Origin of the sequence: Tsukamurella strandjordii (assembly GCF_039525985.1) — a bacterium.
GTDB classification, from domain to species: Bacteria; Actinomycetota; Actinomycetes; order Mycobacteriales; family Mycobacteriaceae; genus Tsukamurella; species Tsukamurella strandjordii.
On sequence record NZ_BAAAII010000011.1, the window covers coordinates 114,178 to 171,259 of the forward strand.

Here is a 57,082-nt window from a genome sequence, read left to right on the forward strand (position 1 = left end):
TGGAGGCCGCGGCGCGGCACGCCGGAGACGGTGCCGACACCTGGCGGCTGCGGCTGTGGCACTCCGACGAGGTGGGTCCCGACCTCAAGGAGATCCGGGAGATCGCACTCCTCGCCCGCTGAGGCCCGCTAGGCTCGGATGCAGAATCGGGGTCTGGGGGGACCAATGACTGCTTCTGCACCTGCCACCGCGCTGTCCGCGTTCAGCGCGGGCGTCGCTGCGCTCGGCATCCAGATCGGCGAGTTCGAGGCCGCGCCGCCCGATAAGGCGCTCGCGCGCCGGGCGTTCGAGGCGGCCACCACCGCCGATCCGGGAATGGCGGACGCCTGGCTCGGACGCGCGGCGGCCGGCGAGGCCACCGCCGAGGTGCTCGCCGCGCTGCATCATCACGCCGCCGCCATCGGCTCGGCCGCACGGCGCTCGGGACTCTCGCCGGGCCGGCTGGCCGCCACCTTCGCCACCGGCATGTACGTGGACTATCCGCTCCGCGACGCCGCCACCGCCCACGTGGCGTACGCCGCCCGGCTGCTGGCCGACGGTGCGCCCGAGGATGCGGAACGCGCGCTCGACGCCGCCGCATCGTGCCCCATCGAGCGGTATCAGCGGGCCGTGCTGTGCGCCTCCGGTCGCCGTTGGGCCGATGCACTCACCGCGCTGGACGGCCTCGCCTCCTGGGACGACGAGGCCCTGACGGCCGCGGGTCACGCGATCGCCGGTGCGGCCGCGGCCCAACTCGGCCGCTTCGCCGAGGCCGCGCGGCACTGCTCCGCTGCCGCGTCCGGACCCGTGCCGGGTGCCGCCGCGGCGGCGCGGTACTGCCACGGACTGGTGCTGCGCGAGCAGGGCGACGAGGACGGTGCCCGGGAGCTGCTGGAACGGGCGGCATCGTCGTACCCGCCCGCGGAGGCCGCGCTGCGCGATCCGCAGCACCGCCTGGTGATCGCCGGGCCGGACGACGAGGAACCCGAGGCCGAATCCGAGCCCGGCCCGGATCTGCTCGCCGAGGCGGCGGCCGAGCTGGACCGGCAGGTGGGCCTGCGCGAGGTGAAGGAGCAGGTGGCGCGGCTGCGCACCACGATGCAGCTGGCGCAGGTGCGCGCCGATAAGGGCCTGTCCAGCGGCGCCCGTTCGTTGCACCTCGTCTTCACCGGCCCGCCCGGGACCGGCAAGACCACGGTGGCGCGCATCGTGGCGCGGATGTACCGCGGGCTGGGCCTGCTGCGCACCGAGAACGTGGTGGAGTGCTCGCGCCGCGATCTGGTGGGCCAGTACCTGGGTGCCACCGCGATCAAGACCAGCGCCGTGATCGATTCCGCGCTCGACGGCGTGTTGTTCATCGACGAGGCGTACACCCTGGTGCAAGAGGGACTTTCGGGCGGTGACGCCTTCGGGCAAGAAGCGGTGGACACGCTGCTGGCGCGGATGGAGAACGACCGCGACCGGCTGGTGGTGATCATCGCCGGATACGACGGCGACATCGACCGGTTCCTCGGCTCGAACGAGGGCCTGGCGTCCCGGTTCGCGCGCCGGATCCGGTTCCCGAGCTACTCCCCCGGTGAACTCGCGGAGATCGGCGAGGCGCTGGCGCGCTCGCGCGACGCGGTGCTCACCGGCGAGGCCGCGGCCGTGTTGGAGGCGTGCTGCGGCGGCATCGCCGACCGGCTCGATCAGCTCGGCAACGGCCGGTTCGTGCGCAACGTGATCGAGGCCGCGGAGGAGGAGCGGGAACTGCGCCTGGCGGAATCGGGCTCCGATCTCTCCGCACTCGACGAAGCGCAGCTCATGCGGATCGAGGGCACCGATATGGCACGCGCGCTGGAGGCGCTGGTGGGCGTCTCGGTCTAGATCGACTAGATCGAGTTGGCGACGTTCGCCGCGTACTCGTCGCTGTTCGACGGGCCGGTGCCGGTCATCATGACCTCGTCGGCCAGCGCATCCGCGGCCTCGAGATCGACGCCGGTCTCGCGCTGGCTGTGCGCGATGAAGATCTCGGCCGAGACGCAGGGCTCGCCGCCCACGTAGACCATGCAGTCCACCGTGATCAGGTCTGTCTCGGCCTTGACGATGTGCGAGCCGAGGCGGGTGCCCACGCTCACCACATCGCCGATGCGCAGCGGCTTGATGTAGTGGAAGGTCTGCCCGGCATGCAGGATCGCCGAGAGGTTGCAGCCCGGGATCGCCTTGCCGACCAGCGCGGACGCGGCCTGCAGCAGCGGAGCGCCCAGCATGGTGGCGGGCACCGCGTTATCGGCGGGGACCACGCGGCTGGCGGCGTAGGGCACGTGCCAGTTGCGCGTGGCGCGGGCGAAGGAGCGCACCGACTCGGAGCCGATCTCATAGGCGTCGGGGAACCAGATCTCCCACTCGTCGGCGATCGACACGGGCATACTCCTCAAGACTTCACCCTCAGCGGACATACGCGAGGGACGGTACAGGTTAACCGCATATCGCGTGCGATCCCAAACGCAGGCCATCCGCGTGACAGCGAACACTGTCAGCGGGGTGTCCGGTTCGGTGACAGCGGGACGAAACAGCATTACCGTCGGAGGCATGTGGCGGACGAACTCACTGCGCGTCGCGGTGGTGGGCGCGGGCATCGGCGGCCTGGCCGTCGCCGCCGGTCTGCAGCGGGCCGGCGCGGAGGTGATCGTCCTCGAACAGGCCGCCCGTTTCCTGCCCCGCGGCTCGGGGTTGTCGCTGTTCGGCAATGGTTTCACCGCGCTGCGGTCACTCGGCTTGGAGGAGCGGGTGCGGGCCGTGACGGCCGACGGTCCTCCGCAGATCCCCGTGGGCACGCGGACGGTGGACGGTACGCGGGTCACCACCTTCCGCCCGGAGACCGCGGCCGAACTACGGGTGGTCGACCGCACCGAGCTGCACAAGACCCTGCTGGCCGCACTGATCCCCGACACCGTGCGGCCCGGGATCCGGGTCGAGGGTGTCAATCGGGACACCGTCGACCTCGGGCCGAGCGGTCTGCTCTCGTACGCGCACGTGATCGTGGGCGCCGACGGCATCCGCAGCCGGGTGCGCGGCAGCTACGCGGGCGACCCGGGCGCGGCGTACTGCGGGTACGGGGCGTGGCGGGGCATCACCTCGGAGCCGGTCGCGCTCGAGGACGCGGGCGAGACCTTCGGTCGGGGCGAGCGCTTCGGCTACGTGCCCTTGCGGGACGGGCGGGTGTACTGGTTCGCGGTGCGCCCCTCCACCGCGGACGACGAGCCCGAGCCCGGCGAGCTGCTCGACCGGTTCGGCGCGTGGCACGATCCGATCCCGGAGCTGATCGCGGCTACGGAGCCGAAGCGGATCGGCTATCAGCCCATCGAACGGCTCGCGCATCCGCTGCGCACCTACTCGCGCGGCCAGGCCACGCTGGTCGGCGACGCCGCGCACGCGATGCCGCCCACCCTGGGACAGGGTGCGAATCTCGCTCTGGAGGATGCGGCGGTCCTGGTCTCGCTGCTGCGGCCGCTGGCCTCGGATCCGGATCCGCGGGCAGTCCCGGTCGCGCTCACCGACTACGACAAGCAGCGCCGGCGGCGGACGCAACGCATCGCGCGGCAGGCCCACCTGCTCGGAACCGCCGGGCAGTGGCCCAATCCGGTGGTCGCCTTCGGCCGCGATGCCGCACTGCGGTTCACCCCGGACGGCGTGATCGATTACGCGCTGCGCCGCATCCAGCAGTGGTCTCCTCCGCGGTGACCCCGTGGGCGGAGGGCACTGCCGGGCTGCTCCGATTGCCGTCGGGTCTGCTGGTGCGTGGGCGCGGCCTGCGCGCAGGCGCACCTGACGAATCCGCCACGGTGACACTGGCGTTGACGTGGTTGCCGCCCGAGAGTGCGCCCGGCCGGATCCTGTGGGTGCGCACTCCCGACTTCGGTGTACCGCTGGCCCCGGAGGCTGCGCGCCGCCGGTTCGCCCAGGCGCACGCGCTGCTGCCGACGGAGCGTGTCGAGGTGGTGTGCGGCGGCGGAATCGGCAGGACCGGAACGGGTCTCGCCGCGCTCGCGATCCTGGACGGCCTCACACCCACCGACGCCGTGGACTACGTGCGTACCGAATACCATCCACGCGCCGTGGAGACCCCCTGGCAGCGTTGGTTTCTCGCCGGGGTTCGCCGCTGACTCAGTAGCCGGCGGTGATGGCCTGCTGCAGCGCAGAGGAGACCGCCGGATCGACCTGCTGGCCGCCCGCCTGCGCCTGCTGGAGGATCTGCTGCGCGAAACTGGAGGCCGCCGCGCCGGGCACGGCCGGCTTCGCGGCCGGCGACTTCGGCGGCTTCGCAGCGGGCGCCTGCGCCTTGGGAGCCTGCGCCTTCGGCGCCTGGAGCGTGGGCTCCTGCACCTTCGGGGTCTGCGTCTTCGGGGCCTGCGTCTTCGGGGCCTGCGCCTTCGGGGTCTGTGCCTTCGGAGCTTGCGCCTTGGGCTGCGTGACCTTCGGGGCCTCGCTCGTCGCGGGGACGGTGCGCGGGGTGGGCGCGCCCAGGCCCCGGCCGCAGGAGGACCAGGCGCCCTTGCCCTGGCCGGCGAGCACCTTCTCGGCGACCGCGATCTGCTGCGCCTTGGTGGCCATGTAGGCGCGGGGTGCGTACTGCTGACCGCCGTAAGCGTTCCAGGTGGACGGGCTGAACTGCAGGCCGCCGTGGTAGCCGTTGCCGGTGTTCAACGACCAGTTGCCACTGGACTCGCACGCGGCCACCCGATCCCACTGCGCGTCGGTCGCGGCACCAGCCGTCGGCGCGGTCAGCGCGAGCCCGGCACCGCCGAGCAGGGCACCGGCGGCCGCGGCGCGCACGGTGGAACGTCGAACGGTGGACGGGGCGCGATGGCGACCGGGCATGCGAGACCTCTCGTCTGAACAACACTTCGAGCCGTGGAACGGCCCGGTTGTTTCAGGCGACGCACGATCGAACTTCGTCTTGCAAGATAGCCGCGGCTCTCACGGGCGTTCAATCATTTCTCTGTCGCAATTCACGCATAATTGCGACAATTCGGCGAACTCGCAGGTCGGGCGCGCATCCCGCCTCCCCGCGTCCGCGCGCGACACCGAGGCCAGACGGTGGGCGAATCCCGGTCCCCGCGGCTCTCCCGCTCGCGGCCTGCGCCGACCCTGCGGCGCGGATTACGCAGCCGCACTCCGAGACCTCGTCCTCGGTCCGCCCGCGCTCCGCGATACCTACGCCGTTCCGGACACGGAGTCAGGCCGCCACGGGTGGGGCCGGACCGCCGTGTCGGACCGCGTGCGAGTCTCACCCGGGCCACTCGACACCGAGGCCCACACACCGCCGCAAGCGCCGACCGGACTTGCGGCACATCGTCTTCGCCCATTCGACCGCTCATGTATCCTGCCGTTGACTCATGAGGAGGCCTTGCGTGCGACAGGCAGACCGGCTGGACACCATTCTCGAGCGGGTGCGCGAGGATGCCCAAGTGGACGTCAACGGTCTCGTGGATGCCCTCGGAGCTTCGCCTGCCACCGTTCGGCGTGATCTCGACCTCCTCGCCGAACGCGGATTGGTCACGCGAACGCACGGCGGAGCGCGCAAGCGCGATTCGATCGCGTACGACCTCCCACTGCGCTACCGCTCCGCCAACGGCGGAGAGGCGAAGGCCGCCATCGCCGCGGCCGCCGCGTCGCTGATCCGGCCCGGACAGGTGGTCGGGCTCTCGGGCGGCACCACGGTGACCCGGATCGCAGATACGCTGGCGCACAGCCCCTTCTCCAAGGAACTCACGGTGGTGACCAACGCCGTGGACATCGCCTCGCAGCTGGCCATGAACTCGGACATCCGCGTTCTCGTCGTCGGCGGAGTACTCAATCCCGGGACCTACGAGCTGGTCGGTCCCATGGCGCACCAGTCGCTGTCCGGTCTGTGGCTCGACCTCGCCTTCATCGGCGCAGACGCCTTCGACCGGTCCGGCGCGACCACCCGGAGCGAGGAGGAGGCCTTCATCAACCGCCTCATGGCCTCGCGGGCCGAGACCGGGATCCTCACCGCGAGCTCGTCGAAGTACGGGACTCGCACCATGGCGTCGATCGGTGGACCCGAGGTCTTCTCCACGGTGATCACCGACGACGGCCTCGACGAGGCCGACCGTGCCGAACTCGAAGCCTCCGGGTTCGAGGTGCAAACGGCGTCGGACCCGGAGTAGAGGTCACTCCCGGGGCGAGCCGGCGAACAGCAGGAGCAGCCGAGCGGCCTCGGCGCTCAACGCGTCCCGCCCGACGCCGACGTACTTGCGACTGTCGACCACCGCAGGGTTCGCCGCGAGGAAATCGCGTACCGCCCCGGTGAAGACAGCATTGAGATGGGTCGACACGTTGACCTTGGCGATCCCGGCCTCGATCGCCGCCCGCAGACCGTGATCCGCCACTCCCGATGATCCGTGCAGTACCAGCGGCACCGGCACCGTGCCGCGGAGGCGGGCGATGAGATCGACGTCCAGCTCAGCGGTTCGCGAGGTCATCGCATGCGAGCTGCCCACCGCGACCGCCAAAGCGTCCACGCCGGTGTTCGCCCAGAACGCCTGCGCCTCGTCCGGATCCGTGCGCACCCCGGGAGCGTGCGCGCCGTCCTTGCCGCCCACCTCCCCCAGCTCGGCTTCCACCGATACGCCCAGATCGTGGGCCTTGGTCACGGTGGCGCGGGTGGTCGCCAGATTCTCGCCGTAGGGCAGGGTCGACCCGTCGTACATCACCGAGGTGAAGCCCAGACCCAGCGCCTCGTCGATCAGCTCGATGTCCTCTGCGTGGTCGAGGTGCAGCACCACGGGCTGCGTGCTGGTGCGGGCGAGCGCCTTGGCGCCCAGGGCGATCGGCTCAAGGCCGCCGTGATACGCGGCGCAGTTCTGCGAGATCTGGAGCACCACGGGCAATTCCGCGGACTCGGCGGCGGCGACGATCGCCTCGGCCGTTTCCAGGTGCACCACGTTGAACGCACCGATGGCTCGCCGTCCCGGCTCCGCCAGCGCAAGAGCCTCCGTCAGGTTGACCAGCGTCATTGCTAGGACTCACTTTCCGTGGAAATGATGACGTCGGAGGAGATCGACGTCCAGTCGGGATGGATGGCACCGGCATGGTCGACGAGGACGGCCGCTGCCGAGTACGCGACCGCTCGACGCAGTAGCGCGGCGAGGTCGTCGCCGCGGACCAGCGACTCGGCGAGCCCGGCGACCGCGGCATCGCCCGCGCCGGTGGGGTTGCCGACCAGTTCGGCCGGCGGAGATGCGGTGGCTCGACCACCGGCCCCGATCACCTCCAGCCCACGCGGACCGCGGGAGACCAGGATGTTGCGGGCGCCTTCCGCGAGGAGGCGCTGCACACCTCCTTCGGGCGTACCGTCCGCCGCCACGGCGATCAGTTCGTCCTCGTTCGGCTTGAGCCAATCGGCACCCGCGCGAGCGGCATCGACGAGTGACTCGCCGCTGGTGTCGACGACGACCACGCTTCCCCGATCGCGCCCCAGCGCGATGAGGTCGGTCAGGAGAGCGGCCGGGGCATCGGGCGGAATGCTTCCGTTGATCGTGAGAACGTCCACGGGCCCGGCGCTCAGCAGTGCCGCGACGTCGGCCAGCATCCGGTCCCAGACGTCGGCGCCGTGCCCGCCCCCGCGTTCGTTGAGCACCGTGACGCGGCCCGATTCCTCGACCACCGCGATCGAGCGCCTCGTGGGTGCGGAACTCGGTGTGAACCACCAGGTCAGGTGATCTTCATCGCCGGCGACCGCAGGTACATCGGCGGCTCGGAGGGGCCCCATCGCGACGGTCTGCACGCCGTTCGCGGCGAGCACGCGGGCGCAGTTGATCCCCTTCCCACCGAGACGCTCGGAGCCTCGGCCCACGGCATTGGTCGCACCCACGGCCAGTGCGGCCACGGGAATCGTGATGTCGAGCGCTGGATTCGGGGTGACGCACAGGACCCTCGGCGGCTGGGGCACAGCTGCGGTCTCGGCCATCAGTCGGTCAGGACGACGGACCTCGTCAGAGACCGCGGATGATCGGCGTCGAGGCCCGCGTGGCGCGAACGCAGGAGCGCGAAGGCATGCACCCGGACGAGCTCGGCCAGCGGATCACGATCGACGAATTCGAAGCGAGCACCGGTGTTTTCGACGTCCTCGGCCAGGCCGTCCGGGGCCGGGCCGAACTGCCACGTCGCGCGTCCGGGGGCGGCGATCGCGATGGGCCCGTGCCGGTACTCCATCGAGGAGTAGGCCTCGGTCCAGGCCTGCGCGCTCTCGCGCAGCTTCAGTGCCGCCTCTTCGGCGACGTTCCACGCCCAGCCGGTTCCGATGAAGGAGATCTGCTCGGCGGCGAGGAGCGAAGGATCGACCATCGACTCCTGGACGCGGTCGCCGTCGAAGTCGAAACCGGACAGGACGTCCGCCGCCTGAGCGACGGCGGTATCGAGTACCGCGCGCGGCTGCAGGGTGGATCGCAGCAGCATCAGCGCGGCCGTCGCGAACCGGGTCTGCACCACGCTCTGTTCATCGGCGAAGTCCAGGACGATCGCCTCGTTCACCAGATCGACGATCGGTGTGTGCGGGTCGGCGATCACCGCGACCGTGGGAACCGACTGCGGCACCTGGGCCAGCGCCGTCAGCACCTCGCTCGTGGTGCCCGAGCGGGTGATCGCCACGATGCGGTCGTACGTGCGCTGCAGCGGTGCCTCACTCGCCGTGAAGGCGTCGGTCTCGCCCCGGCCCAGGCTCTCTCGCATGGATGCGTACGCCTTGGCGATGAACCACGAGGTACCGCAGCCGATCACGGCCACACGCTCGCCGTCACGCGGGAGTCCGGCGCGCAGCGCGTCGCGTTCGAGCACCGTCGACCAGATCTCCGGCTGACTGCTGAGCTCCACCTGCATCGCGTATCCCGGCTGCGGCATGGGAATCCCACTCCATTCTCGCGCCCCGCGCGATTGATGTTTTCTGCACGTTCAGGCTATCAGTTGCTCATAGAAAAGCATCACAGATTGGCGATATGCTCGTATAGGCTCATCACCATGACGCTTCGGAGCTTCGACGCACCCCGCCCGCCTGCGGTGATGTCTCGATGACGACCTCGACGAGCATTCTCGCCCGTTGTCGGCCGTGGAGCCTCGGCGACGGCCCGGCGGCCGTGGCGATCGACGTGGGCGGCACCACGGTGAAAGCCGGCCTGATCGACACCGGCGGGCGCATGATCGACGCCACCATTCGCGATGCCCCGGAGCCGGGAGACGGTGCCGCGGACGAGCTCGTCCTCCTCATCGACGAGGTGGTCGAGGCCTTCCGCCGGACCCACCGCCGGATCCGCGTCGAGGCCGTGTCCGCAGTGATCCCCGGCATCGTGGACGACGACCGGGGCATCGGCGTGTACTCCACGAACCTCGGCTGGCGCGACGCCGACTTCGCGTCGATGCTCGGGCGACGGTACGACCTGCCCGTGCGCGTCTCGCACGACGTCCGCGCTGCGGGTCGGTCCGAATTCTCCCTACTCACGCCGGAGACCGACGCCCTGATGATCACGATCGGGACCGGGATCTCGGCCGCGCTCCGGCTGGGCGGCGCCATGGTGACCGGCGGCGGCTACGCGGGCGAGATCGGCATGCTGCCGGTGACGGTGCGCGACGGTGCAGCGCCGGAACCCGTGGAGCGCATCGCTTCCGCGGCCGCCATCGCGCGGCGGTACAGCGAGCGCACCGGATTCGACGTTCAGGGTTCGATCGACGTGGTGCAGGCGCGCGATGCCGGAGATGCCGCCGCCCTGGAGATCTGGGCCGACGCGGTCGAGGCGCTGGCGCAGGTGTGTCTGCAGGCCACCGCACTGCTGACGCCCTCCGTCATCATCTTCGGCGGGGGACTCGCGGAGACCGCGGATCTGCACTCCGACGTCGCTTCAGCACTGTCCGAACGCATCTCGTATCTGCCGCAACCCGAAGTGCGCGCCGCCCGATTGGGGTACGTCGCCGGCCTGCTGGGTGCCGGCCTGCTCACCCGCGAGCCGGGAGCGGCCCTCCGCAGCGGCGAACCGCAGGCCCACTGACCGGGCCGGGGCGTGCGCTGGGCTCACTTCCCGAGGCGAGCGGTATCGCACCACTCGCCCCTGGACATCACTCGCAGAACCTGCGCCTGTTCGTTCATCACGATGAGATCGGCCGCGCCCCCGACGGTCACCGCACCCCATTCGGGATGACCCAGCGCGCGAGCCGGAATCAGGCTTGCGCAGGCATGCGCGGCAACCAGATCGACGGGGTGGTCCCGTGCGAATCGCGCGAGCGCGGCGTCCAGGGTCAGCGTACTTCCCGCCAGTGAGCCGTTGCCGCCGACGACTCGGGCGACACCATCGCGCACATCCACCTCGTGCGGTCCCAACCGGTACCGCCCGTCCCGGGCCGCCGCGGCCGACATCGCGTCCGAGATCAATGCCAGCCGGCCGCCCGCCACGACTCTGCTCACCTCGGCGGCGTCGCGCGCCACGTGGTGGCCGTCGAGGATCAATTCGACCGTGACACGGGAATCCGCGAGGGCCACCGCCACCGGACCGGGCGTGCGGTGATGCATCGGCGGCATACCGTTGAACAGGTGCGTCGCCACCGTCGCACCCGCGTCGACCGCGGCGCGCGTCTGCTCGGCGGTCGCGTCGGTGTGCCCGAAGGCCACGCGGATTCCGTTGTCCACCAACATCGCGATCGCGTCGAGCGCACCGTCGAGCTCCGGCGCGAGGGTGACCATCGCAATCGTTCCGCGTGCGGCGTCGAGGAGAGCGGACACCTCGCGCCGGGTCGGCGCGCGCAGGAGTGCCGGATCGTGTGCGCCGCACCGTCCGACGGCGAGCCACGGCCCCTCGAGGTGGATTCCGCAGAACGCGCCGTCGACGACGTGATCGCGTAACGCCGAGACCTGCGACAGCAGCCGATCCGGAGTATCGGTGACCAGACTCGCCATCTGCGTGGTGACGCCGTGCGCGAGGTGAGCGCTGCGGACTCGCAGTGGCGCCGCGGGATCCCGGTCGACGTCTCCCACGTTCGCGCCGCCGCCTCCGTGCGCATGCATGTCCACGAGTCCCGCGGCGATGATCCCGGAGACCCGTTCGGTGCGGGCGCGGGTGCCGCCACCGTCCCCGGTCGACGGCGAGCCGATGGCGATCACCCTGCCATCGCGAACGACGATCCGTCCGGGCCGCTCCAGCGCCCCCGCGCGCAGGACCCCATCGGCGAGGAGCACGACATCGTCGCCGGCCATGACCACCTCGTCTGATCGAATATGACGTTTATCGCCTATAGACGTTCATGATAGTTCATGCGCCGTGGTGAGCGCCGCGCAATCGGACGCCCACCGAGTCGCCGCGAGCGGGAGGCGAGGCGCATACTCAGACCATGTCCTTCGAACATGAAAGTGTCGAGGCGCTGGTCCGGGACTCCATCGGCGATCCGCTGGCGCCCTTCGCGCTGCGCCCCGAGAAGCTCTACGTCCCCTCCCCCGACGGACGCGCCGTCGTGGCCTACGCCGTCCGCCTCGGCGTGGCGGTCGCGAGCGGTGACCCCGTGGGCGCCGACGCCGAGGCCCGCGACGCCGCGATCGACGCCTTCGTCCGCCGTGCCGGACGCCGCCCGATCGCCGTGCTCGGCGCGGGCGAGGCGCACCGTCGCACCTGGGAGGCGCACGGCCTGCACGCCGTGCCCATCGGCCGCGATGTGGTCATCGAGACCACCACCTTCCACCTCACCGGCCGGCGGTTCCGCAATCTGCGGCAGGCGATCGCACGCACCCGCAACGCGGGCGTCACCGTCGAGATCGTGCGGGAGGGTGAGCTCCCCGAGTCCGATACCGCGGCCGTGCTGCGGATGGAACGCGCCGCGGGCCACGACCCCGGCCGGGGCTTCTCGATGATCCTCGGCCGGATGCTCGACGGCGCCGCCCCCGACGCGGTGATCGCCCTGGCCCGCACCGCCGAGGGCACCGTCTGCGCCGCGCACCGCTACTTGCCCGCCGGACCCGAGGATCTCTCGCTCGACGAGCCGCTCCGCGCACCCGGCGCCCCCAACGGGGTCGACGAGCGCCTCACCGACGAAGTGCTCGCCTGGGCCCGCGACCACGGCTACAAGCGGGTCTCCCTGGCCTTCGCCCCGTTCCCCGACCTGTTCAGCGGCTCGTCGCACCCCGTGCTCAAGCGGGCCGCGCACGCCTTCGATCCGCTGATCCACGTGGAGCGCCTCTACCGCTATCTGCGCAAGTACCACTCCTTCGACCAGGAGCGCGCCGTACTGCTGCGATGGCACCAGCTCCCGCGCGTGGCCGCGGCGCTGCTCCTGCTGGAGTTCGGCAGCTACGGTCGTCGCACCGCACTGTAGAAGCATCAAATCTGTCGCAGCCTCACCCGGTTCTGTGCGATCGCAGCGCCCCGCATGATCCACTCGAAGGGTCCGCACACCCCGCGGACGCATTCGATGAAGACCGGGAGGAACATGTCCGACACCGTTTCCCTCGGAGTCGTCTTCGGCTCCGAGGTGGCAGGGACCGCGATGCTCACACTGCTCGGCTGCGGCGTGGTGGCGAACGTGCTGTTCACCCGCGGGAAGGGCGCCGGAGCCACGGTGATGATCGCGTGGGGCTGGGGCCTGGCCGTGTTCGCCGGCGTGTACGTGGCCGCGAAATCCGGCGCCCATCTCAACCCCGCGATCACCCTCGGCCAATTGTCCCGCGGCGCTGCCGAATACGCGCCCGGCGTGGCCGTGAGCGCCGCAACCACCGCGATCTACATCGTGGCGCAGATGATCGGCGCCTTCCTCGGTGCCGTGATCTGCTGGCTCACGTTCAAGGCGCAGTTCGACACCGAACAGGACGCCGCCGACAAGCTCGCCGTCTTCTCCACGGCCCCGGCGATCCGCAACTACGGCTGGAACACCGTCACCGAGATCGTGGCCACCTTCGTCCTGGTCTACGTGGTGCTCAACTTCGGCGGCACCCCGTCGGGCCTGGGACCGCTCGCCGTGGCCCTCCTGGTCGTGGGCATCGGCCTTTCGCTGGGCGGCCCCACCGGGTACGCCATCAACCCCGCCCGCGACCTCGGACCCCGCCTCGCGCACCTGGTGCTCCCGATCCCCGGCAAGGGCGGCAGCGACTGGAGCTACTCCTGGGTGCCGATCGTCGGCCCGATCATCGGCGGCGTGATCGCCGGTTTCGCCGCGCGCTGGCTGCCCTTCGCCGTGGGCGGCTGAACACCCGGCGAACCGCCGGAACCTCGGATACTCTCCGAGCGAATCGATGTGATCGCAAACCCAGGGGTGTCGCATGGCTGAGCTCGACGGATCGATACTGCGGACGAGTGCCGGTGCACTCCTCTTCGCCGCAGGCTGCTTCTTGGGGGCGGGCGCCGCCGGCGCGGCACCACCCGACGATACGTCCAGTGCCACCGCGCCGGAATCGTCCGGCGACCGGGCCCCCGCCTCGAACGCGACCTCGGACTCGACCGCGACCTCGGCGGAGACCGGTTCCGGAACCGGCACGAGCGCCACCGGCGCCACCGAGAAGACGTCGACCACCGGCGCGGGCACGACCACCGGCGCGGGCACGGCGACCGGACCGGACACCGCACCCGCGGCCGGGGGCACGTCCGCACCGAGCGCGGCCCCCTCGGCCGAGCCCGCCACCAAACCCTCGGCTGCCACCGAGAAGACCGCTCCGGCGGCTCAGAAGACCGCAGCAGCTGTCGAACAGGCCGCGCCGACGCCGGCACCTCCGGTGGTACTCCCCGAAGCGTCGGCCTCCGCTCCGTTGCCGGAGTCCGTCTCCACCGGCCGCAGCCCCGAGACGACCGAATCGCGCAGTGCCGCACCGGCCTCCGTGACAGCACCGGAAACGACGCCGGCCGGTGCCGCGACCGCCGCGGTGGCCGTGGACCGCGCGACGTCGTCGGCATCGTCGGCGTCGGCGCTGCCGGTGGCCGCCGCTCCGGTCGCACCGGCGGCCCCCGTCGACCCGGGCCGGGTACCGTCGCCGCTCAGTCCGGCCCTGCCGTCCCTCCCGGTGACCACCGCGGGTGCCGCCGCGACCGCTCCGGCGAATGCCCGTAAACGCGGCGAGGCGGCCTCCGACACCCAGGTCCAGCAGCCCCCGAACAAGGTGCTCATCATCGGCATCGACGGCGCCAACATCGACCGGATCCTCGACACCAGCACGCCGAACCTGCGCGGTCTGATGGGCGAGGGCACCACGGGCGTCTCCAGCATCGCCGGGCACACCACCATCTCCGGCGCATCGTGGATGACGATCCTGTCGGGCGTGTGGGACACCAAGCACGATGTGACGAACAACCTGGTGACCAACGACTTCTCCCGCTTCCCCTCCGTGTACACCCAGATCGAGCGGGCCAAGCCCGAGCTGAAGACCGCCTCGATCGGCGACTGGGACGTGGTCGAGAAGATCGGCCAGGCGGGTATCGGCGCCGACCGCGTGACCCGCACCCTCGACATCCCCGGCGACAAGCAGGAGATCGCCCTCGACGCCAAGACCACGGCCGATGTGGTGGCCTCCATCCGCGACGACGGTCCCGACCTGCTGTTCACCCACCTCGATCAGGTGGACAAGGCCGGCCACAATTACGGCGGCGGCTCCGCCAACTACACCGCGGCGCTGCAACGCACCGATGCCAACGTGGGCCTGATCATGGAGGCCGTGCGGGCCCGCGAGGCCGCCACCGGCGAACGCTGGACCGTGCTGGTGGTCACCGACCACGGACACACCGCCACCGGCGGCCACGGCTTCCAATCGCCCGCCGAGACGTCGACCTTCGTGATCGCCCGCGGTCCCGATTTCGCTCCCGGACAGGTGAATCCGCGGTTCGGGATCGACGACATCACTCCGACGGCGCTCGGAATCCTGGGCGTACCCGGTATCCGGGACGCGGACGGGGTGGACCTGCGCACGCTCTCCTCCTCCGCCGTGACCCCCACCGATCGCGATGCCGCGATCCGCGCCCTGGTGGCCTCGAACGACTACCCGGACCTGCTCACCCGAGCCCGCCTCGAAGGACGCTCGGTGGTGAGCCTGGGCCTCTCCGAGGGGCTCACCATGGTCAACCGGGTGCTCGACGATGCGAGCGCCAAACTCGCGCAGACCGCCGCCTCGGGCACCCCGGTGCTCGCGCCGCTCGCCGCGGTGGCGGGCTTCGGCGTGCAGGCCTTCCGTACCGTGCTGACCTTCGTGGTGAACACCGCGATCACCGTGGCCAACCGCCTCACCGGCGCCGGTGTGATCGACAAGGCGCCCGACGACGCACCGCGCACGGACGCACCGCGCACCGATGCCCCTGCCACCGGCGACCGCACCGAACGAGCCCCCGGGGCCCAGGCACCCGACCTCGTCTCCGCCCCGGACAAGGACGAGAACCCCGCGCTGAAGAAGCGGCCCGCCGTCCTCGCGGCGTGACCGGCTGAAAAACACCGCACCCGCCTCCTGCTCCTCACGGAGCGGAAGGCGGGTGCGGTGTTTCGGCGTCTCAGCCCAGGCGCTGCTTCAGCGCGTCGAGCTCGTCCTTGAGGCCGGTGGGCAGCTTGTCGCCGACGAAGTCGAACCACTCCTCGATCAGCGGGATCTCGCCGCGCCACTCGTCGACGTTCACCGCGAGCGCCTCGGCCACGTCCTGCACCGGGGTGTCCAGACCGGTGAGGTCCAGCTCCTCCGGCGTCGCGACGATCCCGACCGGCGTCTCCTTGCCCGCGGCGTTGCCCTCGATGCGATCGATGATCCACTTGAGCACGCGGGTGTTCTCACCGAATCCGGGCCACAGGAAGCGCTTGTCCTCGCCGCGACGGAACCAGTTGACGTAGAAGACCTTCGGCAGCTTCGACTCGTCGGCCTGCTTGCCGATCTCGAGCCAGTGATCGAAGTAGTCGCCCACGTTGTAGCCCAGGAAGGGCAGCATCGCCATCGGGTCGCGGCGCACGGTGCCCACCTTGCCCTCAGCGGCGGCGGTCTGCTCCGAGCCGACGGTGGCGCCCATGAACACGCCGTGCTTCCAGTCGCGGGCCTGCGTGACCAGCGGGACCGTGGTCTTGCGGCGACCGCCGAACAGGATGGCCGAGATCGGCACGCCCTGCGGATCGTCCCACTCGGGGGCGATCGACGGGCACTGCGACATCGGGGTGGTGTAGCGCGAGTTCGGGTGCGCGGCAACGGTGACCAGGCCGTCCTCGTTCTCGGCCGAGGAGCTCTCCCAGTCGTCGCCGCGCCAGTCGGTGAGGTGCTGCGGGGCGGCCGACATGCCCTCCCACCAGACATCACCGTCGTCGGTCTTGGCCACGTTGGTGAACAGGGTGTTGCCGGCGTCGATGGTCTTCATCGCGTTCGGGTTCGAGTCCATCGAGGTGCCCGGGGCCACGCCGAAGAAGCCGAACTCGGGGTTCACCGCGTACAGGCGGCCGTCCTTGCCGAACCGCATCCAGGCGATGTCGTCGCCCACGGTCTCGGCGCGCCAGCCCTCCAGGGTGGGCTGGATCATCGCGAGGTTGGTCTTACCGCAGGCGCTGGGGAACGCGGCGGCCACGTAGTAGACCTTGTCCTCCGGGCTGATCAGCTTGAGGATCAGCATGTGCTCGGCCAGCCAGCCCTCGTCGTGCGCCATCGCCGAGGCGATCCGCAGCGCGTAACACTTCTTGCCCAGCAGGGCGTTGCCGCCGTAACCCGAACCGTACGACCAGATCTCACGGGTCTCCGGGAAATGGGTGATGTACTTGGTCTCGCTGCACGGCCACGGCACATCGGCCTCGCCCGGCGCGAGCGGCTTGCCCACCGAGTGCAGGCCCTTGACGAAGAAGCCCTCCTCGCCCAGCTTGTCGAGCACCGCCGAGCCCATGCGGGTCATGATCTTCATCGAGACCACCACGTAGGGGCTGTCGGAGATCTCCACGCCCAGCTTCGGATCGTCGGCGCCGAGGGGGCCCATGCAGAACGGGATGACGTACATGGTGCGGCCCTGCATGCAACCGCGGTACAGATCGGTCATGGTGGCGCGCATTTCAGCGGGGCGCACCCAGTTGTTCGTGGGACCGGCGGCTTCCTTGGTCTCCGAACAGATGTAGGTGCGCGACTCCACGCGGGCCACATCGGCCGGGTCCGAGAGCGCCAGGAACGAGTTCGGCTTCTTGTTCTCGTTCAGCTTGGTGAACGTGCCGGCCGCCACCATCTCGGCGGTCACGCGATCCCACTCCTCGTCCGAACCATCGGCCCAGACCACGCGCTCGGGCTGTGTGAGCTCGGCGACCTCCCGCACCCATTCGATGAGCTTCGCGTGCTTCGTGGGGATCGAATCCCCGTCAAGGCCCGGAATGGTGGCTGAGGTCATGTGTCATCTCCCGAGATGTCGTGCCGACTCCTTGAACCAGTGTCACACATCGAGCAAAGTCACAGCTCCGAGGGTGACGTGCGACTGCTCACACCACATCGCCCCGGTCCAGCAGGCCCCACCTGCCACCCGAGAACCGCCAGGTCTCGAACGTGCCGTCGGGTTTGACCCGGTGGTAGACATCGGCCACCCCGTCGGCATCGAGATCGGTGAAGACCGCCGTGCCGCCCGGACCGGTGACCGTGCCGGTATCGACGCGACCGTCACCGTCGGTGTCCACGGCGTGCACGTCGTACCAACCGCCCTCGGCACTCACCCAGAGCCCCTCCGACGACGGAGCCGCGGCGGGAACGGCACCGTCGAACAGGTCGGGCCCGAGATCGTCCGCCCCGAACAGCCCGAACTCAGGGTCCATAACCATTGGACGCATCAGGGCGCGGTTCGGTTCCCGGCCCGCGCGCGAGCCGCAGCGCGGCGTCGGACTCCGCGGCCACCAGCGCCGCCGCCAGCTCGTACTCCACCCGCTGCCGGTGCGCCGCCGCGGCACCGTCCGACCAGCTGCGACGGGTGGCGCGCGCGGTCGTTCGGCGGCGTACCCGCAGCAACCACAGCGCCGCCGCCACGCCCACCAGCAGGCTGATCGGCAGCGCCAGCCAGCGCAGCGCGCCGAGCGCCTCCAGCGGCGCGGCCACCGCCCGGCCGATGCCCAGCCCGGCCGAGGCGCCCAACACCAGGACGGCCGCGTCCTCGGGACGCCGACGGTGCGCCGGCGGCTCCGGCGGGCCCGGGCGGGACAGCACCGGCACCGCGGGCTCCGGCGGCGACGGCCAGCCCGCGAAGGTGCCCCGGTAGGCGCCACGCAGGTGCTCGTACAGCGACCGTTCCAGGGCCGCGGAGGCGCGGTCGAGCCGCGCCCGCACCTGCTCGGGTGCGGCGTCGTCGTCGCTGCCCCGGAACCGGTCGGCGGATTCCGCCAGGAGGGTCGCCCGCATCCGGGCGATCGTGGAGCGCAGGTAGGCCGACCGGTCCGCGCGTTCCAGGCCGGGGCTGGGCCGCTCCACGGCGACGGGGGTCACCGGCTCGGGTAGGGCGGCCTCCAGTGCCGCACGCACCGCGGGCATCCCCGCCTCCACCGGCAGCACGTCCACACCCAGACGACGCGCGGAATCGGTGCAGGTGGCGGCTGCGTCCGGGTAGACATCCGCGCCGGTCGCGGCCACCACGGTGCCGTACCGCGCCCGCAGCCGGCCCAGCGCCACCACATCGACCGCATCGGCGGGCACGCAGGCGTCGAGCACGTACACCGCCCGTTCCACCTCCCCGGGCGGATCGCCGAGCGGGGTGAGCGCACCGTCGGCGCCGACCACCGCCGCCCGCGCGCCCAGCGCCTCCGCGACGGCCGCGGCGCCCGCCGGATCCTGTCCGGCCACGAGCACGGTCACGACGCCCTCGCCAGCCGGTCGAGGAGGAGCTGTTCGGCCGCGTCCCGGCGGGTGCAGTCGGTGCGGGCCGCCGCGCGCAGCGTCTCGTCGAACTCGGCCTCGCGCCGCGCGGCGCAGTCGGCGAAGGCCTCCGCCAGCGGCGGGAGCAGCAGATCGACGCCGCTGAGCTCGCGCAGCCGCGGCAGCAGCTCGTCGCCGGGCAGTGTGGGCCTCTCGCGCAGCGCGCCCATCGCGCAGGCGAGCCCGTAACCGCCCATGCGGTGCAGCAGCGGGGCGTCGTCCCCCAGCGCGGCGGCGGCCTCGAGGGCCGACTCCGGCAGCGCGAGATCCGAATCCGCCAGCCGCCGTGCAGCCTCCACATCGACCGGCTCGATCGCGTCCAGCAGTGCCATCACGGCGAGCACGGGCCGCCCCAGCGTCGCGGCGAGTTGTTCGGCGTAGGCATCGGCCGCCCGCCACGACCCCGCGGCGTCCGCCTTCGTCCACGCGACCAGCAGCGGGGTCGCGTCCGCCGCGAGCGTGTCGATCGCCGCCCGGTCGGTGGCGCGCAGCCCGCCGGCGACGCAGTACAGGTGCGCATCGGCGGCACCGTCGAGCCCGGCGTCCAGGCCGCGGGACCGCAGCGCGGCGGCCAGCACCGTTTTCCCGACCCCGGGACGGCCCAGCAGCCGTACCCGCGGCGGCCCCGTGCGAACAGTCAGATCCCCCATGGCGAGCCCCCGCTCCGCCGGCGCCCCCGCGCCGGTCCTAGGAGGAGGGTACGAGTTCCTCGTCGTCGTCGGCGGGGACTTCCTCCGATTCGTGCGATCCACCCGCGACGAAGGCCGCGAAGACCGCACCCACCACGCAGATCGCCGCGGTGATCCCGAAGACCTCACCGAACATGATCGCGTAGGCGTCCTGCATCTGGCCCGCGATGGCCTTGATCCGCTCGGCGAACCCGCCCTGCGCCGAGGGCGTGGGCATCGTGGACTGGATCGCGGTGAGCCGGTGCAGCCCGAAGACGGTGAGCGCGGCCACGCCGATCAGCATGCCGCTCATGCGCGCCACCACGAGCAGCGCTGAGGCGATGCCCGCCTGCGACAGCGAGACCGCCCGCAGCGCCGCCGAGGACAGCGGCCCGATCACCAGGCCCAGGCCCAGGCCGGCGATGGCCAGCGAGGTGTCCAGCACGGGCAGCGTCCCGAAGTAGTGCGCCGACAAGACATCCCGCGGCCAGTTCTCCACCAGCAGGTAGCCGCCCGCGGCGATCAGCAGGCCCACCACCGAGACCACACGGTCGCCGATCCGGGTGGCGAGCACACCGCCGATGAGGGCACCCACGGGCAGCGCGATGAGGAAGCGCACCAGCGTGAGCACCGCGTCGATGCCCTCGCGTTCGAGCACCATCCGCGCGTAGATCTCCACGTCGACCAGCGTGACCATCAGGGCCGCGCCCGCGCAGATCGATGCGGCGCACGATGCCAGGAAGGGCACCACCCGCATGCCCGCGGTGTCGATCAGCTTGGTCGAGGCGTATTTCTCCCAGACGATGAAGGCCACGAAGGCGATCGCCGCGCCGGTCAGCAGCCACACGCCGTTCGGCGGCAGCACCGAGCTCCCGTCGGGCTCCGGGTTGTACAGGCCCAGCACCGACAGGCCCAGGGCCACGGCGAGCAGCAGTCCGCCCACCACGTCGACCCGCTGGGGTTCGAGCGCCGAACGCTTGGGAACCGACAGCTGGATCAGCACCATCGCGAGCAACGCGAGCGGCACCTGCACCCAGAACACCACGCGCCAGGCGTCCGCGGCGGGCACGGAGGTGAACTTGTCGTGCACCAGCGCCACCACGCCCACACCCGCGACCGGTCCGAGCACGCTGCCGAGTTCCTGCGCCGCACCGACCCAGCCGAGGACCGCGGCGCGGCGCCGGGCGGCCCACAGGTCCGCGGCCAGCGCCAGGGTGACCGGCAGCAGCGCGCCGCTCGCGACGCCCTGCACGATCCGGCCGGCCAGGATCACGGGCACCGTCTCGGCCATCGCGGTGATGATCGAGCCCACGATGAACAGCGCCAGGCTCGCCTGCAGCACCAGCCGCCGGCCGAACTTGTCGGACAGCCGCCCGAGCAGCGGCATCGCAGCGATGTAGCCGAGCAGGTAGCAGGTGATGATCGGGGTGGCCTGCTGGATCCGGTTGATCGGGATCTCGAGGCTGCGCATGATGTCCTCGAGCACCGACACCACCACGTAGGTGTCCAGCGCGCCGAGGAGCACGGCGACGCCCGCCGCCCCGATCGCGACCCCGCGCCCGCGCACCGGTCCGGGATCGGACACGGTGCCGGGCGACGTGGCCGCCGGGGCCTGGGTCACTTGGCGGTCTTGGGGTCGAGCAGCTGCTGCTTCTTGCCCCACTCGGACAGCGTGACGGTGAGCGTGCCGGAATCGAAGCCGACGTTCGCACGCACGAGGTTGTTCGGCGCGGACTCCTGGACCCAGAAGGTCACCGGACGATCGCCCAGATCGGCCTTGGGCACGATGCCCGCGAGCGCGCTGCCCGGGATGACGCCCGAGAGGCGGACCGTCTCGATGCCGCCGATCTGCTCGCGGCCCTCCGCCTTGGGATCACGCACCGACGAGATGAGGTTCGCGATGCCCTTGTCCGGGTCGAGGATGGCAGAGGCGTCGTAGATGTCCGAGGCCAGCCCCATGTCCTGGTACGCCTGGCCCGCGCCGAACTGCGCCCACAGCCGCGAATCGACCACCACGAACTTCGCCTTGACCTGGGTGCCGTTGAAGGTGACATCGGCATCGCCCTGGCCGGCGACCTTCGGATCGTTGGTGAGGTACGCCGAGACGCTCTTGACCGGCAGCTTCGGCACGGTGCCGTCGACCGCGAGGTCGAGGTACACATCGCGCAGGGCCCGCGCGGCGGCGGACGAGGAGTCGATGAGCACCTTCGCATCGGGCAGCGGAGCGTCGTTCTTCGGTTCGCCGCTGGCCTTGGAGCACCCGGTGGCGAGGCCGAGAACGGCGAGGAAGGCCACCGTCAACGTGGCCAGACGGAGCGCCGTGTGGCGACTGTTACGCACGATCATGCGGCCAATGCTAGGTCACATTCGCTCGACTGGGACGATGGAGAGGTGCCCGAATCTCATGACCCCCGCGCCGAACACCGCCGGTTGTACCCGCGTGTGACCAGTTTCCGCTCCCGCCGGGGCGCGTTGACTCCGTCACAACAACGAGCGATGGACGAGATGTGGCCGACGATCGGGCGGGACATCCCTCCGGCACGTCCCGTCGACGGTGCGCCCGACGCCGCGGGCTTCCCCGCCCCGTCCCATCCGCTGGACGCCCCGGCCTGGTTCGGGCGCACCGCGCCGCTGATCGTGGAGATCGGATGCGGCACCGGGACCTCGACGGTGGCGATGGCCGAGGTCGAGCCGGAACGCGATGTGCTGGCCGTCGAGGTCTATCTGCCGGGCATCGCCCAGCTGGTGGGCGGCGTGCAGCGCCAGGGCCTGACCAATGTGCGGGTGGTGCGCGGCGACGGCGTCGCGGTGCTCGAGGACATGATCGAGCCCGGCTCGCTGGAGGGCGTGCGGGTGTACTTCCCGGACCCCTGGCCGAAGGCCCGGCACCACAAGCGCCGGCTGCTGCAACCGCGGATGTTCTCGCTGATCGCGGACCGGCTGCGTGTCGGAGGAATTCTCCACGTGGCCACTGATCATGCAGACTATGCGGAGGCGATCGCGGAGGTCGCGCCGAGTGAGCCGCTGCTGCGGCGCCTGGAACTGCCTCCACGGCTCGCCGACGCGAACCTGCCGATCAGTGTGGACCGGCCGGTCACGAAGTTCCAGGACAAGGCCGCACAGGTGGGCCGCGAGATCCACGAGTTCGTGTGGGAACGGGTCGTGGGGGAAGGAGACACGCAGTGACCTCTCCCGACGTATCGACCCTTGACCCCGCCAAACGGGTCCTGCTGGTCTGGGACGCGCCGAACCTCGACATGGGGCTCGGCTCGATCCTGGGCGGCCGTCCGACGGCCGCGCACCGTCCGCGTTTCGACGCGCTCGGCCGGTGGCTCCTGGAGTACACCACCACCCTGGAATCGGATACCGACAGCCGGCTCGAGCCCGAGGCCACCGTCTTCACCAATATCGCGCCCGGCACCGCCGACGTGGTGCGTCCCTGGGTCGAGGCCCTGCGGAACGTGGGCTACGCGGTGTTCGCCAAGCCCAAGGTCGACGAGGACAGCGATGTCGACGCCGACATGCTCGATCACATCGAGGTACGGCGCTACCGCCCGGGTCTCGGCGGGCTGCTGGTGGCCTCGGCCGACGGCCAGGCCTTCCGCGAACCGCTGGAGGAGATCGCCGCCACCGGGGTCCCGGTAAAGGTACTCGGGTTCCGTGAGCACGCCGCCTGGGCGCTGCAGTCCCCTACTCTGGAGTTCGTTGATCTCGAAGACATCGCCGGGGTGTTCCGCGAGCCGCTGCCACGTGTGAGCCTCGATTCGCTGCCCGACGAGGGTGCGTGGCTGCAGCCGTTCCGCCCCCTGTCTTCGCTACTTTCGAGTCGTGCCTGAGTTCGGGCCCGGCCACCGGAAAGGAATTTTCGCTTGTTCGCAGCGATAGGGCGCTTCTCGTACGCGTTCCGATACACGATCATCGCGGTCCTGTTCGTCTCGATCGCCGCCACCGGCGTCTGGGGCTTCCTCGGTCTCGGCTCGAAGACCAAGATGAACGGCCTCTACGACGAGAAGAGCGATTCGGTCGCCGCGTCGAAACTGACGGACGAGGCCAATGGCCGGTTCGCGCAGTCCGACATCCTGGTGCTGGTGAAGGCCGCCGACGGCAAGAAGGTCACCGACGCAGAGGTGAAGGACTCCGTCGAAAGCGCACGGACCAAAATCCTCGATCAGTTCGCCAAGGGACCGGACGCGAAGCTGTACGGCGCGGATGCAGAGAACACCTCGATGCGCCCGGCCAGCTACACGACGCTCCCCGCGGCCGACAATCCGTTCGTCCGCAACGAGGCCAACGGCGAGTCGTGGGGCTTCTTCACGCTGCCGCTCAAATCGAACGACGACACGCAACGCGGCCTTGATTGGGCGGATATCCGGGAGCCGATCCGGGACATTCTGAAGACCCAGGCCGACGGGAAATTCGAAGCCAGATTCGCCGGCCTCGTACCGGTGACATCCGAGGTCACCGAGGGCGTTCAGCGCGATCAGAAGAAGGCGGAGCTCATCGCCCTGCCGCTCGTCGCAATCGTGTTGTTCTTCGTGTACGGCGGCATCGTGGCGGCAGTGCTGCCGATGATCATCGGTGTGATGACGATCGGCGCATCGATGGCGATCGCCTCCGTCCTCGCACAATTCATGGAAGTCAACCTGTTCGTCGGACCGATCATCTCGCTGATCGGCCTGGGCATCGCGCACGACTACGGCTTGTTCATGGTGTCCCGGTTCAGAGAGGAACTGGACGAGGGGTACGACACACCGACCGCGGTCAGACGCACGGTGATGACGGCGGGCCGCACCATCGTGATGTCCTCCCTGCTGATCGTGGGCGCGCTCGCGTGTCTGTACATCTCGCCGCTGGGCCTGCTCACCTCGATGGCCACCGGCGCGCTGCTGGGCGTGTTCATCGCGGCGCTCCTGTCGCTGGTGCTGCTGCCCGCGATGCTCGCCGTGCTCGGCCCGCGCGTGTTCGCGCTGAGCTTCCACTGGTTCCTCACCATCTTCGACAAGTGGAAGCTGCCACTGATCGGCGGCATCATCCACTGGGCCGCGGAGAAGACCGGTAAGCCGAAGACCAAGGCCAATATCGAGAACGGCATGTGGGGCAAGGTGACCGATGCGGTCATGCGCAAGCCCATCGCCTACACGGTCGGTGTGGTCACCCTCCTGCTGGCGATCACCATTCCGGTAATCGGCCTGCAGTTCGGCGGTATCTCGCAGACCTACCTGCCGCCCACCAACGAGACGCGGCAGGCGCAGGACAAGTTCTTCGAGACCTTCCCGGCGTATACCGGTCAGTCGATTCAGATCGTGTTCACCAATGCCGATGACGCCCAGATCAAGCAGGTGCTCGACGAGGCGAACAAGATTCCCGGATTCGTCCACACCGATCCGGCCGATCGCAATTCAAGCCGCTTCAGCCCCCCGACTGCAGCGGTCGCGACCGCCAAGTCCGATGGCTCCCCGCTCCAGATCCGGGGCGAAGGGCCCGAGGTCAAGGTCCGTACCTCCAACGGCAACCTCCAGGATCCGAACGACACCAAGGCTGTCAGTCAGGCCGTGGAGCAGATCCGCGGCATCACGATGGACGGTGCGGACGCCAGCAAGGGCGTCGGGTTCATGGTCGGCGGCATGCCGACGCTGCAGAACGACTCGATCGACTCGATGCTCGGGAAGTTGCCGCTACTCATGGGGCTGTTGGTCGTGGTGACCACGCTGATGATGTTCCTGGCGTTCGGATCGCTGGTGCTGCCGATCAAGGCGGTGCTGATGTCGATCCTGTCGCTGGGTTCCACCCTGGGCTTCCTCACCTGGATGTTCGTGGACGGGCACGGCGGCTCGATCTTCAACTTCTCCGGCGGCCCACTGATGGCGCCGGTGCTCGTGCTGGTGATCGCGGTGGTCTTCGGTCTCAGTACCGACTACGAGGTGTTCGTGATCTCCCGGATGATCGAGGAGAGAGCCGCGGGAGCCACCACGGTGCAGAGCATCCGCGCCGGCACCGCGAACACCGGCCGGATCATCACCGCGGCTGCGATTCTGCTGGCCTGCGTCGCCGCGGCCTTCGCCACATCCGATCTGGTGATGATGAAGTACGTCTCGTTCGGCCTGATGTTCGCGCTGCTCATCGACGCCACCGTGGTCCGCATGGTGCTGGTGCCCGCGGTGATGAAGCTGCTGGGCGACGACTGCTGGTGGGCGCCCGAGTGGATGCGCAAGATCCAGAACGCGATCGGTCTCGGCGAGACGGCACTGCCGGCGGAGACCCGCGACGGTCGCCCGCTCGCATCGGTGCGGCCCGCTACGGCCGTGCCCGGCCGCGCGGCTCCGCAGAAGGTCGGGGCCGGAGTGCCACTCGTCGCCGGAGCGCTCGGCAGCGCGGATTCGCGGCCGATCCCGGACAGCGCGGCCGACCCGAACGCACCGTCGAACAACGAGCGCCCGTCGTCGCCGACCCCGATCGGCCACCGTCGTCAGGGACCGCCGCCCGGCGGGCAGCCGCCCACGGGACAGCCGCCGCGTCCGTCGGCCCCGATGCAGCGGCCGCCGCAGGATCCGCGCAGTTACCCGCAGCAGGTTCCGGGCCAGCAGCGTCGCCCCGGTCCTCCGCCGCAGGGCCCGGGTCCGCGTGGCCCGCAGGGCCCGTACGGCGCACCGGGACAGGGCGGCGGACCGCGTCCGAGCGGACCGATGCCGCGCCAGCAGCGTCCGGGCGGACCGGGTGGCCCCGGCGGGCCGCGACCGCCGTACCCGCCCCGGCCGCAGGGCCCCGGCGCACCGGGCGGCCCACGCCCGGGTCCGCGTCCGTTCCCCGGACCGTCCGGTGAGGGAAGCCACCCGCACGCGCAGCGCGACCGGGACGAATAGCGAAGAACGGAGCCCCGCAGGAGAATTCCTGCGGGGCTCCGTCGTCTTCGCGGTGGGTCAGGCCTTCGGCTTGGGATCCGCCTTAGGGGCAGCGGCGGCGGGCTTGGCCGCCGGCTTCGGTGCCTCCGTCTTAGGAGCCTCCGCCTTGGGCGCGGCGGCCTTCGGGGCCTCCGTCTTGGGGGCGTCCGCCTTGGGCGCGGCCTTCGCGGCATCGGTCTTCGCGGCGTCCGGCTTGGCGGCCGGCTTCGCATCGGTCTTGGCGGCGGGCTTCGTCTTGACGCCCTTGACGGCGGCGATATCGGCCTGCACGTTCGCCGCGGTCGACTTCACATCACCGTCGAGCTTGGAGCCCGCCGACTTGAGGTTCGACACGCCCTCGGTGACCTCTTTACCGGCGGACTTGACGTTGCTGACGTCGTCGACGATCTGCGTCTTCTCGTCGGAGGCCCGGCCGGCCGCGCCCCGCGCCTGCTTGGCCCCGTTGATCAACTCACCGATCTTCTTGACCAGCACCTTGCCCTGCTCGAACGTGCTCACGACGGCACCTCTCCCGAAAGAATGTTGGATAGCAACCATCTCACGGTTGGCGGCGCGCTGCCACCCTTGTCTTCACCGTGGCTTCATCCACGGTCGCGGGTCAGGCGTCGTCGTCCTTGCTGGTATCGAGGCCCGCGCGACCCTCGTCGGGGCTCGTGCGGCCCTCATCGGCCGCCGCGCGCTTGGCGGCCTGCCGCATCTCCAGGCCGTCGCTCACGGCGTCGCCGATCTCGCGGGCCACATCGGCGACGGCGGTGGTGATGATCGTGGCGATCCGGCCCACCCGGATGGCCGTCGATTCGACGGCCTCCTGGGCCAGGTCCTTACGCCGCTCGAACTTGCCCACGATGCACCACCCCGTCCGTCGACCTTCGACTAGGCAGTCACCATCTCACGGGCGGCGGCGCGCTGCCAGCCCGCCTGCGCGAGCGCCTTCTTCGCGGCGTCCTCGGCCTTGGCCCGCTCGATGGTGACGGCCAGCTCGGGCTCCTGCTTGGTCCAGCTGTTGGGCAGCGAGAGCTTGGCGATCTTCTTCCAGGTGGAGCCGAGCTGCGCGCGCAGCGAACCCGTGTTGTAGGGCAGGCCGTGCTCCTCGCACACCGCGCGCACCTCGGCGGCGATCTCCGGGTAGCGGTTGGCCGGGATATCGGGGAACAGGTGGTGCTCGATCTGGAAGCTGAGGTTACCGCTCATGATGTGGAAGAGCTTGCCGCCGTCGATGTTCGCGGAGCCGAGCATCTGCCGCACGTACCACTCGCCCTTGGTCTCGTTCGCGGTCTCCTCCTTGGTGAAGGTCTGCACGCCCGAGGGGAAGTGCCCGCAGAAGATGATCGAGTAGGTCCACAGGTTGCGGATCAGGTTGGCGGAGACGTTGCCCGCGAAGGTGAGCGGGAACAGCGGCCCGGTGAGCAGCGGGAACAACACGTAATCCTTGAGCACCTGGCGGCCGGCCTTGCGCCGCATGCCGCGCACCAGGTCCTTGATGTCCGACCACTTGCGCTCGCCCTTGACGATCCGCTCGGCCTCGAGGTCGTGCAGCATGACGCCCCACTGGAAGAACACCATGAGCGCGCTCGCGTAGGCGAGGTTGCCCAGGTAGTAGGGGTGCCACTTCTGCTCGGGGGCCATGCGCAGGATGCCGTAGCCGATGTCGCGGTCCATATCGAGGACGTTGGTGAAGGTGTGGTGCAGGTAGTTGTGGCTGTGCTTCCACTGATCGGCGGGGCACACGGTGTCCCACTCGAACTCGCGGGAGTTCAGGCCCGGTTCGCGCATCCAGTCGTACTGGCCGTGCATCACGTTGTGGCCGATCTCCATGTTGTCCAGGATCTTCGACACACCGAGCGAGCCGACGGCCAGCGGCCACAGCGGCGGGAGGTACATCATGGCGCGGCCGGCGATCTCGAAACCGCGCTGGGCCCGGACGATGGAATAGATGTACTCGCGGTCCTTCTCGCCGAGGTCGTTGAGAATCCGGGTGCGGATGGCATCAAAGCGCTCGCCGATGGCCTCGACCTGCTCGGCGGTGAGGGTGATGTGCTCGGTCATGGTGTGTCCCTTCCGTTCATGGTGGGTTCTAGAGCGCGATCTCGACGTCGCCGACGGGAGCGCTGATGCAGAGCTGGATGTGCTGGTCGGGCTCGGAATCGGCCTCGCCCGTGAGGATGTTGGTGGTGCAGCCGGATTTGCGGACGGCGGTGCAGGAAAAGCAGATGCCCATGCGGCAGCCGCTCTCCGGGAACAGTCCCGAGGATTCGGCCTGATCGAGGATGGTGCGGCCGTCGTTGTCGACCTCGGTGCCCGACTCGCTGAACCGCAGGGTGCCGGTGGCGTCCTCCGACGGTGCCGCGGCCGCGGGCGGGGTGAACTCCTCGACCCGCAGCTCGACGCCGGCATCGGCGTAGAGCTCCTTGGCGGTCTCCAGCAGCGCGGCGGGGCCGCACGCGAAGCCCACGTCGCCGAAATCGGCGAGGTGTTCGGCGCCCAGGTGGCGGCCACCGGAACGCGTGTACACGTAGGTCACCGACACTCCGGGGCGGCGGGCGAGAAGGTCCAGCTCGGCGCGATAGGGGTTGTCGGCGGCATCCCGGCAGAAGTGCAGCAGGTCGACGGTGCCGGTGTGGTTCTCATCGACGAGCGTGCGCAAGATCGAGAGCACGGGTGTAATGCCGCTGCCGCCACTGATGAGGCGGATCCGGCCGGGGCGGTCCCCCGGTTCGCCGGGCAGCGTGAAGGTGCCGGTCGCCGGGGTGAGTCCCAGGACGTCGCCGACGGCGAGGTTCTCGCGCAGGTGCTTGGACACCGTGCCGTCGGCATCGGCGGTCACGGTGAACTCGAGGTCGCCGCCGGCGTGCTGCGAGCCCGCGGGCGAGAAGCATCGGGTCTGGCGGACACCGTCGAGAACGACGCTGACCTGGATGAACTGTCCGGCCTGGAAGCCGGTGAACTGACGCGTGGGGGTCACGGTGAAGGTGACCGAGCGGTCGGTGCGCCGGCTGACGGCGGTCACCCGGCCGCGGATCTCGGTCCACGTGACCATCGGGTCGACGAGCTCGAGGTAGCGATCCACGGCGTGCGGGGTCAGCACGGCCTCGATGACGTTTCCGGCAATTCGAGTGAAGCGGCTCATGGCTGCGTTTCTCCGTTCAGTGCACGCTTGTACACTGACAGTGTGCACCAACCCGGGCACATCCCGTCAAGGAGTTGATCGGTGACCTCCGCCACAGCGGTTTCGGCGCACACGGATACACTGAAACCCATGCCCCGTCCGCCTACCCGTGCCGTCGAACGGCACACCCCGGGTCCGACGCGGGCCGAGGCCAAGGAGCGCACCCGCCAGGCCCTGTTGGACGAGGCATTGGCGCTCGCCGGTGAACGGGCGTTCGCCAGCCTCTCGCTGCGCGAGGTGGCCAAGGCCGCCGGCGTGGTGCCCACCGCCTTCTACCGGCATTTCGCCTCGATGGACGACCTCGGGGTCACCCTGGTCGAGGACGCGATGCGGGTGCTGCGCCGCATGCTCCGCGAGGGACGCCGCGAGGGTGTGGCCCCGAGCGGCGAGGAGGCGGTGCGGATCGTCGCCCGTCAGGCCCGCACCAACGACGCCGAGTTCCAGTTCCTGGTGCGCGAGCGGTACGGCGGCTCGCCCGAGCTGCAGCGCGCCATCGACGTGGAGCTGCGCCTGTTCGCCAAGGACCTCACCCACGACCTGTCGCGGATCCCCGCGCTGGCCGAGTGGAGCGTCGAGGACCTCGACATGATCGCCGACCTCTACGTGACCATCATCCTGGGCTTCGTCGCCGAGCTGGTGCGCATCGACCCGCGCAACACGCGCGACGAGAACGAGCTGATCGACCGCACACGGCGCCAACTCACCGTGGTGGCGCTCGGGCTGGGCGCGTACCGGCCGCGCGAGCGGTAGCAGTTCACCCGGTCGCCACGCGACGATTACCTGCGTCCGCTAACTTCCTAGTCATGCGTACCGCAACCCGCACCGCGGGGGTGCTCCTGGTGGCCCTCGGCCTGAGCACGGCCGTGAGCACCGTCCCCTCCGCCTCCGCCGCCCTGCCCACCTGCGCGCTGTCCTCGCTGCCCTCCCAGGCCGCCGACACCGTGGACCTCATCCATCAGGGCGGACCGTTCCCGTACCCGCGCAACGACGGGGTCGTCTTCCAGAACCGCGAGGGGATCCTCCCGGCGAAGGCCTCGGGGTACTACCACGAGTACACCGTGCCCACGCCGGGCTCCTCCACGCGCGGCGCGCGCCGGATCGTGACCGGCGGAACGCCGCTGACCTCGCCCCCGAACTGGTACTACACCGGCGACCACTACTCCTCCTTCTGCATCGTGACGGGAGTCTGACGTGAGCACGACCTACACCGTGGACGGGCGCCGCGTCACCGACCGCGACAGCTTCTACTCCGAACTCGGCCGGGCGGTGAACGGGCCGGGCGGCTACTTCGGCGGCAACCTCGACGCCCTGGTCGACTGCCTGCGTGGAGGCTTCGGCACGCCCGAGGACGAGCCCTTCGGCTTCCGGATCACGCACGCCGACGATGTGCGCGCCGCGCTCGGCCCGAAGCTCTACAACGAGGTGGTCGACGTCTTCGCCACCTCGGGCGTTCCGCTCAAGACCAGCTGACCCGGCGACGAATCGGGCTGCCACCCGGCGACTTCCCGCATCCGCGCCGCCGCCGCCCGACGGTGCCGGACAATCGCTGGCATGACCGAAACCACTCGCAGCGAGCACGATCTGCTCGGCGACATCGACGTTCCCGCTGACGCCTACTACGGCGCGCACACCGCGCGCGCCCTGCTGAACTTCCCGATCACGGGTATCCCGATCGCCACGCACACCCACCTGGTGAACGCCCTCGCCTGTGTGAAACAGGCTGCGGCGGAGGCGAATCGTCAGCTCGGCGTGCTGTCCGACGAGCGGACCGAGGCGATCGCCGCGGCGTGCGAGCGCATCCGCGGCGGTGCGCTGCACGAGTGGTTCGTGGTGGACACCATCGCCGGCGGGGCCGGCACCTCGACCAACATGAACGCCAACGAGGTGATCGCCAACGCCGCGCTGGAACACCTCGGGCGGCCCCGCGGCGATTACGCCACGGTGCATCCGCTCGACCACGTGAATCTGGGGCAGAGCACCAACGACGTGTATCCCACCGCGATCAAGATCGCGCTGATCACCCAGCTGCGCGAACTGCAGGAGGCGCTGACCGGGCTGCGGGCCGAGTTCGCCGCGAAATCGGAGGAGTTCGCGGGCATCGTCAAAATGGGCCGCACGCAGTTGCAGGACGCCGTTCCGATGACGCTGGGCCAGGAATTCGGCGCCTTCGCCACCACGCTCGGTGAGGACATCGTGCGGTTGCAGGAGGCCACGCGGCTGCTGCACGAGCTCAACATCGGCGGCACGGCGATCGGCACCGCCCTCAATTCGCATCCCGGCTACCGCGCCAAGGTGATCGAGCGGCTGCGCGAGATCACCGGCATCTACGAGCTTATCGGGGCCACGGATCTCATCGAGGCCACCGCCGATGTGGGCGTCTTCGTGCAACTGTCCGGGGTGCTCAAGCGGATCGCCGTGAAGCTGTCCAAGACCTGCAACGATCTGCGGCTGCTGTCCTCGGGGCCGCGCGCGGGGCTCAACGAGATCCACCTGCCCGCGGTGCAGGCCGGATCGTCGATCATGCCCGGCAAGGTGAACCCGGTGATCCCGGAGGTGGTGAATCAGATCGCCTACGAGGTGATCGGGCACGACGTGACCATCACGATGGCGGCGGAGGGAGGGCAGTTGCAGCTCAACGCCTTCGAGCCGATCATCGCCCGCTCGCTGGTCGAGTCGATCAGTCACCTCACCCGCGGCGCGCAGGTGCTCGGAGAGCGCTGCGTGGCCGGGATCACCGCGAACACCGCGCGGCTGGAGCAGTCGGTGGCTGAGTCGATCGGTGTGGTCACAGCGCTGAGCCCCAGCATCGGCTACGCCGCGGCCACCTCGGTGGCGGCGCAGGCGCTGGAGGAGGGGCGCGGCGTGGTCGAGATCGTGCGCGAGCGCGGCCTGCTGGACGAGGCGACGTTGGAATCGCTGCTGAGCCCCGAGTACCTCACCGGCCATCCGCCGCACGCGCTGCAGCCGCACTCCCCCGAGGCTCGGGATTGACCCTTGTCAGATACCCCTAGGGGGTATATGTTCGGTCGTATGGACCACAGCAGGATGAATCACGGAACGATGGACCGTGCGGCGATGGATCACGGGAATCACGCGGATCACACCGCAATGGATCACGCCGCCACCGACCACGCCGGTCATGCCGGCGCGGATCACGGTCCGGGCGGCCACGGCGGCGAGCACGCCGGCCACAGCGGGCACGGCGGCCGCGGCGGCGGGCACGGCGATCACGTGGCGCAGTTCCGGCGCCTGTTCTGGATCATGCTGGTACTCGCCGTGCCGGTGGTCGGACTGTCCGACATGTTCGCGATGATCCTCGGCTACACGCTGCCGGATGTGCCGGGCCGCGAGTGGGTCTCGCCGATCCTCGGCACCGTGATGTACGTCTGGGGCGGCCGCCCCTTCCTCACCGGGGCGGTCTCCGAGATCAAGGCCCGCCGGCCCGGGATGATGCTGCTGATCGGCCTGGCGATCACCGTGGCCTTCGTGGCCTCGTGGGGCGCCAGCCTGGGCCTGCTGCACCACCAGCTCGACTTCTGGTGGGAACTGGCGCTGCTCATCGTGATCATGCTGCTGGGCCACTGGATCGAGATGCGCTCGCTGGCCCAGACCACCTCGGCCCTCGACTCCCTGGCGGCCCTGCTGCCCGACGAGGCCGAACGCGTCGAGGACGGCGGGATCGTCACCGTGGCACCGTCGGAGCTGCGGGTGGGCGACGTGGTGGTGGTGCGCCCCGGCGGCAGTGTGCCCGCCGACGGCGAGGTGGTCGAGGGCCGCGCCGCGATGGACGAGTCGATGATCACCGGCGAATCGCAGACGGTGGATCGCGCCGTGGGCGATACGGTCACGGCCGGCACCGTGGCCACGGACTCCGGGCTGCGCGTACGGGTCACCGCCACCGGCGACGACACCGCGCTCGCGGGCATCGGGCGGCTGGTGGAGCAGGCGCAGAACTCCACCTCGCGGGCGCAGGCCCTCGCCGACCGGGCCGCCGGCTGGCTGTTCTGGTACGCGCTGGGCGCGGGCGCGCTCACGGCGGCGGTGTGGACCATCCTGGGCGAACCCGATCAGGCGGTGATCCGCACCATCACCGTGCTGGTGATCGCGTGCCCCCACGCGCTCGGCCTGGCGATCCCGCTCGTGGTGTCGATCGCCACCGAGCGGGCCGCGAAAGCCGGTGTGCTGATCAAGGACCGGATGGCGCTCGAGACCATGCGCACCGTGGACACGGTGCTCTTCGACAAGACCGGTACCCTCACCCGCGGCGAGCCCGTGGTGACCGAGATCGAGGGCGGCGACGAGGTGCTCGCACTGGCCGCGGCAGCGGAGGCCGATAGCGAGCACCCGCTCGCCAAGGCGATCGTGCGCGCCGCCCGGGACCGCGGGCTCGCCGTCCCCGCCGCCACCGGCTTCACCAGTTCGCCCGCGGTGGGCGTCACCGCGACCGTCGCCGGGTCGACGATCCGCGTCGGCGGGCCGCACCTGCTGGCGGAGGAGGGCGCGCAGGAGCTCGCCGTGGCGGATACCTGGCGCGAGCGGGGCGCGATCATCCTGCACGTGCTGCGCGACGGTGCCGTGATCGGCGCCCTGGCCCTGGCCGACGAGGTGCGCCCCGAATCGCGTGAGGCCGTCGACGCCCTGCACGCCTTGGGCATTGAGGTGGTGATGATCACCGGCGACGCCGAGGCGGTCGCGAACGCGGTGGCCCGCGATCTCGGCATCGACCGGGTCTACGCGGGCGTGCGGCCCGAGGACAAGGCCGCGAGGGTGGCCGAGCTGCAGGGTGAGACCCGCATCGTCGCCATGGTGGGCGACGGCGTGAACGACGCCCCCGCGCTGGCGCAGGCGAACGTGGGCCTGGCGATCGGCGCGGGCACGGATGTGGCGATCGCCTCCGCCGGGGTGATCCTGGCCGGCGACGATCCGCGGTCGGTGCTGTCGGTGATCGAACTGTCCAAGGCCTCGTACCGCAAGATGAAGCAGAACCTCTGGTGGGCTGCGGGATACAACCTGATCTCGGTGCCGCTGGCCGCGGGCGTGCTGGCCCCGATCGGGTTCATCCTGCCGATGTCGGTGGGCGCGATCCTGATGTCGCTGTCCACCGTGGTGGTGGCGCTCAACGCGCAGCTGCTGCGCCGGCTGGACCTGCGGCCGGAGACCGTGACCCGGAAGGTGCTGCAGCGCAGCTAGTCCAGGCCGTTCTCCAGGGCGTACCGCGCGAGCTCCACTCGGTTCCCGAGTTGGAGCTTGCGCAGTGTCGCCTGCACGTGATTCTCCACGGTGCGATGGCTCAGATGCAGGCGGCTGGCGATCTGCTTGGCCGACAGCCCCTTCGCCACCAGTCGCAGCACCTCCGTCTCCCGCGGCGTGAGCTGCGGACCGGCCGGTTCCGGTTCGGCGGCCATCCGCCGGAACTCGCCGAGCACGAGGCCCGCGAGACCGGGCGTGAACACCGGCTGGTGCGCCGCGGTCGCCCGGACCGCGGCCACCAGCTCCTCGGCGGAGGCACTTTTGACGAGATAGCCGGAGGCACCGGCCTTCACGGCCTCCACCACGTCCTCCCGCTCATCGGACGCCGAGAGGATGAGGACGGCGGCCCTCGGCGCGTGCTGCAGCACCAGCGCGGTTCCCGCGGCGCCGTCACCGTCGGGCAGCGACATGTCCATCAGCACCACGGTGGGCTGCACGGCACCGGCGATCCGCCCCGCGGCCGCCACCGAATCGGCCGTGCCGGCCACGGTGAAGCCGCGCGCCTCCAGGTCGCGGGCCACGGCGTCGCGCCACATCGGGTGATCGTCGACCACCAGCACGCGGATCGCCGCATCGTCTAGTTCCGAGGAATCCACAGTTCCCACTCCACCCCTTCTCCGATGTCGGTGGTGAGTTCGGCGCGGCCGCCCAACTCGCGCATCCGCCCCACGATCGACTCCGACACGCCCAGTCTGCCCTCCGCGCGGGCCTCGTCGAGCCGTCCGGGCGCGATTCCCGCACCGTCGTCCCGCACGGTGACCAGCACCGCCTCCCCCACGTCCTCCACCAGCAGGTAGGCCTTCACCCCCGGGCCCGCGTGCCGGGCCGTGTTGTCGAGCGCGTTGCGCACCGCGGCCGCGACCTCCGCAGCCGCACCGGCCGGCAGCGTCACGGGCCCACCGGGTTCGGCCAGGGTCACCGGGCTCTCCGCGGCCGTGGCCAGCGGACGCAGCAGGTCGCGCAGGTCGACGGTGCCGACCTCCTCGTCGGGCCCGCCCCCGTCCGGGCCCTCCGCGATCAGCCGGCGCAGGGCCCGTTCCTGCTGCGCCGCGAGCTCACCGAGCGCCGTCGCCTGCCCGCCGAGCTCGGCGCACCGTCGGGCCAGGAAGGCGAGGGCCTGCAACACCCCGTCGTGCACCTCGCGGGCCAGCCGCTCCCGGGCCCGCGCCTCCGCTGCCACCCGTTCCGCCGCCCGCAACTGCTCCCGCGACTGCGTGGCCACCCGCGCCGCCACCCCGAGCCCCAGCCCCACCGACATCAGCACCGGGTAATTCGCGTCCCGCAGCGTGCCCTCGGGGAAGACACCGCGGTAGATCGCGTTCACCGCGGCGATCGCGATGCCGCCGATCAACCCCGCGACGGGACCGCCGAGGATCGCCGCCGAGACCACCGGGTTGGTCAGCCACAGCGTGGTCGGCAGCGCCTGGTTGTACTGGGTGAATCCGGGCGAGGCCACCAGCCAGGTGCACAGGGTGAGCGTCGCAGCGACCACGAACTCCCCGCCCACGAACCATCGGGTACGCCCGAATCCGCGCACGTAGGCGACACCGGCCAGCACGCTGGAGGCCACCACCAGCCCCATCAGCACCGAGCTCCAGCCGATCCGCTCGTACCGGCCGGCCTCGTCGATGTGGCGTCCCACCGCGTAGATCACCGAGATGGCGCGGAAGTACTGGGCACCGCGCCACAGCGGGGCCCGCGGGTCGTCGTCGCTCGGCCGGGGCTGCTGCGCCCGACCCACCGGCACGACGCGCCGCAGCCGGGACACGGTGCCATCCATGTGCCCACGGTATCCGGTGAGTAGGCTGACGCCGATCGTCCTGGAAAACGCGGGGCGGAGTACGGCGCGCACGCGCACACGAACGGGCAGGACGGTGATGAGCGACCGCGATTCGACCGACCCGGACGAGCCGACGCAGAAGAGCTCCGACGAGGCGACTGCAGACGACGGGGCCACCACCCCGGAGACCAGTGACGGCGACGACGCGAAAACCTCGGTGATCACCCGGGAACGACTGAAGTGGGTGCGCCGGGCCGTCCTGGTCCTGATCGCGGCGATCCTGGCCTTCGAGGCCGTGTACTTCTGGCCCACGGTCTCCAAATCGCTGCGCGAACTGCGCCACATCCAGTGGGAATGGGTGATCGCCTGCGTGATCGCGGTGTGGTTCTCGTTCGACTCGTACGCACAGGTCACCCGGGTGCTGCTGCGCTCCGCGGGGGTCAAGGTCAAGCAGATGCAGGTGCTGGGGCTGCAGTTCGCCTCGAACGCGGTCTCGCAGTCGCTCCCCGGCGGGCAGGTGCTGGCGCCCACGCTGGTGTACCGGCGCACCCGCATGTGGGGTGCCTCGCGGGTGGTCGCGGCCTGGCAGATCGTGATGAGCGGCCTGCTCATGTCGGCCGGTCTCGCCGTTCTGGGCCTGGTGGGCGGCCTGCTCGCGGGCGCCAAGACCAGCCCGTACTCCGTGATCTTCTCGGTGGCCCTGCTCGTGGTCTTCCTCGTGATGATGCAGTACGTGGCCTCGCACCCCGACGGCCTGTACGTGGTGGGTGCCCGGCTCATCCGCTGGGTCAACGACCTGCGGAACAAGCCCGAGGACACGGGGCTCGCGCGGTGGAAGGAGATCCTCGACCAGCTCCAGGCCGTGAAGCTCAGCCGCCGGTACGGCGTGGAGGCCTTCGGCTGGTCGCTGTTCAACTGGGTCGCCGATGTGGCCTGCCTCGCCTTCGCCTGCTACGCCGTGGGCGACGCCCCGGCCCTCGCCGCCCTGGCCGGCGCGTACGCGGCGTCGAAGGTGGTCAACACCATCAGCCCGATCCCGGGCGGCCTCGGGCTCGTCGAAGCGGCCCTGGTCCCGGCGCTGGTGCTGGCGGGGATGCCCGCGAGCCAGGCGCTCACCGCGACCATCCTGTACCGGCTCATCAGCTACCTGCTGGTGGTGGTCATCGGGTGGATCGTGTTCTTCGTCAGCTACCGCGACACCATGGACGTCGACCCCGATGCCGTCGCGGAGCCCGCCGCGGGCGGCGACGAGTCGAAGAGCACCGGCGCCGCGCAGGCCCCGGCCACGCTCGACGACGAGCCGCCCGGCGCAGCTCCCCCACCGCAGACCCCGCCACCTGCGTCTTAAGCGGTCCACAACCGGGCGAGAAGTACTGCCCGGCATCGTCTTCCTCGTGAGCGGGTTACCCGCACGCTCACACCGCGTCCCTGGGGGGAGGGACGAGGGGGGAATCAGGGGGAGAAGGCCCGGCCGGGGCGCGTCTGGGAGGACCGCGTCCCGGCCGAGTGCCGTTCCGAGACGAGCCCGAGAGCATCGTCGAGCGCACCGGCGGGACCTCGCCCGCGAACCGCCGTACGGGAATGATCTACGGTGGAGATCATGCGAATTCCGGTCATCGCCGCAGTCGACGCAGTGCTCGTGGTGCTGTTCGCGACCATCGGACGGTTCAACCACGGCGAGTCGCTCTCGCCCGCCGGCATCGGCGAGACCGCCTGGCCCTTCCTGTTGGCGCTCGCGGTGGGCTGGGCCTTCGCCTACGTGCTCTCCGCGATCCGCGGCCACGAGCCCGGCCAGGCACAGACCTTCGCCCCCGGCCGGGTATTCCCCGAGGGCGTGATCATCTGGGTGTCCACCGTCGCCGTCGGCATGACCGCCCGCGGCCTGCTCACCAATGACGGCGTGCAGGTCAGCTTCGTGATCGTGGCCGCGATCGTGCTCGCCGTCTTCCTGCTGGGCTGGCGCGCCATCGCCCAGGTGGTGCTGTCGCGTCGCTCCGCCGCGGTCGGCGACTGACGCGCTACTGCTTGAGGTACGAGCCCGCGATCTGCAGCGAACCGCTGCCGGAGCGCTCGCCGGTCACCATCACCGCGAAGGCCTGGTCGCCGCGGTAGCCGATGAACCAGCCGGGGCCCTCGGGACCGTTGGTGCCCACCAGGCCCTTGGCCTTGGTCGCGACCAGATCGCTGCCGTCGCCGGACGGCGACACGGTGGCGTCCATCTTGGCGCGCACCGCCTTGAGGATCTTCTCGTCCACATCACCCATCGGCGCGCTCGGGACCGCGGTCTGCCCCTGCACCACGAAGGGCGCGGTGGTCTTGCCCTTGGCGATCGCGGAGGCGAACACGGCCAGCCCGAAGGGCGTGGCCTTCATGGTGTCGGCGCCCAGTTCGGCGGCCTGCCGGCCCCCGGTGCCGGGCAGTTCGGCGGTCACCGTCGTGACCCCGGGCATCGCGAAATCGGTGCCCAGCCCGAGCGGTGAGAGCAGCTTGGCCTGTTTGCCGGTGTCGTTGCCCGCAGCCGCGTTCACCTCGGAGTACAGCGGCGCGAGCACCGGCCCGGTGGTGGACAGTCCCGTGAGCGCCCAGCTCGGCGAGGTGGTGCTGGCCTGGTTGTTCTGCGCGGCCGCCAGCACGGCGCCGCTGCCGATGGAGATCACCACCATCGCCGCGGGCTGTCCGAGCTGGACCACGGCGTTCTCGGCAGCGAGCTGGACCTTGGGGTCCATCGCCGCCTTCAGGTCCGGTCCGGGCGGGCCCTGGAAGCCGACCACCTGCGTGGGCGGCTTGCCGTCGGTGACCAGTTGCACCGCCCACCCCGCGGTGGCGTCCCGGTTCGCCTGCCAGGAGCCCTTGATCCCGTCGAAGAGCGGCGAGAACAGCTGCCGGTTCGCGATCAGCAGATCGGGGGCCGGTGTGTCGCGCAGTCCGGGAACGGCTTTCAGCTTGTCCTCGAGCACCGCGTAGTCGTCGCCGCGCAGGTCCACGACGGGCACGGGCTTGCCCGGATCGGCCTTCGCCTTGGCGGCGAGGCTCTCCGGGGTCACGAGCGGGGCCACGGGCGCGACGATGTTCGCGACCCGGGTGAGGCTGTCGGTGAGGTTCTTGGTCTGCGCCGGATCGACGGTGAGCTTGTGCACGGTGCCCGCGAACATGAGCTCGGAGTTGTCGCGCGCGGAGACCTTCGGCGGCTTGGCGTCGGTGCGGATCTGCCGGATCGACGTGCCCGGGGCCAGCCCGGGGGCCAGCACCGCGGGGTCCCAGGAGATGCGCCAGCCGATCGACAAGTTCGACGCACTGCCCTTGGTGGTGTACTCCCAGTCGCGGCCCTTGCCGAAATTCCACTCGGTCTTGAGATCGAAGGTGGCGCTGCCGCCGGAGTAGCGCTGCACGTTCTGCGCCTTCACCGAGACCTTCTCGGGGCGCATGTCCCGCAGGGTGCGGCCGATCACGTCGCTGGCGGCGTCGGGCGAGGAGGTGAAGCCGGCGGCGGCCACGGCGTTGCGCTCACCGATCGCCGCGGCGTAGCCGTCGAGGACCTTCCGGACATCGGCGGTCTGGTCGTCGCCGCAGGCGATGAGCGTGGTCAGCAGCAGGGTGACCAGCGCGGCAGCACCGGTGCCTCGCGCCACGCTCGGTCTCACATCGTCTCCCACCTGCCGCACCACGGTCGTCGCCATTCCTGACGCCGGAGTTTACCCACTTACACGTGGCATCCTTGGGATATGCACCTGCTCGTCCCCGCGGCGGACCGGGCGGCGTCCGAGATGCCCGGAGTTCGATCGCACCATTGCTTCTCGTTCGGCGACCACTACGACCCCGCGAACACCCATCACGGCGTGCTGCTGGCCTGCAACGCCGAGAAGGTCTCGGCGGGTCGCGGATTCGACACGCATCCGCACCGCGCGGTGGAGATCGTCACCTGGGTGCTCGGCGGCGCCCTGGTCCACCAGGACAGCGAGGGCCACGCGGGAATCGTGTACCCGGGCCTCGCGCAGCGGATGAGCGCGGGCACCGGGATCCTGCATTCCGAGCGCAACGACCGCCCGGAGCCCGCCGGCGCGGACGTCCGGTTCGTCCAGATGTGGCTGCTGCCCGACGAGGCGGGCGCGGCACCGTCGTACGAGCAGCGCGAGGTGGGCGACGAGCTGGCGGCGGGCGCTCTGGTGACCGTGGCCTCGGGTGATCCGGCGCGCGATGCGGCGATCCGGATCGGTAGCCGGGGAGCCACGCTGCACGCGGCCCGCCTGCATCCGGGTGCCGTCGTTGACCTCCCGGACGCGCCCTTCGGGCACCTCTACCTCGCCGCGGGGTCCGCCGTCGCCGAGGGCACGGGGCCGCTGTCCGACGGTGACTCGCTGCGCACCGTCGACGACGGTGCGCGGGTGACCGCCGGGGCCGCGGGCGCGGAGCTCCTGTACTGGGAGATGCACGCGCGCCTCGGCGGCTGATCGACCTCCCGGCCCGGGGCGGTCCCCCGCTAGGGCAGCGGCCGGTCCGAGGGGACCACCAGGTAACTCGGCTGCTTCGGGTCGATCAGCACGTGCTGGGGCCGCAGCTGCGTCTCCGCGGTCACGGGGCCCACGGTCATCGCCTTGATCAGGTTGAGCGCGAAGACGTCCACGCGCAGCCGGTGGCCGGGCTTGAGCACCGCGCTCACCGCGTGCGTGCCGATGTCGAGCGGCACCACCTGTCCCGGCTTGACCAGCTCGCGGTCGTCGATGTTGAGCTGGTAGTAGGGCGAGGCGAGATCGCCGTTCGCGGTGCGGATGCTGCGCGATTCGTCGATCTGCCGCAGCGACGTGGTGAGCTGGCCCGAGCTGATCTTCTCCGATCGGCCATCGGGCGAGACATCGGTGACGATCACGCTCCAGTAGGCGTCACGTGCGTCCTGGGTGGTGTTGAGCCGCAGGTTGATCGGCCCCGATATCACGGTGGATTTGTCCACCGGTTTGGACGAGAAGGTGAGCGCGTTCATCTCGGCGACCCGGGTGTCCTTGGTGCATCCGGTGAGCACCAGCAGGCCGAACATGGCCTGGCCGGTGTCGTTGGAGCACAGCGTCGACAGGCCTGGTCCCACGGTGCGCCGCGCCGCGATCTTCGGCGGAGCGGTCTGCAGGCTGTTGTCGCTGAGCGATCCCGGCGCCGACCCCGAGGGCAGGCTGGACAGGTACATGCGCTGGTACTTCTGCGCGGGCTCGGGGAAGGTGTCGCCCTGCCACCAGCCGCCGCCCATCCGGTGCACGGTGACCGGCGAATAGTTGTCGATGCCGTTGTCGATGTCCTTGAGCCACTTGTCGAACCACGCCTTCTGCAGCACGTCGGCGCGCGTCGGCTGGTTCACCCCGCCCATGTCGTTGGTCACGGTGACGTGCGCGGCATCGCCCATGATCAGCTTCTTCTTGCTGGTGGGCAGCGCGCTCAGGTCCTTGGGCAGACGCCATTCGGTGTTGGTGAACAGGTCGTTCCAGGCGCCCAGCGCGAAGGTGGGGGTGGTCACCTTGTCGAGCGGCGTGCGGTAGGCGGCGCGCAGGGGCGAGTTCTTGTCGATCAGCTGCTTGGTGGTGGGGGTCAGTCCCTCCACCGTGGGCGAGAAGACGCCCGACAGCAGCTCGGGAACGAAGACGGCCGGATTCTGCAGCCGGTCCTGCAGCCACTTCCAGTCGAAGGTGCCGTTGAGCAGCGACCGCAGATCGGGGATGAACTTGAGCACGTTCACGATGGCCAGCCAGGGGCCGAGGAAGCCCACGCCGAGGCCGCCGCCGGGCGCCACGATGTCGGCGGCGATATCGGCACCCGGCACCACGGGGAACAGCGCCTGCAGGCCCTCCGGGTTCTTCGACGCCACCTGCAACTGGTTGATCGCGGAGTACGAGACGCCCGACATGCCCATGCGGCCGTTGGTCCAGCTCTGCTTGCGCACCCAGTCGAGCACCTCGACGGTGTCCTTCTGCTCGCGACTACCGAAGACGTCCCACTTCCCCTGCGAGTTGCCGGTGCCGCGCACGTCCACCACCACCTGGGTGTAGCCGCTCTGCACCAGCTTCTGGTCCACGGTGAAGGTGTTGAGCATGCCGCCGTTGAGCACGTTGCGCAGGTCGTCGACGCCGCCGATGGGGGTGCCCGAGAAGTTGAGCATGTTCAGCACGCCGACGAGCGCCGGGTAGAGCACCGGCACGTTGGTCATCACTGTGGCGACGGTGCTGACGAACTTGGTGTACGGCGTCATGTTCACGATCGCCGGGGTCTTGGTGTCGATCGGCTTCCCCGCGGCGTCCGCGGGGCGGAAGATGTTGGCCCGCAGCACCGTGCCGTCGGACATCCGGATCGGCACGTCCCATTCCGTGGCCATCCGCGGGTACTGGCTGGGGCCGTCGTGCGAGGCGATCCACTCGGGGTTGATCATCCCGGCCACGCCGGGTCCGGGCTTCCAGGGTTCGGCGGCGGCGGGTGCCGCCGCGATCGGGATCGCGCCGCCTGCGATCACGATGATCGCAGCGGTCAGGAGGGCGGTCGCGGCCCGGCTCAGTCGGGTCAGCCTCATCTGTTCTCCCCGGTCGTCACGAACCCACGTTGCGGATTCCGGTATCGATGAGCACCGTAACCGAGACTCCCGTCACACGAGAATGTTCGCTAGCTTTCCATCTCACACACTGAGATCGCCGAACAACTGGCAGGATGGGCGAGTGACCAGCGACAGCGCACTCGACCTCAGTTTCGTCGACTCCGACATCCGCGTGCAGGACGATCTGTTCGGGCACGTCAACGGAAAGTGGCTGGACAGCCACGAGATCCCGGCGGACCGCTCCACCGACGGCGCCTTCTACGCACTGCGCGATGCGGCGGAGTTGCACGTGAAGGAGATCGTCGAGGCGGCCGCGTCCGATGCAGCGGCCTCGGGCGATGCCGCCAAGATCGGCGACCTGTACGCCAGCTTCATGGACACCGCCGCGATCGAGGCCGCGGGCGTCACGCCGGTGGCCGACGAGATCGCCGAGATCCGCTGGACCGACTCCCCCGCCGATCTGGTGACGGTGCTGGGCCGGTTGCAGCGCACCGGGGTCGGCGGCCTGCTCGGCTACTACGTGGACACCGACGCCAAACGCTCGGACCGGTACCTGGTGCAGCTCACGCAGAGCGGGCTGTCGCTGCCCGACGAGGCCTACTACCGCGAGGAGCAGTACGCGCCGGTCCGGGAGAAGTTCACCGCGCACGTGGCGGACACCTTCCGGCTCGCGACGCGCCTGTCCCCCGGCGTGCTGGAGGGGATCGTGCCCGCGGGCGAGGAGGATGCGGCTGCCGCCGCCGTCCTCGATCTGGAGACGGCCATCGCGGCCGGACACTGGAACGTGGTGGACCGTCGCGACGCGGACAAGTCGTACAACCTGCGCACCCTGGCCGACCTCGACGCCCAGGCGCCCGGCCTGCACCTGTCCGGCTGGACCGCGGCGCTCACCTCCGCGGACGCCTTCGCCGAGGTCAATGTGCGGCAGCCCTCGTTCGCGACGCACGCCGCCGCGCTGCTCACCGACCGGCCGCTGGCGCAGTGGCGCACCTGGCTCGCGTGGCGGGTGCTGCGGGCCCGCAGCCCGTACCTGTCCGACGAGGTGGTCGCGACCAGCTTCGCGTTCTACGGCACCACGCTGACGGGTGCCACGGAGAACCGGGAGCGGTGGAAGCGCGGCGTCGGCCTCGTCGAGGAGCACCTCGGCTTCGCGGTCGGTGAGCTGTACACCGCGCGGCACTTCCCCGCCGATTCCAAGGCGCGCATGCAGGCCCTCGTCGACGATCTGGTGGAGGCCTACCGCCGGCGGATCACCGACCTGGAGTGGATGACGCCGGCCACCCGGGTGCGGGCGCTGGAGAAGCTGGGCAAGTTCACGCCGAAGATCGGCTACCCCGATTCCGCGCGCGACTACTCGGCGCTGGAGATCCGCCGAGACGACCTGCTGGGCAACGTGCGCCGCGGCAACGCCGCCGAACACGACCGGGAGTTCGCGAAGATCGGCGCCCCCGTCGATCGCGATGAATGGTTCATGACCCCGCAGACGGTGAACGCCTACTACAACCCTGGCATGAACGAGATCGTCTTCCCGGCGGCCATCCTGCAGCCGCCCTTCTTCGCGCCCACGGCCGACGATGCGGTGAACTTCGGCGGGATCGGGGCCGTGATCGGCCACGAGATCGGCCACGGCTTCGATGATCAGGGCGCGAAGTACGACGGTGACGGCAACCTCGAGGACTGGTGGACCGATACCGACCGCGCCGAATTCGGCGAGCGCACCCGCGCCCTGATCGAGCAGTACGACGCGCTTACCCCGCGGGAACTGGACGCCGATTCCGAGCACCACGTCAACGGCGGTTTCACCGTCGGCGAGAACATCGGCGACCTGGGCGGCCTCGGCATCGCCCTGGTGGCCTACGGGATCGCGCGGGAGCGGGAGGGCGGCACCGTCGACGATGCGTCCACCGAGGTCGACGGCCTTTCCGGGTTGCAGCGGGTGTTCTACAGCTGGGGCCAGATCTGGCGCGGCAAGAGTCGCCCCGAGGAGGCGATCCGACGGCTGGCCATCGACCCGCATTCGCCTCCGGAGTTCCGGTGCAATGCCATCGCCAGCAACCTGGACGCGTTCTACGCCGCCTTCGGCGTCACGGACGGGGACGCCCTGTTTCTGGCCCCTGAGCGCCGCGTCTCGATATGGTGATTACTGATCGGTAGCGATTCTGTAGCAAACTGCCGATTGAGAGAACAGCCGTCCAGCAGCCGGCGGACTTACCACGTACGTAGTCCCGCACCCCAGATCGAGGTGCGGAGAACGGGTGGCCGTGCCAGCACATAAGCAGTCCACAGAACAACTCCCCTCCGTCCTCGGCACTGTGCACGAGGCGCCGGCGGCGGAGGAGGTTCCGCTCGAGGAGCTGACGCTCAGCGAGCGGATGGGCGAGATCGCCCGGCTCCTGCGCGAGCAATCCTCCGATTCGGAATCACTGCTCACCGCCGTCACGCAGTTCGCGGTCGATCAGGTGCCTGGTGCCTCCTTCGCGAGCATCACGCTGGTCGATCCGAAGGGCGGGATCAGCCATCCCGTGGTGATCGGTGATGCCGCGCAGCGGGTGGCCGATGTGCAGCGCGAGCTGGAGGAGGGGCCCAGTGTGGGCGCCACCTTCGAGTCCACCACGATCCTCGTCGAGGACACCGCCGACGAGCCGCGCTGGCCGCGTTTCGCAGAGGCCGCCCGGGCCGCGGGTGTGGGCTCGATCCTCTCGTTCTGCCTCTACGTGCAGAACGACGCCTACGGCACGCTCGATCTGATGGCCCGCGAGGCGAACGCCTTCGACGCCGAATCGCAGTCGATCGGCTCGCTGTTCGCGGTGCACGCCGCGGTCGCCTTCTCGGCGGTCCGGGAGAAGGAGCAGATCCGCGCCGCGCTCACCACGCGCGATGTGATCGGGCAGGCCAAGGGCATGATCATGGAGCGCTACAAGCTCGACTCCGACGGTGCCTTCCGGCTGCTGGCGCGCCTGTCCCAGGACAGCAACATCCGGCTGGCCGAGGTGGCCGAGCAGGTGATCGAGGCCGGTCCGGACTAGAAGCCGATGAGCTCGCCGTCGACGATCACGGGCCGGCCGTCGATGGCGAGCGTTCCCGCTCCGCCGGGCGCACCCGGGCGCAGGTCCTTGACGATGTCCCAGTGCAGCGAGGAATCGTTGGTGCCCTTGCATTCCGCGTAGGCACGGCCGAGGGCGATGTGCACGGTGCCCAGGATCTTCTCGTCGAGGAACAGGTCGCCGGTCCAGGTCTGGACCACGGAGCTGGTGCCGATTCCCAGCTCGCCGACCCGGGCCGACCCCGCGTCGGTGGCGATGAGCGCGCGTGCCACGTCCGCGCCCCGGGCGGCGTCGACCGCGGTCACCAGGCCGTCGGTGAATTCCAGCCGGAGGTCCTCGAAGGCGTGGCCCGCGAAGACGAAGGTGCCGGGGAAGGTGATGTGGCCGTTCACGCCATCGTCGAGCGGCGCGGTGGCCACCTCGCCGTCGGGCAGGTTGGCCTCGCCGGCGAAGAGCACGCCGAGGCGGCCGGCGACGCGCAGCGTGAGGTGGGTGTCGGGCGAGGTCACGGTGATGGTGTCCGCGGCGGTCACGGCGTCGGCGAGCGGCTGCCAGGTGCGACGGTGCGCGTCCCAGTTCTCGAGTGCGCCGGCGAAGAACTCGTCGAGCAGCGCGGAGAACGGGACATCGATCTGCGCCGCCCATTCCGCGGTGGGGACCCGGACCACGGCCCAGCGGGTCCCGCGCCAGCGCAGCGACGAGACGACACCCTTGGCCGTGCGCTGTGCCGCCAGCTTCGCGGGCAGATCGGGATCGGCGTCGGCATCGGAGTCGGGCCAGAGCATGGCGCGCAGCGAGACGTGCACGGTGGACCACTCCATGGCGGCCACCTCGACCGGGGCCGGTTCGGCGAGCTCGTCGACGGTGCGCGATGCGAGCGCGTCCGCATCGGCGAACTCGGCGGTGTACACGGTCTGGACGGCGGCACCGATGCGGGTGGCAGCGCGGATCAGGGCGTGTGCGGCGGGCGCGGCGCTGACGTCGTTGACGAAGATGCTGACCCGCGATTGCGGGGCGATCTCCAGGCGGCTCGCGATGTGGTCGGCGAGACGTGCCCACCGCGGATCGTTACTGGTCATGGTTCCTCACGTGGTCGAGTTCGGCGACGATGTCGCGAGTGGCGCGGTAGAAGGCCCGGTACGCGGCGCTCTGCCGGGCGTAGAGCGGGGCGAGCTCGGTGCGCGGATGCACCTGCTTCTCGACGGTGACCCACTCGTCCAGACGGTCCGGCGTGATGAATCCGGCGGCGCACGCGGCGAGCATCGCATCACCCTGGGCCGCACCGGATCCGCCGACCACCTCCTGGGACCGGCCGCTGATATCGGATACGGCCTGCAACCACACGGCGTTCTTGGTTCCGCCGCCCACGGCCCGGATCCGTTCGGGTGCCAGCGATTCCGCCTCGTACGCGCGGATCGCGGCCACGGCGGACTGCGCGATGCCCTCGAGTACGGCGCGGGCCATATCGCCGCGGTCGTGTTCCAGCGAGAGGCCCAGGAAGCCGCCGCGAGCGCCGGCGTCGAACAGCGGGGTGCGTTCGCCGCTGAGGTGGGGCAGGGCGAGCAGGCCGCGCGCCCCGGGACGGGATCGCGCTGCGAGATCGGCGATCTCGGCGAAGACCTCGTCGGTGCCGCCGCCCTCGGGTGCGAGGAGATCGGCGTACCAGCGGGTGAAGCTGCCCGCCGTCGCGGTACCCGCCGCGGCGATGTAGGTGTCGCGGAAGAGATACGGCGCGGGCCACAACACCTCGGAGGACACCGGCCGGTCGAGCACCTCGATGAGGAAGTGCGAGGAGCCGTACATCAGCATCATGTCCCCGGGCCGGCGGACCCCGGCGCTGAGCGCCTCCACGGCGGCGTCGGGCGCTCCGACCAGGACCGGCGTGCCCGCGCAGAGGCCGGTTGCGGCGGCGGCGCTCTCGGTGATCGCACCGACCACGTCCGACGACCACCCGAGGTCGGGTAGCTGTTCGCGACGCGGCGCGCCGGGAACACCGTCGAGATTCCACTCGTCGGTCCGCCGGTCGTACAGCGGGTGGAAGTAGGCGGCGGTGGCGCGGTCGGTGACCCAGCGCCCGGTCAGGCGCCCGGTGACGAAGGTCTGGCAGGTCACGAACAGGTGGGCGGCGGAGAAGATCTCCGGCTCGTTGTCGTGCAACCAGGCGACCTTCGGTCCCGCGGACTGAGAGGTGAGCGCGGTGCCGGAACGCGCCATGATCTCGTCGGCGCCGAGCGCCCGGGTCTGCTCGTCGATCTGGCTACCGGCGCGGGTGTCCACGCCGTAGAGGATCGCCGGCCGCAACGGATCTCCTGCGGCGTCGACGGGCAGCACGCAGGGGCCGATGCCGCTGCAGGCCACCGCCGCGATCTCCGCCGGTGCGATACCGCTCTCGGCGAGCAGCCGGGCGGTGACCTCCACGAATCCGTTCCACCACACGGCTTCCGGATCGTGCTCGACGTAGCCCGGCCGGGGCACCGTGACGCGGTGCGGCCGGCGGGCCTTCGCGGCGACGGTGCCGTCGCCGCGCAGCAGCACGCCCTTCGTCTCGTAGGTGCCGATGTCGACACCGAGCACGACTGTCATGGGCTCAGCGTTCCGCGGGGGCTCAGAGGGTGGCGCGGAAGTCGCGGACGGCGCCCATGAGCTCCTGCACGCGAGCCAGGTCGGCGCGGTTCTCGAAGACCCCGCCCTCCTTGAAGGCGGTGCCCACCACGGCACCGTCGGCGATCGCGAGCTGCTCGCCCGCGTTCGAGGCGCGCACCCCGGTGTTCACGAAGACCGGCACGGAACCGGCTGCGTCCTTGACGATCCGGAGCGACTGGGTATCGGTGGGGGCACCGGCCGTGAGCCCGGAGACGCACAGCGCATCGGGCTTGGTGGCGAAGACGGTGGTCTCGGCGATGGACTTGAGGCTGCGGTCGGCGAGGTACTGCGCCGACTCCGGCACGATGTTGAACAGCAGCTTGACGTCCTGGCCGCCGATCCGGTGCCGGTAGCGGGCCACCTCGCCCACGTTCGTGTTCCAGAGTCCGAAGTCGCTGGCGTAGACGCCGGTGAAGATCTCGCGAACCCACTTCGCCCCGGTGGCCACGGCGAGGTCGATCGAGGCGCGGCCGTCCCAGAGCACGTTGACGCCGTAGGGCACGGACATCTGCGGGAGCAGCTCGGCGATGATCCGCGCCATGGTGATGGCGGTGATCGGCTCGGTCTTGGTGAGGTACGGGAGGCTGAACTCGTTGGAGATCATCACACCGTCCACCCCGCCCGTCTGCAGGGCGTCCAGTTCGGCCTTGGCGCGGTCGACGATCGCGCCGATCCCGGCGGCGGTGTCGTAGCCCGGATCGCCCGGAAGGGCGGAGAGGTGAAGCATGGCGATGACCGGCTTCTTCGTGCTGAAGACATCGTCGAGCCAGGTGGTGGTGGTCATGATGACCGTCTCCTATTCTGCGCACACAGTCGGTACGCCTTGGGGATCAGGGGTTTTCGTGGTCCGCGCACACGGTGCGCACTCCGGCCGCGCGAACGGTCCGGACCACATCGGATTCGGGATCGGCATCGGTGACGAGCAGATCCGCCGCGTCGAGCGGTGCCACCTGAGCGAGGTGGGCTCGACCGAGCTTGGTGCGGTCGGCCACCACGATGAGCCGGTCGGCCGCCTCGATGGCGGCGCGCTTCACCGCGGTCTCCTCGCGGTGGTAGTCGCTGTACCCGCGGGTGGGATGCACGCCGGAGACGCCCATCACGTAGGTATCGCAGTTGTACCGGCGCAGCGCCGAGACCGCGTCGTCACCGATCAGGCTGAGCTCGCCGGGACGGATGGTGCCGCCCGTGAGGATGACGGTGGTGCCGGGCTCGTCGGAGAGTTCGACCGCCACCTGCACGCTGGGCGTGACCACGGTGAGCTCCAGCCGCCGGCCGCGAACGGCGCGGGCCACGGCGAGCGCAGTGCTCCCGCTGTCGAGGATCACGGTCTCGCGGGTGTGCAGCAACGCCGCCACCGCATCGCCGATGGCCTGCTTGCCGGACGACGAAGCGCCCATGCGGGTCTCGAACGAGGGCTCGACGAACTTGCCGGTGGCGATCGCCCCACCCATCACCTTGCGGACGAGCCCCTCGGCTTCGAGCACGTCGACATCGCGCCGGGCCGTCATCTCGGAGATCTGGAAGCGCGCGGCGAGCGAGGCGAAGTCGACCTCGCCCACATCCTGGACGAGGTCGCGCATCAGGCGTCGTCGCTCGGTGACGTCGGTTGCCACGGCTACCTCCTCGGGGATCCGGTGTGGAACTTGTGTGACTTTATCACATCGTGGTGACCGACGTCACGAGAAATTTCCCAGCGATCTCACAAAGGTATTGCGATCCAGGTCACATTCACCTACCGTCTGGTGTGATTTAACATCACTAGAACGATCCCTCGGAGGCATCATGACCCCACCACCGACCCTGGAGAGCTCCGGACCCGCCGGCCTGCTCGCCCGTATCGGCATCCCGCCGAGCATCGCGTGGGGATTCGCCGGCGTCTTCCTGTTCATGATCGGCGTGGGTCTTGAGATCAGCTGGCTCAGTCCGTATCTCACGGACCAGGGCATCGGCGTGAGCGTGGTCGCGTCGATCTTCTCCGTGTACGGCGTGAGCGTGTCGATCTCGTCGTGTGTCTCGGGAGTGGTCTTCGAGATCGTCGGCGCCAAGCGCACCATGCTGCTCGCCTTCGTCCTCTTCGCCGCAGGAACCGCGCTCTTCGTGGGCGTGGGCATCGGCCAGAACGCCGTGTGGGCGCTGTTCGCGGGCTACGCGATCAAGGGTTTCAGCTACCCGCTCTTCTCCTACTCCTTCCTGGTGTGGATCGCCTATCGCGCAGTGCCCCACCGGTTGAGCACCGCCTACGGCTGGTTCTGGGTCGCCTTCTCCGGCGGTATGAGCGTGGTGGGCGCCTACGGCTCGGGCCTGCTGATCGACGCCGTGGGGCCGGTACCGGTGCTCTGGTCGACGGTGCTGTTCGCCGCCCTCGGCACGGCCGCGATCGTCTTTCTCAACCGCGACGACATCAAGCCCGGCGACGCCCCCGCGGCTGAACGTTGGCGCGAGCTGTTCTCGCTGGTCACCATCCTGCGCGATGAGCCCCGGCTGTGGCTCGTGATCGGCATCCGCATCGTCAACACCCTGCCCTTGTTCGCGATGCCGGTGTTCATGCCCCTGTATCTGGAGGACTACGGCTTCACCACTGCCGAATGGCTCGCGGTGTGGGGCACCACCTGGCTCGCCAACATCGCCTTCAACCTGGTGTTCGGCTATCTCGGCGATCAGCTCGGCTGGAAGCGGGTCATCTCCTACGTCGGCGGTGTGGGGTGCGCCCTGTCGACGCTCGCCTTCTTCTACGCCCCGCAGGTCTTCGGCCACAACTTCGCGGCGCTGATGATCGCGGGCCTGTGCCTGGGGGCCTGCGTGGCCGGCTACATCCCACTGGACGCGATCGTGGCGAACTTCGTGGAGAACAACAAGGGCGCGGCGATCTCCGTGATGAACTTCGGTGCCGGACTGTCCACCCTGGTCGGCCCGCTGATCGTGGCGATCTTCGCCGAGCCCTTCGGATACACCGCGGTGGCGTGGGTGCTTGCCGGACTGTACATCTCGGTGGCCGCCGTGGTCTGGTACCTGGTGCCGCGCGGTGCGCGGGAACCCGATGCCGTCGAGGCCTGATACCGCCGGTCCGGCCGTCGTCGAGTGCGACGCCGGCCGGATCACCGGAACCGCGTCGGCGGGTGTCCGCAGGTTCCTCGGCATCCCCTACGCGCTCCCCCCGGTGGGGGCCCGTCGATTCGGGCTGCCCGAGCCCGCCCCGGCGGCGGAGGTGGCGGCGGACGCGTTCGGCCCCACCTCGCCCGCCGCGATGGTGCTACCGGAGCCGTTCACCTATCCCGAGATCCCCGGCGACGACTGGCTGACCCTCAACATCTGGGCGCCCGCCACACCCGGGACCGGCCTGCCCGTCCTGGTCTGGATCCACGGCGGCTCCTTCGCCATGGGCAGCACGGCCCAGACGATCTTCGACGGGACCTCCTTCGCCCGGGACGGCGTGGTCTTCGTCTCGGTGAACCACCGGATCGGCGTCGAGGGCTTCGCGCACCTGCCGGATGCTCCCGACAACCGGGGCCTGCGCGATCAGATCTGCGCCCTGGAATGGGTGCAGCGCAATATCGCCGCGTTCGGCGGAGATCCGGCGCGGGTCACCCTCGCCGGCGAATCGGCCGGGGCCATGAGCGCCTCGGCGCTCGCCGTGACGCCCCACGCCGGTTCCCTGTTCGCCCGGGCGATCTGCCAATCCGGCATCGCATCGGCGTATCCCGCGGATGTCGCCGCACGGTCCGCCCTGATCGCCGCCGAGCAGCTCGGCTGCTCCCCCACCGCCGCGGACCTGCAGCGGATCGATCCCCGCGAGGTGGCCGCCGCGGTCGCGGCGGTGGTCGCGGGAATGCCACCGCATCGTCAGGCCACGCTGTTCGTTCCCGCGCTCGGCGACCTCCTCCCCGAGCGGCCGGACCGCGTCCTGGCCCGGGATCGCGCAGCGATACCGATGATCATCGGCCACAACGCCGCCGAGGCCGATCTGTGGTGCACACCGGGGGTCTTCCCGCCGGACCAATCAGAGGAGGCGACCGCTGCCTGGATCGCGGAAGAACTCGGCATCCTGGGCGCCACACCGGAAATCGTCGACGCCTATCGTGGTAGCTCCGGTCAGCCCTTCGTGGACCTCGTCTCCGACGGGCTGTTCGCGGCGCCCAGCCTGCGGGCACAGCGAGGGCAGGGCGAGAACTGCTACGCCTATCTGTTCAGCTGGCCTTCGCCGCTGCTGAGCCGCACGGCCTTCCACGCGCTCGACCTCGGCTTCGCGCTCGGGAATCTCGACGATCCCGCGTTCCGGCTGCACGCGGGCACCGCGCCGCCCACGGATCTGCGCGATGCCATGCACGGCGCGTGGGTGGCATTTTGCCGCGACGGTTCTCCGGCATCGCAGTGGAGGCCGTATCGCGACGAGCGTGATCTCCATGTGTTCGGGCCGCGCGCCACACGGAACGTCGAGCTCCTCGAAGCCTGGGGCTGAGGAGACGCCGGATCCGTGCCGATACGGCGAAAGCCGGTGATGCGCAGGTCGTGCGCATCACCGGCTGCCGATCGTCACTCAGTCGTCGGTCGCACCGGACGCAGCAGCGCCGGCCGACTGATCCGCCTCGGTCTTCGCCGGGATGGAGTTGAGGCGGTCGATCGTGGACTTGATCGTTCCCACCGCTCCCTCGTTGATGGCGCAATTGCACGACACGGGGGTCTCCGGCTCGGGCTTCGGTTCGGGCTTCGCGGCCGGCTTGATGGCTTCGAGCTTGGAGATCGTGTTCTTGATCGAGTCAGTGGCACCCGGGTTGACGTCACCGCAATCGCACGCCAGCGACGGCGTGGTGGGCTCCGGCTTGGTGACCGGTTTCAGCGCCTCCAGCTTGGCGATCGCGTCCTTGACCGCCTGCGCAGCACCGGGAGCACTCGGATCACACTTGCACTCCAACGCCACCGGATCAGTCTTCGTCGCCTGCTTCAGCGCCTCCAGCTTGGCGAGCGCGTCCTTGACCGCCTGCGCCGAACCCGGAGCACTCGGATCACACTTGCACTCCAATGCCACCGGATCGGTCTGAGCTGCGGCCGCGGGTGCCGGTGCAGCGGGCGCCGGTGCGGCGACGGGTGCGACCGTCGGCGTGCTCGTCTCCGCGGCGGCCGGCCCGGCACTGAGCCCGAGCCCCATCACCACGAAGGTTGCGGCGATGATCGATGTGCCGATCCTCTTTCGCCCCATGTTCATCTGGTCTTCTCCATCTCTGTGCGCATCCTCGGATCTCGAGTCACCGTCGTCCCGCCGCGGGTTGTGGCGTATGTCGCTGGTGCAGATGCAAACGGCACAGTAGCGGGTACTTGAGTTTTTCCGCTACACAACAGCGACAATCAATACTGCGCACGAACACGTACCATTCTTAACTACAGAATTGTCTCGAAATCGAGAGGCATCGTCGCAGGTAGAACGGTTGAAAAAGTTGTTCGTGCGGCTGGCTATGCATGGGCTATTGCCCAACTAATTGTTATTTGCAATCACGCATTACGGACGTATGACAACAGTTGTTGTTGGAAGCGTACTATTCGCGGATTCGAGGAATTGATTTCGGAGCGCACTGCGCCGCGGCCACTCGCACGCCGACGCCGGGCATCGCAGGGGCCGACCCGTTCCAACGGCGACACCGAAGAGCAATGAAATCTGATTCGCGATTGCGATCACTGAGATCGTATCGATCGCGCAGCAAACGTGTCGCAAACCGGTAGCGATTTGCGATCTCATGCTGCGGCGAGCGGGCCGCCGTGCTCCACTTGTCTGCGGTGTGTCGCCTGGTTCGACACTCTGACGAAACATACGACACACGACAGCTTCAACGGGAGGAGATTCACTGTGGCATCAGAAGAGAACGTCATCCTGCTGACGTGGCCCACCACGGCCTCGGCGTACGAGGCACAGAGTCAGCTGACTGAGCTCGGCAACTCGGGTGCGGTCGAGGTTCGGGAGTCCGCCGTGGTGGAGCGCGGGGCCGACGGAACCCTCACCGTGCCGCAGGGTGACTCCGGCACCGTCGGGCTCGCCACCCTCGGAGGGAGCACCCTCGGAGTGCTGGTCGGAGTACTCGGCGGCCCCGTGGGAGCACTGCTCGGCTGGGCCAGCGGAGCACTGATCGGCGGCGCCTGGGACCTGTCCCGCGCCGACGATTCGGACTCGGTGATCGCCGCCCTGTCCAGCTCGATCCCGCCGGGCTCCAATGCCCTCATCGCCGACGTCGTCGAGGGCTCCCACGACGCCGTCGACGGCCTCGCCGCGCGGTCCGGCGCACGTCTGGTGCGCAAGCCGACCGACGAGGTCCTCGATGAGGTCGACGCGGCCGAAGAGGCGGCCGATGAGGCCGCCGCCGCGGCCCGCAAGAAGGTCCGCGAGGAGAAGAAGGCCGACCGCTCGGCGGATCGGCACGCACGAGTGAACAAGCTCAAGGACAAACTCAACATCTCCAGCGGATCGTAAGATCTCATCCGCCGACACCGTCGGTGGATTCACATCACCAAATCCGGGCCCAAGAAGCGGGCCCAACCAGGAAAGTAGGAAGTAGTGACTACTGACACCACGTCGTCGTCTTCGGCTCCGCAGGATCCGCAGCCGCGCCACTCGCTCGTCGACGAGGTCCGTGGGTACGCCTCGGACGTCGTCACCAAGGTCTGGCAGTCCGTACTGGGTATCGGCATCGTCGCGATCATCCTCGGCGCCGTCATCCTCGCCTGGCCCTCGCCCACGCTCCGCGTGGTCGGTGTGCTGTTCGCGATCTACCTGCTGCTGATCGGCATCCTGCAGCTCTACACCGTGTTCGGTCCGATCAAGTCGGAGAGCAACTGGTGGCGCTTCCTGACCTTCGTGTCGGGCGCGCTGTCGATCGTGCTCTCGGTGCTCGCCTTCCGTAGCGAGGGCGATTCGCTGGTCATGCTGGCCATCTGGATCGGTGTCGGCTGGCTCATCCAGGGCATCGTCGGCTTCGCCGTCGGCCTGGACCTGCCGAACGGCACCCCGCACCGCGTCCTGGGCATCTTCGCCTCGATCCTGTTCACGATCGCCGGTGTGATCGTCGTGATCTACCCGTACGACGCCATCGCCCCGCTGACCTACGGCACCGGCATCGCGCTGATCATCATCGGTCTCGTCGAGGTCGTGCACGCGTTCCAGATCCGGTCGTCGGCCAACAAGGCCATCCCCCAGGTCTGATCACCGCACTGCGGGTAAGCGAAACGCCCCGGACCTCACTGAGGTCCGGGGCGTTTCGTTCGCCTGCTAGCTCGAAGCGCTCGACCTACTCGTAGGTCTCGCCGGCCTCGGCCTTGGCCACCAGCGACGCCGGCGGGGTGAACTGCTCGCCGTACTTACCGGCCAGGTTCTTCGCCTGGGCGACGAAGGCCTTGGGCCCGGTGAGACCCTCGGCGGGCGTGCCCGGGCGGCCCTCGTAGCCGTTGATGTACTGCATCACGCCACCGGTCCACGCGGGGAAGCCGATGCCGAAGATGGAGCCGATGTTGGCGTCGGCCACCGATTCGAGCACGCCCTCGTCGAAGCAGCGCACCGTCTCGATCGACTCGATGAACAGCATGCGCTCCTGGAGCTCCGCGAAGTCCGGCTTCACGCTGCCCGACTTGAAGTGCTCCTGGAAGCCCTTCCACAGTCCGGTGCGCTTGCCGTCGGCGTAGTCGTAGAAGCCCGCGCCGTCCTTCTTGGACGTGCGGCCGTTCGCCACCATCCAGTCGACCACGTCGAAGGCGCCGTGCTGCGGCACCGGCTTGCCCTCGGCGGTGAGAGCGTCCTCGGTGGCCTTGCGGATCTTCTGCATCAGGGTGAGCGTGAGCTCGTCCGTCAGCTGCAGCGGCGCCGCCGGGTAGCCGGCCTGCTGACCCGCCTGCTCCAGGTACACCGGGTCGACACCCTCGCCGATGGCCGCGAGGGCCTCGTTGATGAACGTGCCGATCACGCGCGAGGTGAAGAAGCCACGGCTGTCGTGGACCACGATCGGGGTCTTCTTGATCTGCAGGGTGTAGTCGATCACCTTGGCCAGCACGGCGTCGGAGGTCTTCTCGCCCTTGATGATCTCGACCAGCGGCATCTTGTCCACGGGGCTGAAGAAGTGGATGCCGATGAAGTCCTCGGAGCGCTTGACGCCCTCGGCGAGGATGGTGATCGGCAGCGTCGAGGTGTTCGAGCCGAGGATGGCGTCGGGCTCGACGATGTCCTCGATCTCCTGGAAGACCTTGTTCTTCACCTCGACCGACTCGAACGCGGCC

At 69.9% G+C, this 57,082-nt stretch carries 52 protein-coding genes (2 of these 52 running past the window's edge); 26 read left to right on the forward strand and 26 right to left on the reverse strand.

The features are described from left to right. Together ABD108_RS18660 and eccA are read left to right on the forward strand one after the other, a co-directional pair. Positions 1–122, forward strand: partial view of a hypothetical protein gene (locus ABD108_RS18660; protein ID WP_220656878.1) — the 3' portion only. 361 nt of this gene lie to the left of the window's left edge; the window shows 122 of its 483 coding nt (coding positions 362–483); the start codon falls outside the window, past its left edge; it ends in the stop codon at positions 120–122. Positions 123–165: 43 nt separating this feature from the next. Beyond that, entirely contained in the window at positions 166–1,845 is a 1,680-nt protein-coding gene (gene eccA, locus ABD108_RS18665) for a type VII secretion AAA-ATPase EccA (RefSeq protein ID WP_343931053.1), read from the forward strand. Between the two features lie 5 nt (positions 1,846–1,850). Here the strand turns inward: eccA and ABD108_RS18670 are convergent, their stop codons facing one another. Continuing rightward, entirely contained in the window at positions 1,851–2,381 is a 531-nt protein-coding gene (locus tag ABD108_RS18670) for an FAS1-like dehydratase domain-containing protein (protein ID WP_220656880.1), read from the reverse strand. 169 nt (positions 2,382–2,550) lie between these two features. Between ABD108_RS18670 and ABD108_RS18675 the strand changes: the two genes are divergently transcribed. Further along, positions 2,551–3,702 carry an FAD-dependent monooxygenase gene (locus tag ABD108_RS18675; protein ID WP_343931054.1) on the forward strand — a complete coding sequence of 384 codons (1,152 nt, stop codon included), beginning with the start codon at positions 2,551–2,553 and terminating at the stop codon, positions 3,700–3,702. Next, on the forward strand, positions 3,684–4,124 hold the full coding sequence (locus ABD108_RS18680; RefSeq protein ID WP_305110350.1) for a protein phosphatase: 441 nt from the start codon (positions 3,684–3,686) through the stop codon (positions 4,122–4,124). Before ABD108_RS18675 ends, ABD108_RS18680 begins: the two co-directional genes overlap by 19 nt. A 1-nt stretch (position 4,125) precedes the next feature. Here ABD108_RS18680 and ABD108_RS22145 read toward each other — a convergent pair whose 3' ends face one another. Next, the gene (locus ABD108_RS22145; protein ID WP_425579801.1) at positions 4,126–4,839 is read right to left on the reverse strand and encodes a transglycosylase family protein; all 714 of its coding nucleotides are present in this window, start codon (positions 4,837–4,839) and stop codon (positions 4,126–4,128) included. A gap of 533 nt (positions 4,840–5,372) precedes the next feature. Between ABD108_RS22145 and ABD108_RS18690 the strand changes: the two genes are divergently transcribed. Then, positions 5,373–6,152: a DeoR/GlpR family DNA-binding transcription regulator gene (locus ABD108_RS18690; protein ID WP_220656882.1), complete on the forward strand. Its 780-nt coding sequence runs from the start codon at positions 5,373–5,375 to the stop codon at positions 6,150–6,152. A gap of 3 nt (positions 6,153–6,155) precedes the next feature. Here the strand turns inward: ABD108_RS18690 and ABD108_RS18695 are convergent, their stop codons facing one another. Genes ABD108_RS18695 through ABD108_RS18705 form a run of 3 tightly spaced genes read right to left on the reverse strand, consistent with a single transcriptional unit; the run spans position 6,156 to position 8,883 of the window. After that, positions 6,156–7,001: a class II fructose-bisphosphate aldolase gene (locus ABD108_RS18695; RefSeq protein WP_220656883.1), complete on the reverse strand. Its 846-nt coding sequence runs from the start codon at positions 6,999–7,001 to the stop codon at positions 6,156–6,158. Positions 7,002–7,003: 2 nt separating this feature from the next. Further along, on the reverse strand, positions 7,004–7,954 hold the full coding sequence (locus tag ABD108_RS18700; protein WP_343931055.1) for a 1-phosphofructokinase family hexose kinase: 951 nt from the start codon (positions 7,952–7,954) through the stop codon (positions 7,004–7,006). Then, entirely contained in the window at positions 7,954–8,883 is a 930-nt protein-coding gene (locus ABD108_RS18705; RefSeq protein WP_343931056.1) for an SIS domain-containing protein, read from the reverse strand. Before ABD108_RS18705 ends, ABD108_RS18700 begins: the two co-directional genes overlap by 1 nt. A gap of 167 nt (positions 8,884–9,050) precedes the next feature. Here ABD108_RS18705 and ABD108_RS18710 point away from each other — a divergent pair, with 167 nt between their 5' ends. After that, complete coding sequence (locus ABD108_RS18710; RefSeq protein ID WP_343931057.1) at positions 9,051–10,022, forward strand: ROK family protein; 972 nt, start codon at positions 9,051–9,053, stop codon at positions 10,020–10,022. A gap of 23 nt (positions 10,023–10,045) precedes the next feature. Here ABD108_RS18710 and ABD108_RS18715 read toward each other — a convergent pair whose 3' ends face one another. Continuing rightward, a complete protein-coding gene (locus ABD108_RS18715; RefSeq protein ID WP_343931058.1) occupies positions 10,046–11,221 on the reverse strand; it encodes an N-acetylglucosamine-6-phosphate deacetylase in 1,176 nt (391 codons plus the stop codon). 134 nt (positions 11,222–11,355) lie between these two features. Between ABD108_RS18715 and ABD108_RS18720 the strand changes: the two genes are divergently transcribed. From ABD108_RS18720 to ABD108_RS18730, 3 genes are all read left to right on the forward strand, one after another. Beyond that, the gene (locus ABD108_RS18720) at positions 11,356–12,330 is read left to right on the forward strand and encodes a phosphatidylglycerol lysyltransferase domain-containing protein (protein WP_343931059.1); all 975 of its coding nucleotides are present in this window, start codon (positions 11,356–11,358) and stop codon (positions 12,328–12,330) included. 114 nt (positions 12,331–12,444) lie between these two features. Next, the gene (locus ABD108_RS18725) at positions 12,445–13,197 is read left to right on the forward strand and encodes an MIP/aquaporin family protein (RefSeq protein ID WP_343931060.1); all 753 of its coding nucleotides are present in this window, start codon (positions 12,445–12,447) and stop codon (positions 13,195–13,197) included. A gap of 73 nt (positions 13,198–13,270) precedes the next feature. Continuing rightward, positions 13,271–15,406 (forward strand): alkaline phosphatase family protein, encoded by a 2,136-nt coding sequence (locus ABD108_RS18730; RefSeq protein ID WP_343931061.1) that lies wholly within the window; start codon positions 13,271–13,273, stop codon positions 15,404–15,406. Between the two features lie 70 nt (positions 15,407–15,476). Here the strand turns inward: ABD108_RS18730 and ABD108_RS18735 are convergent, their stop codons facing one another. From ABD108_RS18735 to ABD108_RS18760, 6 genes are all read right to left on the reverse strand, one after another. Further along, positions 15,477–17,321 carry a phosphoenolpyruvate carboxykinase (GTP) gene (locus ABD108_RS18735; RefSeq protein ID WP_220656891.1) on the reverse strand — a complete coding sequence of 615 codons (1,845 nt, stop codon included), beginning with the start codon at positions 17,319–17,321 and terminating at the stop codon, positions 15,477–15,479. An 88-nt stretch (positions 17,322–17,409) separates the two neighbouring features. Beyond that, positions 17,410–17,736 (reverse strand): DUF6802 family protein, encoded by a 327-nt coding sequence (locus tag ABD108_RS18740; RefSeq protein WP_220656892.1) that lies wholly within the window; start codon positions 17,734–17,736, stop codon positions 17,410–17,412. Beyond that, a complete protein-coding gene (locus tag ABD108_RS18745; RefSeq protein WP_343931062.1) occupies positions 17,726–18,763 on the reverse strand; it encodes a hypothetical protein in 1,038 nt (345 codons plus the stop codon). Before ABD108_RS18745 ends, ABD108_RS18740 begins: the two co-directional genes overlap by 11 nt. Continuing rightward, positions 18,760–19,473 carry a hypothetical protein gene (locus tag ABD108_RS18750; RefSeq protein WP_343931063.1) on the reverse strand — a complete coding sequence of 238 codons (714 nt, stop codon included), beginning with the start codon at positions 19,471–19,473 and terminating at the stop codon, positions 18,760–18,762. The genes ABD108_RS18745 and ABD108_RS18750 overlap by 4 nt, the downstream gene beginning before the upstream one ends. Before the next feature lie 37 nt (positions 19,474–19,510). Further along, on the reverse strand, positions 19,511–21,112 hold the full coding sequence (locus ABD108_RS18755) for an MFS transporter (protein WP_304941243.1): 1,602 nt from the start codon (positions 21,110–21,112) through the stop codon (positions 19,511–19,513). Beyond that, on the reverse strand, positions 21,109–21,837 hold the full coding sequence (locus tag ABD108_RS18760; RefSeq protein ID WP_220656895.1) for an LppX_LprAFG lipoprotein: 729 nt from the start codon (positions 21,835–21,837) through the stop codon (positions 21,109–21,111). The genes ABD108_RS18755 and ABD108_RS18760 overlap by 4 nt, the downstream gene beginning before the upstream one ends. 45 nt (positions 21,838–21,882) lie before the next feature. Between ABD108_RS18760 and trmB the strand changes: the two genes are divergently transcribed. The 3 genes from trmB to ABD108_RS18775 are packed head-to-tail and all read left to right on the forward strand — an operon-like array spanning position 21,883 to position 26,351. Further along, positions 21,883–22,677: a tRNA (guanosine(46)-N7)-methyltransferase TrmB gene (gene trmB, locus ABD108_RS18765; RefSeq protein WP_220656896.1), complete on the forward strand. Its 795-nt coding sequence runs from the start codon at positions 21,883–21,885 to the stop codon at positions 22,675–22,677. Further along, positions 22,674–23,327 carry an NYN domain-containing protein gene (locus ABD108_RS18770; protein WP_255585567.1) on the forward strand — a complete coding sequence of 218 codons (654 nt, stop codon included), beginning with the start codon at positions 22,674–22,676 and terminating at the stop codon, positions 23,325–23,327. Before trmB ends, ABD108_RS18770 begins: the two co-directional genes overlap by 4 nt. A 33-nt stretch (positions 23,328–23,360) precedes the next feature. Further along, positions 23,361–26,351, forward strand: a complete 2,991-nt coding sequence (locus tag ABD108_RS18775) for an MMPL family transporter (protein WP_220656898.1) — start codon at positions 23,361–23,363, stop codon at positions 26,349–26,351. 57 nt (positions 26,352–26,408) lie between these two features. Here ABD108_RS18775 and ABD108_RS18780 read toward each other — a convergent pair whose 3' ends face one another. The 4 genes from ABD108_RS18780 to ABD108_RS18795 all read right to left on the reverse strand — a co-directional run bounded on the left by ABD108_RS18780 (position 26,409) and on the right by ABD108_RS18795 (position 29,517). Further along, positions 26,409–26,888, reverse strand: coding sequence for a hypothetical protein (locus tag ABD108_RS18780; RefSeq protein WP_305110360.1), 480 nt, complete (start codon positions 26,886–26,888; stop codon positions 26,409–26,411). 100 nt (positions 26,889–26,988) lie between these two features. Further along, positions 26,989–27,234 (reverse strand): hypothetical protein, encoded by a 246-nt coding sequence (locus ABD108_RS18785; RefSeq protein ID WP_343931064.1) that lies wholly within the window; start codon positions 27,232–27,234, stop codon positions 26,989–26,991. A gap of 29 nt (positions 27,235–27,263) precedes the next feature. Further along, positions 27,264–28,436 carry a fatty acid desaturase family protein gene (locus ABD108_RS18790; RefSeq protein WP_220656900.1) on the reverse strand — a complete coding sequence of 391 codons (1,173 nt, stop codon included), beginning with the start codon at positions 28,434–28,436 and terminating at the stop codon, positions 27,264–27,266. A gap of 28 nt (positions 28,437–28,464) precedes the next feature. Beyond that, a complete protein-coding gene (locus ABD108_RS18795; RefSeq protein ID WP_220656901.1) occupies positions 28,465–29,517 on the reverse strand; it encodes a flavin reductase family protein in 1,053 nt (350 codons plus the stop codon). 129 nt (positions 29,518–29,646) lie between these two features. Between ABD108_RS18795 and ABD108_RS18800 the strand changes: the two genes are divergently transcribed. From ABD108_RS18800 to ABD108_RS18820, 5 genes are all read left to right on the forward strand, one after another. Continuing rightward, a complete protein-coding gene (locus tag ABD108_RS18800) occupies positions 29,647–30,306 on the forward strand; it encodes a TetR family transcriptional regulator (RefSeq protein ID WP_255585570.1) in 660 nt (219 codons plus the stop codon). Positions 30,307–30,359: 53 nt separating this feature from the next. After that, complete coding sequence (locus ABD108_RS18805) at positions 30,360–30,746, forward strand: guanyl-specific ribonuclease (protein ID WP_343931065.1); 387 nt, start codon at positions 30,360–30,362, stop codon at positions 30,744–30,746. A 1-nt stretch (position 30,747) separates the two neighbouring features. Continuing rightward, positions 30,748–31,026 (forward strand): barstar family protein, encoded by a 279-nt coding sequence (locus tag ABD108_RS18810; protein WP_305110364.1) that lies wholly within the window; start codon positions 30,748–30,750, stop codon positions 31,024–31,026. Between the two features lie 81 nt (positions 31,027–31,107). Then, positions 31,108–32,547, forward strand: a complete 1,440-nt coding sequence (locus ABD108_RS18815; RefSeq protein WP_305110365.1) for an aspartate ammonia-lyase — start codon at positions 31,108–31,110, stop codon at positions 32,545–32,547. 84 nt (positions 32,548–32,631) lie between these two features. Then, positions 32,632–34,746, forward strand: a complete 2,115-nt coding sequence (locus ABD108_RS18820; RefSeq protein ID WP_343931066.1) for a copper-translocating P-type ATPase — start codon at positions 32,632–32,634, stop codon at positions 34,744–34,746. Here ABD108_RS18820 and ABD108_RS18825 read toward each other — a convergent pair. Continuing rightward, positions 34,743–35,411: a response regulator gene (locus tag ABD108_RS18825; protein WP_255585571.1), complete on the reverse strand. Its 669-nt coding sequence runs from the start codon at positions 35,409–35,411 to the stop codon at positions 34,743–34,745. The two genes, ABD108_RS18820 and ABD108_RS18825, sit on opposite strands and share 4 nt — an antisense overlap. Beyond that, positions 35,384–36,586: a MacS family sensor histidine kinase gene (macS, locus tag ABD108_RS18830; protein ID WP_343931067.1), complete on the reverse strand. Its 1,203-nt coding sequence runs from the start codon at positions 36,584–36,586 to the stop codon at positions 35,384–35,386. The genes ABD108_RS18825 and macS overlap by 28 nt, the downstream gene beginning before the upstream one ends. 97 nt (positions 36,587–36,683) lie before the next feature. Here macS and ABD108_RS18835 point away from each other — a divergent pair, with 97 nt between their 5' ends. Both ABD108_RS18835 and ABD108_RS18840 read left to right on the forward strand, forming a co-directional pair. Further along, positions 36,684–37,934: a lysylphosphatidylglycerol synthase transmembrane domain-containing protein gene (locus ABD108_RS18835; protein WP_255585572.1), complete on the forward strand. Its 1,251-nt coding sequence runs from the start codon at positions 36,684–36,686 to the stop codon at positions 37,932–37,934. A gap of 252 nt (positions 37,935–38,186) precedes the next feature. Beyond that, complete coding sequence (locus ABD108_RS18840; RefSeq protein WP_220656908.1) at positions 38,187–38,600, forward strand: DUF3054 domain-containing protein; 414 nt, start codon at positions 38,187–38,189, stop codon at positions 38,598–38,600. A gap of 4 nt (positions 38,601–38,604) precedes the next feature. On the opposite strand, the gene ABD108_RS18845 is transcribed toward ABD108_RS18840, so the two are convergent. Further along, a complete protein-coding gene (locus tag ABD108_RS18845) occupies positions 38,605–40,263 on the reverse strand; it encodes an NTF2-like N-terminal transpeptidase domain-containing protein (protein WP_343931068.1) in 1,659 nt (552 codons plus the stop codon). Positions 40,264–40,308: 45 nt separating this feature from the next. Between ABD108_RS18845 and ABD108_RS18850 the strand changes: the two genes are divergently transcribed. Beyond that, a complete protein-coding gene (locus tag ABD108_RS18850; protein WP_343931069.1) occupies positions 40,309–41,034 on the forward strand; it encodes a pirin family protein in 726 nt (241 codons plus the stop codon). A gap of 29 nt (positions 41,035–41,063) precedes the next feature. Here ABD108_RS18850 and ABD108_RS18855 read toward each other — a convergent pair whose 3' ends face one another. Next, positions 41,064–43,127: a CocE/NonD family hydrolase gene (locus tag ABD108_RS18855; RefSeq protein WP_343931071.1), complete on the reverse strand. Its 2,064-nt coding sequence runs from the start codon at positions 43,125–43,127 to the stop codon at positions 41,064–41,066. 142 nt (positions 43,128–43,269) lie between these two features. Between ABD108_RS18855 and ABD108_RS18860 the strand changes: the two genes are divergently transcribed. Both ABD108_RS18860 and ABD108_RS18865 read left to right on the forward strand, forming a co-directional pair. Then, positions 43,270–45,288 (forward strand): M13 family metallopeptidase, encoded by a 2,019-nt coding sequence (locus ABD108_RS18860; protein WP_343931072.1) that lies wholly within the window; start codon positions 43,270–43,272, stop codon positions 45,286–45,288. A gap of 121 nt (positions 45,289–45,409) precedes the next feature. Continuing rightward, positions 45,410–46,174, forward strand: coding sequence for a GAF and ANTAR domain-containing protein (locus ABD108_RS18865; protein WP_308443056.1), 765 nt, complete (start codon positions 45,410–45,412; stop codon positions 46,172–46,174). Here the strand turns inward: ABD108_RS18865 and ABD108_RS18870 are convergent. From ABD108_RS18870 to ABD108_RS18885, 4 genes are read right to left on the reverse strand one after another with little or no spacing between them, the layout of a single operon-like run. Beyond that, positions 46,171–47,271, reverse strand: a complete 1,101-nt coding sequence (locus ABD108_RS18870; protein WP_343931073.1) for an aminopeptidase — start codon at positions 47,269–47,271, stop codon at positions 46,171–46,173. The two genes, ABD108_RS18865 and ABD108_RS18870, sit on opposite strands and share 4 nt — an antisense overlap. After that, the gene (locus ABD108_RS18875) at positions 47,261–48,775 is read right to left on the reverse strand and encodes an FGGY-family carbohydrate kinase (RefSeq protein WP_220656915.1); all 1,515 of its coding nucleotides are present in this window, start codon (positions 48,773–48,775) and stop codon (positions 47,261–47,263) included. The genes ABD108_RS18870 and ABD108_RS18875 overlap by 11 nt, the downstream gene beginning before the upstream one ends. Before the next feature lie 22 nt (positions 48,776–48,797). Further along, the gene (locus tag ABD108_RS18880; protein WP_220656916.1) at positions 48,798–49,619 is read right to left on the reverse strand and encodes a BtpA/SgcQ family protein; all 822 of its coding nucleotides are present in this window, start codon (positions 49,617–49,619) and stop codon (positions 48,798–48,800) included. 46 nt (positions 49,620–49,665) lie between these two features. Further along, the gene (locus tag ABD108_RS18885) at positions 49,666–50,415 is read right to left on the reverse strand and encodes a DeoR/GlpR family DNA-binding transcription regulator (protein ID WP_425579802.1); all 750 of its coding nucleotides are present in this window, start codon (positions 50,413–50,415) and stop codon (positions 49,666–49,668) included. Positions 50,416–50,617: 202 nt separating this feature from the next. Between ABD108_RS18885 and ABD108_RS18890 the strand changes: the two genes are divergently transcribed. Together ABD108_RS18890 and ABD108_RS18895 are read left to right on the forward strand one after the other, a co-directional pair. Next, complete coding sequence (locus ABD108_RS18890; protein WP_343931074.1) at positions 50,618–51,889, forward strand: MFS transporter; 1,272 nt, start codon at positions 50,618–50,620, stop codon at positions 51,887–51,889. Beyond that, complete coding sequence (locus ABD108_RS18895; RefSeq protein WP_343931075.1) at positions 51,873–53,291, forward strand: carboxylesterase/lipase family protein; 1,419 nt, start codon at positions 51,873–51,875, stop codon at positions 53,289–53,291. The genes ABD108_RS18890 and ABD108_RS18895 overlap by 17 nt, the downstream gene beginning before the upstream one ends. A 78-nt stretch (positions 53,292–53,369) precedes the next feature. Here ABD108_RS18895 and ABD108_RS18900 read toward each other — a convergent pair whose 3' ends face one another. Beyond that, complete coding sequence (locus ABD108_RS18900) at positions 53,370–54,035, reverse strand: hypothetical protein (RefSeq protein WP_343931076.1); 666 nt, start codon at positions 54,033–54,035, stop codon at positions 53,370–53,372. Between the two features lie 636 nt (positions 54,036–54,671). Between ABD108_RS18900 and ABD108_RS18905 the strand changes: the two genes are divergently transcribed. Together ABD108_RS18905 and ABD108_RS18910 are read left to right on the forward strand one after the other, a co-directional pair. Next, entirely contained in the window at positions 54,672–55,289 is a 618-nt protein-coding gene (locus tag ABD108_RS18905) for a DUF1269 domain-containing protein (protein ID WP_220656920.1), read from the forward strand. Positions 55,290–55,373: 84 nt separating this feature from the next. Then, positions 55,374–56,018 carry an HdeD family acid-resistance protein gene (locus ABD108_RS18910; protein WP_220656921.1) on the forward strand — a complete coding sequence of 215 codons (645 nt, stop codon included), beginning with the start codon at positions 55,374–55,376 and terminating at the stop codon, positions 56,016–56,018. An 85-nt stretch (positions 56,019–56,103) separates the two neighbouring features. Here the strand turns inward: ABD108_RS18910 and ABD108_RS18915 are convergent, their stop codons facing one another. Further along, positions 56,104–57,082, reverse strand: partial view of a 3-hydroxyacyl-CoA dehydrogenase NAD-binding domain-containing protein gene (locus tag ABD108_RS18915; protein ID WP_220656922.1) — the 3' end only. It continues 1,214 nt past the right edge of the window; the window shows 979 of its 2,193 coding nt (coding positions 1,215–2,193); its start codon lies off the right edge, out of view; it ends in the stop codon at positions 56,104–56,106.

Coding starts and splice junctions, on each gene's coding strand:
- ABD108_RS18820 (WP_343931066.1), top strand. CDS start 32,632: ATGGATCACGGGAATCACGCGGATCACACCGCAATGGATCACGCCGCC.
- ABD108_RS18740 (WP_220656892.1), bottom strand. CDS start 17,736: ATGGACCCTGAGTTCGGGCTGTTCGGGGCGGACGATCTCGGGCCCGAC.
- ABD108_RS18895 (WP_343931075.1), top strand. CDS start 51,873: ATGCCGTCGAGGCCTGATACCGCCGGTCCGGCCGTCGTCGAGTGCGAC.
- ABD108_RS18900 (WP_343931076.1), bottom strand. CDS start 54,035: ATGAACATGGGGCGAAAGAGGATCGGCACATCGATCATCGCCGCAACC.
- ABD108_RS18715 (WP_343931058.1), bottom strand. CDS start 11,221: ATGGCCGGCGACGATGTCGTGCTCCTCGCCGATGGGGTCCTGCGCGCG.
- macS (WP_343931067.1), bottom strand. CDS start 36,586: ATGGATGGCACCGTGTCCCGGCTGCGGCGCGTCGTGCCGGTGGGTCGG.
- ABD108_RS18845 (WP_343931068.1), bottom strand. CDS start 40,263: ATGGCGACGACCGTGGTGCGGCAGGTGGGAGACGATGTGAGACCGAGC.
- ABD108_RS18855 (WP_343931071.1), bottom strand. CDS start 43,127: ATGAGGCTGACCCGACTGAGCCGGGCCGCGACCGCCCTCCTGACCGCT.
- ABD108_RS18705 (WP_343931056.1), bottom strand. CDS start 8,883: ATGCCGCAGCCGGGATACGCGATGCAGGTGGAGCTCAGCAGTCAGCCG.
- ABD108_RS18675 (WP_343931054.1), top strand. CDS start 2,551: ATGTGGCGGACGAACTCACTGCGCGTCGCGGTGGTGGGCGCGGGCATC.
- ABD108_RS18870 (WP_343931073.1), bottom strand. CDS start 47,271: ATGACCAGTAACGATCCGCGGTGGGCACGTCTCGCCGACCACATCGCG.
- ABD108_RS18835 (WP_255585572.1), top strand. CDS start 36,684: ATGAGCGACCGCGATTCGACCGACCCGGACGAGCCGACGCAGAAGAGC.
- ABD108_RS18760 (WP_220656895.1), bottom strand. CDS start 21,837: ATGATCGTGCGTAACAGTCGCCACACGGCGCTCCGTCTGGCCACGTTG.
- ABD108_RS18840 (WP_220656908.1), top strand. CDS start 38,187: ATGCGAATTCCGGTCATCGCCGCAGTCGACGCAGTGCTCGTGGTGCTG.
- ABD108_RS18850 (WP_343931069.1), top strand. CDS start 40,309: ATGCACCTGCTCGTCCCCGCGGCGGACCGGGCGGCGTCCGAGATGCCC.
- ABD108_RS18720 (WP_343931059.1), top strand. CDS start 11,356: ATGTCCTTCGAACATGAAAGTGTCGAGGCGCTGGTCCGGGACTCCATC.
- ABD108_RS18700 (WP_343931055.1), bottom strand. CDS start 7,954: ATGGCCGAGACCGCAGCTGTGCCCCAGCCGCCGAGGGTCCTGTGCGTC.
- eccA (WP_343931053.1), top strand. CDS start 166: ATGACTGCTTCTGCACCTGCCACCGCGCTGTCCGCGTTCAGCGCGGGC.
- ABD108_RS22145 (WP_425579801.1), bottom strand. CDS start 4,839: ATGCCCGGTCGCCATCGCGCCCCGTCCACCGTTCGACGTTCCACCGTG.
- ABD108_RS18875 (WP_220656915.1), bottom strand. CDS start 48,775: ATGACAGTCGTGCTCGGTGTCGACATCGGCACCTACGAGACGAAGGGC.
- ABD108_RS18880 (WP_220656916.1), bottom strand. CDS start 49,619: ATGACCACCACCACCTGGCTCGACGATGTCTTCAGCACGAAGAAGCCG.
- ABD108_RS18790 (WP_220656900.1), bottom strand. CDS start 28,436: ATGACCGAGCACATCACCCTCACCGCCGAGCAGGTCGAGGCCATCGGC.
- ABD108_RS18885 (WP_425579802.1), bottom strand. CDS start 50,415: ATGCGCGACCTCGTCCAGGATGTGGGCGAGGTCGACTTCGCCTCGCTC.
- ABD108_RS18750 (WP_343931063.1), bottom strand. CDS start 19,473: ATGGGGGATCTGACTGTTCGCACGGGGCCGCCGCGGGTACGGCTGCTG.
- ABD108_RS18800 (WP_255585570.1), top strand. CDS start 29,647: ATGCCCCGTCCGCCTACCCGTGCCGTCGAACGGCACACCCCGGGTCCG.
- ABD108_RS18735 (WP_220656891.1), bottom strand. CDS start 17,321: ATGACCTCAGCCACCATTCCGGGCCTTGACGGGGATTCGATCCCCACG.
- ABD108_RS18795 (WP_220656901.1), bottom strand. CDS start 29,517: ATGAGCCGCTTCACTCGAATTGCCGGAAACGTCATCGAGGCCGTGCTG.
- ABD108_RS18805 (WP_343931065.1), top strand. CDS start 30,360: ATGCGTACCGCAACCCGCACCGCGGGGGTGCTCCTGGTGGCCCTCGGC.
- ABD108_RS18890 (WP_343931074.1), top strand. CDS start 50,618: ATGACCCCACCACCGACCCTGGAGAGCTCCGGACCCGCCGGCCTGCTC.
- ABD108_RS18815 (WP_305110365.1), top strand. CDS start 31,108: ATGACCGAAACCACTCGCAGCGAGCACGATCTGCTCGGCGACATCGAC.
- ABD108_RS18730 (WP_343931061.1), top strand. CDS start 13,271: ATGGCTGAGCTCGACGGATCGATACTGCGGACGAGTGCCGGTGCACTC.
- ABD108_RS18710 (WP_343931057.1), top strand. CDS start 9,051: ATGACGACCTCGACGAGCATTCTCGCCCGTTGTCGGCCGTGGAGCCTC.
- ABD108_RS18695 (WP_220656883.1), bottom strand. CDS start 7,001: ATGACGCTGGTCAACCTGACGGAGGCTCTTGCGCTGGCGGAGCCGGGA.
- ABD108_RS18725 (WP_343931060.1), top strand. CDS start 12,445: ATGTCCGACACCGTTTCCCTCGGAGTCGTCTTCGGCTCCGAGGTGGCA.